Origin of the sequence: Streptomyces sp. NPDC051217 (assembly GCF_044455465.1) — a bacterium.
In the GTDB taxonomy this organism is placed as follows: domain Bacteria; phylum Actinomycetota; class Actinomycetes; order Streptomycetales; family Streptomycetaceae; genus Streptomyces.
This window is the reverse complement of record NZ_JBITEV010000001.1, coordinates 771894-828540: the sequence shown is the minus strand read 5'-3', so window position 1 is coordinate 828540 and position 56647 is coordinate 771894. Positions and strand designations below refer to the sequence as shown.

The 56647-nt window shown below is 70.2% G+C and carries 50 protein-coding genes (2 of these 50 only partly in view); 18 read left to right on the top strand and 32 right to left on the bottom strand.

Going from position 1 to position 56647, the window contains the following annotated elements; translation table 11 throughout:
• Both ACIBBB_RS03795 and ACIBBB_RS03790 read left to right on the top strand, forming a co-directional pair.
• Window positions 1–1042, top strand: partial view of a glycoside hydrolase family 3 C-terminal domain-containing protein gene (locus ACIBBB_RS03795; protein ID WP_398978324.1) — the 3' end only. Its footprint begins 1721 nt before the window's first position; 1042 of the gene's 2763 nt are visible here — the last part of the coding sequence; the start codon falls outside the window, past its left edge; its stop codon occupies window positions 1040–1042.
• A gap of 16 nt (window positions 1043–1058) precedes the next feature.
• The gene (locus tag ACIBBB_RS03790; protein WP_398978322.1) at window positions 1059–2204 is read left to right on the top strand and encodes a LacI family DNA-binding transcriptional regulator; all 1146 of its coding nucleotides are present in this window, start codon (window positions 1059–1061) and stop codon (window positions 2202–2204) included.
• A gap of 66 nt (window positions 2205–2270) precedes the next feature.
• Here the strand turns inward: ACIBBB_RS03790 and ACIBBB_RS03785 are convergent, their stop codons facing one another.
• A complete protein-coding gene (locus ACIBBB_RS03785; RefSeq protein ID WP_398978319.1) occupies window positions 2271–3626 on the bottom strand; it encodes an ROK family transcriptional regulator in 1356 nt (451 codons plus the stop codon).
• A gap of 138 nt (window positions 3627–3764) precedes the next feature.
• Here ACIBBB_RS03785 and ACIBBB_RS03780 point away from each other — a divergent pair, with 138 nt between their 5' ends.
• The 4 genes from ACIBBB_RS03780 to ACIBBB_RS03765 are packed head-to-tail and all read left to right on the top strand — an operon-like array spanning window position 3765 to window position 8385.
• On the top strand, window positions 3765–5081 hold the full coding sequence (locus ACIBBB_RS03780; RefSeq protein WP_398978317.1) for an extracellular solute-binding protein: 1317 nt from the start codon (window positions 3765–3767) through the stop codon (window positions 5079–5081).
• A gap of 10 nt (window positions 5082–5091) precedes the next feature.
• Window positions 5092–6102 (top strand): carbohydrate ABC transporter permease, encoded by a 1011-nt coding sequence (locus ACIBBB_RS03775; protein ID WP_398978315.1) that lies wholly within the window; start codon window positions 5092–5094, stop codon window positions 6100–6102.
• Window positions 6092–6970, top strand: a complete 879-nt coding sequence (locus ACIBBB_RS03770; RefSeq protein WP_398978313.1) for a carbohydrate ABC transporter permease — start codon at window positions 6092–6094, stop codon at window positions 6968–6970. The genes ACIBBB_RS03775 and ACIBBB_RS03770 overlap by 11 nt, the downstream gene beginning before the upstream one ends.
• A gap of 59 nt (window positions 6971–7029) precedes the next feature.
• Complete coding sequence (locus ACIBBB_RS03765) at window positions 7030–8385, top strand: GH1 family beta-glucosidase (protein WP_398978311.1); 1356 nt, start codon at window positions 7030–7032, stop codon at window positions 8383–8385.
• Between the two features lie 70 nt (window positions 8386–8455).
• Here ACIBBB_RS03765 and ACIBBB_RS03760 read toward each other — a convergent pair whose 3' ends face one another.
• The 8 genes from ACIBBB_RS03760 to ACIBBB_RS03725 form a co-directional block, all read right to left on the bottom strand.
• Window positions 8456–9409, bottom strand: a complete 954-nt coding sequence (locus ACIBBB_RS03760; RefSeq protein WP_398978310.1) for a PfkB family carbohydrate kinase — start codon at window positions 9407–9409, stop codon at window positions 8456–8458.
• Entirely contained in the window at window positions 9406–10395 is a 990-nt protein-coding gene (locus ACIBBB_RS03755) for a zinc-dependent alcohol dehydrogenase family protein (RefSeq protein ID WP_398978308.1), read from the bottom strand. Before ACIBBB_RS03755 ends, ACIBBB_RS03760 begins: the two co-directional genes overlap by 4 nt.
• Window positions 10392–11309 (bottom strand): carbohydrate ABC transporter permease, encoded by a 918-nt coding sequence (locus tag ACIBBB_RS03750; protein WP_398978306.1) that lies wholly within the window; start codon window positions 11307–11309, stop codon window positions 10392–10394. The genes ACIBBB_RS03755 and ACIBBB_RS03750 overlap by 4 nt, the downstream gene beginning before the upstream one ends.
• The gene (locus tag ACIBBB_RS03745; protein WP_398978304.1) at window positions 11306–12289 is read right to left on the bottom strand and encodes a carbohydrate ABC transporter permease; all 984 of its coding nucleotides are present in this window, start codon (window positions 12287–12289) and stop codon (window positions 11306–11308) included. The genes ACIBBB_RS03750 and ACIBBB_RS03745 overlap by 4 nt, the downstream gene beginning before the upstream one ends.
• Window positions 12286–13644, bottom strand: coding sequence for an ABC transporter substrate-binding protein (locus ACIBBB_RS03740; RefSeq protein ID WP_398978302.1), 1359 nt, complete (start codon window positions 13642–13644; stop codon window positions 12286–12288). Before ACIBBB_RS03740 ends, ACIBBB_RS03745 begins: the two co-directional genes overlap by 4 nt.
• Before the next feature lie 140 nt (window positions 13645–13784).
• Window positions 13785–14546, bottom strand: coding sequence for a DeoR/GlpR family DNA-binding transcription regulator (locus ACIBBB_RS03735; protein ID WP_189108449.1), 762 nt, complete (start codon window positions 14544–14546; stop codon window positions 13785–13787).
• Window positions 14547–15141: 595 nt separating this feature from the next.
• A complete protein-coding gene (locus ACIBBB_RS03730) occupies window positions 15142–16926 on the bottom strand; it encodes a discoidin domain-containing protein (RefSeq protein WP_398978300.1) in 1785 nt (594 codons plus the stop codon).
• A 120-nt stretch (window positions 16927–17046) separates the two neighbouring features.
• A complete protein-coding gene (locus tag ACIBBB_RS03725; RefSeq protein WP_398978298.1) occupies window positions 17047–18144 on the bottom strand; it encodes a DUF1996 domain-containing protein in 1098 nt (365 codons plus the stop codon).
• A 439-nt stretch (window positions 18145–18583) separates the two neighbouring features.
• On the opposite strand from ACIBBB_RS03725, the gene gndA reads away from it, so the two are divergent.
• Complete coding sequence (gene gndA / locus ACIBBB_RS03720; protein ID WP_398978296.1) at window positions 18584–20023, top strand: NADP-dependent phosphogluconate dehydrogenase; 1440 nt, start codon at window positions 18584–18586, stop codon at window positions 20021–20023.
• 210 nt (window positions 20024–20233) lie between these two features.
• On the opposite strand, the gene ACIBBB_RS03715 is transcribed toward gndA, so the two are convergent.
• Both ACIBBB_RS03715 and ACIBBB_RS03710 read right to left on the bottom strand, forming a co-directional pair.
• On the bottom strand, window positions 20234–21124 hold the full coding sequence (locus ACIBBB_RS03715; RefSeq protein ID WP_398978294.1) for a DUF4097 family beta strand repeat-containing protein: 891 nt from the start codon (window positions 21122–21124) through the stop codon (window positions 20234–20236).
• A 325-nt stretch (window positions 21125–21449) separates the two neighbouring features.
• Window positions 21450–21980 carry a toxin-antitoxin system HicB family antitoxin gene (locus ACIBBB_RS03710; RefSeq protein ID WP_398978292.1) on the bottom strand — a complete coding sequence of 177 codons (531 nt, stop codon included), beginning with the start codon at window positions 21978–21980 and terminating at the stop codon, window positions 21450–21452.
• 392 nt (window positions 21981–22372) lie between these two features.
• On the opposite strand from ACIBBB_RS03710, the gene ACIBBB_RS03705 reads away from it, so the two are divergent.
• Window positions 22373–24766 (top strand): GH92 family glycosyl hydrolase, encoded by a 2394-nt coding sequence (locus ACIBBB_RS03705; protein WP_398978290.1) that lies wholly within the window; start codon window positions 22373–22375, stop codon window positions 24764–24766.
• A 440-nt stretch (window positions 24767–25206) separates the two neighbouring features.
• Here the strand turns inward: ACIBBB_RS03705 and ACIBBB_RS03700 are convergent, their stop codons facing one another.
• Both ACIBBB_RS03700 and ACIBBB_RS03695 read right to left on the bottom strand, forming a co-directional pair.
• Window positions 25207–25560, bottom strand: coding sequence for a GNAT family N-acetyltransferase (locus ACIBBB_RS03700; RefSeq protein ID WP_398978288.1), 354 nt, complete (start codon window positions 25558–25560; stop codon window positions 25207–25209).
• A 116-nt stretch (window positions 25561–25676) separates the two neighbouring features.
• Complete coding sequence (locus ACIBBB_RS03695; protein ID WP_398978826.1) at window positions 25677–27803, bottom strand: glycoside hydrolase family 3 N-terminal domain-containing protein; 2127 nt, start codon at window positions 27801–27803, stop codon at window positions 25677–25679.
• A 453-nt stretch (window positions 27804–28256) separates the two neighbouring features.
• Here ACIBBB_RS03695 and ACIBBB_RS03690 point away from each other — a divergent pair, with 453 nt between their 5' ends.
• Window positions 28257–28679: a DUF350 domain-containing protein gene (locus ACIBBB_RS03690; RefSeq protein ID WP_398978286.1), complete on the top strand. Its 423-nt coding sequence runs from the start codon at window positions 28257–28259 to the stop codon at window positions 28677–28679.
• 79 nt (window positions 28680–28758) lie between these two features.
• Here the strand turns inward: ACIBBB_RS03690 and ACIBBB_RS03685 are convergent, their stop codons facing one another.
• The 3 genes from ACIBBB_RS03685 to ACIBBB_RS03675 form a co-directional block, all read right to left on the bottom strand.
• Window positions 28759–29415 carry a 4'-phosphopantetheinyl transferase gene (locus ACIBBB_RS03685; RefSeq protein ID WP_398978284.1) on the bottom strand — a complete coding sequence of 219 codons (657 nt, stop codon included), beginning with the start codon at window positions 29413–29415 and terminating at the stop codon, window positions 28759–28761.
• Window positions 29412–30386, bottom strand: a complete 975-nt coding sequence (locus tag ACIBBB_RS03680) for a metallophosphoesterase family protein (RefSeq protein WP_398978282.1) — start codon at window positions 30384–30386, stop codon at window positions 29412–29414. Before ACIBBB_RS03680 ends, ACIBBB_RS03685 begins: the two co-directional genes overlap by 4 nt.
• 71 nt (window positions 30387–30457) lie before the next feature.
• A complete protein-coding gene (locus ACIBBB_RS03675) occupies window positions 30458–31144 on the bottom strand; it encodes a TetR family transcriptional regulator (RefSeq protein ID WP_398978280.1) in 687 nt (228 codons plus the stop codon).
• A 126-nt stretch (window positions 31145–31270) separates the two neighbouring features.
• On the opposite strand from ACIBBB_RS03675, the gene ACIBBB_RS03670 reads away from it, so the two are divergent.
• Window positions 31271–32104, top strand: coding sequence for an SDR family NAD(P)-dependent oxidoreductase (locus tag ACIBBB_RS03670; protein ID WP_398978278.1), 834 nt, complete (start codon window positions 31271–31273; stop codon window positions 32102–32104).
• Window positions 32105–32576: 472 nt separating this feature from the next.
• On the opposite strand, the gene ACIBBB_RS03665 is transcribed toward ACIBBB_RS03670, so the two are convergent.
• Entirely contained in the window at window positions 32577–32963 is a 387-nt protein-coding gene (locus tag ACIBBB_RS03665; RefSeq protein ID WP_398978276.1) for a VOC family protein, read from the bottom strand.
• Window positions 32964–33118: 155 nt separating this feature from the next.
• On the opposite strand from ACIBBB_RS03665, the gene ACIBBB_RS03660 reads away from it, so the two are divergent.
• Window positions 33119–33556: a VOC family protein gene (locus tag ACIBBB_RS03660; protein WP_398978275.1), complete on the top strand. Its 438-nt coding sequence runs from the start codon at window positions 33119–33121 to the stop codon at window positions 33554–33556.
• Between the two features lie 96 nt (window positions 33557–33652).
• The gene (locus ACIBBB_RS03655) at window positions 33653–34117 is read left to right on the top strand and encodes a hypothetical protein (protein WP_398978273.1); all 465 of its coding nucleotides are present in this window, start codon (window positions 33653–33655) and stop codon (window positions 34115–34117) included.
• Here ACIBBB_RS03655 and ACIBBB_RS03650 read toward each other — a convergent pair.
• Complete coding sequence (locus ACIBBB_RS03650) at window positions 34101–34859, bottom strand: class I SAM-dependent methyltransferase (protein ID WP_398978271.1); 759 nt, start codon at window positions 34857–34859, stop codon at window positions 34101–34103. The two genes, ACIBBB_RS03655 and ACIBBB_RS03650, sit on opposite strands and share 17 nt — an antisense overlap.
• Window positions 34860–35153: 294 nt before the next feature.
• Between ACIBBB_RS03650 and ACIBBB_RS03645 the strand changes: the two genes are divergently transcribed.
• On the top strand, window positions 35154–35798 hold the full coding sequence (locus tag ACIBBB_RS03645) for an NADPH-dependent F420 reductase (protein ID WP_398978269.1): 645 nt from the start codon (window positions 35154–35156) through the stop codon (window positions 35796–35798).
• 51 nt (window positions 35799–35849) lie between these two features.
• Here the strand turns inward: ACIBBB_RS03645 and ACIBBB_RS03640 are convergent, their stop codons facing one another.
• Both ACIBBB_RS03640 and ACIBBB_RS03635 read right to left on the bottom strand, forming a co-directional pair.
• A complete protein-coding gene (locus ACIBBB_RS03640; protein WP_398978268.1) occupies window positions 35850–36590 on the bottom strand; it encodes a DUF1775 domain-containing protein in 741 nt (246 codons plus the stop codon).
• An 817-nt stretch (window positions 36591–37407) separates the two neighbouring features.
• Complete coding sequence (locus tag ACIBBB_RS03635) at window positions 37408–37890, bottom strand: MarR family transcriptional regulator (RefSeq protein WP_398978266.1); 483 nt, start codon at window positions 37888–37890, stop codon at window positions 37408–37410.
• A gap of 101 nt (window positions 37891–37991) precedes the next feature.
• Here ACIBBB_RS03635 and ACIBBB_RS03630 point away from each other — a divergent pair, with 101 nt between their 5' ends.
• A complete protein-coding gene (locus ACIBBB_RS03630) occupies window positions 37992–38399 on the top strand; it encodes an HGxxPAAW family protein (RefSeq protein WP_398978264.1) in 408 nt (135 codons plus the stop codon).
• 39 nt (window positions 38400–38438) lie between these two features.
• On the opposite strand, the gene ACIBBB_RS03625 is transcribed toward ACIBBB_RS03630, so the two are convergent.
• The 4 genes from ACIBBB_RS03625 to ACIBBB_RS03610 all read right to left on the bottom strand — a co-directional run bounded on the left by ACIBBB_RS03625 (window position 38439) and on the right by ACIBBB_RS03610 (window position 42891).
• Window positions 38439–39263, bottom strand: coding sequence for a RimK family alpha-L-glutamate ligase (locus ACIBBB_RS03625; RefSeq protein WP_398978262.1), 825 nt, complete (start codon window positions 39261–39263; stop codon window positions 38439–38441).
• Window positions 39260–40129: a RimK family alpha-L-glutamate ligase gene (locus tag ACIBBB_RS03620; RefSeq protein ID WP_398978824.1), complete on the bottom strand. Its 870-nt coding sequence runs from the start codon at window positions 40127–40129 to the stop codon at window positions 39260–39262. Before ACIBBB_RS03620 ends, ACIBBB_RS03625 begins: the two co-directional genes overlap by 4 nt.
• A 231-nt stretch (window positions 40130–40360) precedes the next feature.
• Window positions 40361–42109, bottom strand: coding sequence for a DUF4328 domain-containing protein (locus ACIBBB_RS03615; protein ID WP_398978260.1), 1749 nt, complete (start codon window positions 42107–42109; stop codon window positions 40361–40363).
• Between the two features lie 134 nt (window positions 42110–42243).
• Window positions 42244–42891 carry a TetR/AcrR family transcriptional regulator C-terminal domain-containing protein gene (locus ACIBBB_RS03610; RefSeq protein ID WP_398978258.1) on the bottom strand — a complete coding sequence of 216 codons (648 nt, stop codon included), beginning with the start codon at window positions 42889–42891 and terminating at the stop codon, window positions 42244–42246.
• 133 nt (window positions 42892–43024) lie between these two features.
• Between ACIBBB_RS03610 and ACIBBB_RS03605 the strand changes: the two genes are divergently transcribed.
• Together ACIBBB_RS03605 and ACIBBB_RS03600 are read left to right on the top strand one after the other, a co-directional pair.
• Window positions 43025–43393 (top strand): hypothetical protein, encoded by a 369-nt coding sequence (locus tag ACIBBB_RS03605; protein WP_398978256.1) that lies wholly within the window; start codon window positions 43025–43027, stop codon window positions 43391–43393.
• Between the two features lie 140 nt (window positions 43394–43533).
• Window positions 43534–43803, top strand: coding sequence for a hypothetical protein (locus ACIBBB_RS03600; protein ID WP_398978254.1), 270 nt, complete (start codon window positions 43534–43536; stop codon window positions 43801–43803).
• A gap of 102 nt (window positions 43804–43905) precedes the next feature.
• Here the strand turns inward: ACIBBB_RS03600 and ACIBBB_RS03595 are convergent, their stop codons facing one another.
• From ACIBBB_RS03595 to ACIBBB_RS03585, 3 genes are all read right to left on the bottom strand, one after another.
• Window positions 43906–44871, bottom strand: a complete 966-nt coding sequence (locus ACIBBB_RS03595) for an SRPBCC family protein (RefSeq protein WP_398978253.1) — start codon at window positions 44869–44871, stop codon at window positions 43906–43908.
• 6 nt (window positions 44872–44877) lie between these two features.
• The gene (locus ACIBBB_RS03590) at window positions 44878–45456 is read right to left on the bottom strand and encodes a hypothetical protein (RefSeq protein ID WP_398978251.1); all 579 of its coding nucleotides are present in this window, start codon (window positions 45454–45456) and stop codon (window positions 44878–44880) included.
• A 211-nt stretch (window positions 45457–45667) separates the two neighbouring features.
• Window positions 45668–46699, bottom strand: coding sequence for a hypothetical protein (locus ACIBBB_RS03585; protein WP_398978249.1), 1032 nt, complete (start codon window positions 46697–46699; stop codon window positions 45668–45670).
• A 117-nt stretch (window positions 46700–46816) separates the two neighbouring features.
• Between ACIBBB_RS03585 and ACIBBB_RS03580 the strand changes: the two genes are divergently transcribed.
• On the top strand, window positions 46817–47728 hold the full coding sequence (locus ACIBBB_RS03580; protein ID WP_398978247.1) for a DUF4157 domain-containing protein: 912 nt from the start codon (window positions 46817–46819) through the stop codon (window positions 47726–47728).
• Between the two features lies 1 nt (window position 47729).
• Here the strand turns inward: ACIBBB_RS03580 and ACIBBB_RS03575 are convergent, their stop codons facing one another.
• Window positions 47730–51005, bottom strand: a complete 3276-nt coding sequence (locus ACIBBB_RS03575; protein WP_398978245.1) for a tetratricopeptide repeat protein — start codon at window positions 51003–51005, stop codon at window positions 47730–47732.
• A gap of 180 nt (window positions 51006–51185) precedes the next feature.
• Here ACIBBB_RS03575 and ACIBBB_RS03570 point away from each other — a divergent pair, with 180 nt between their 5' ends.
• Window positions 51186–53303 (top strand): tetratricopeptide repeat protein, encoded by a 2118-nt coding sequence (locus ACIBBB_RS03570; protein WP_398978244.1) that lies wholly within the window; start codon window positions 51186–51188, stop codon window positions 53301–53303.
• 71 nt (window positions 53304–53374) lie between these two features.
• Here the strand turns inward: ACIBBB_RS03570 and ACIBBB_RS03565 are convergent, their stop codons facing one another.
• The 4 genes from ACIBBB_RS03565 to ACIBBB_RS03550 form a co-directional block, all read right to left on the bottom strand.
• On the bottom strand, window positions 53375–53860 hold the full coding sequence (locus ACIBBB_RS03565) for a hypothetical protein (protein ID WP_398978242.1): 486 nt from the start codon (window positions 53858–53860) through the stop codon (window positions 53375–53377).
• Window positions 53857–55020: a hypothetical protein gene (locus ACIBBB_RS03560; RefSeq protein ID WP_398978822.1), complete on the bottom strand. Its 1164-nt coding sequence runs from the start codon at window positions 55018–55020 to the stop codon at window positions 53857–53859. Before ACIBBB_RS03560 ends, ACIBBB_RS03565 begins: the two co-directional genes overlap by 4 nt.
• 275 nt (window positions 55021–55295) lie before the next feature.
• Window positions 55296–55871, bottom strand: a complete 576-nt coding sequence (locus ACIBBB_RS03555) for a GNAT family N-acetyltransferase (RefSeq protein WP_398978240.1) — start codon at window positions 55869–55871, stop codon at window positions 55296–55298.
• Between the two features lie 78 nt (window positions 55872–55949).
• Window positions 55950–56647, bottom strand: the 3' portion of a protein-coding gene (locus ACIBBB_RS03550; protein ID WP_398978238.1) for an SAM-dependent methyltransferase. The gene runs 103 nt beyond the window's last position; the window shows 698 of its 801 coding nt (coding positions 104–801); the start codon falls outside the window, past its right edge — the gene reads right to left on this strand; the stop codon is at window positions 55950–55952.

Genomic DNA, 56647 nt, shown 5'->3' with positions numbered 1-56647 from the left:
CGACGACCCGACCCGCGTGCATGTCTCCCCGCCCTACCGGTGTACGGAGGCCGAGTTGACCGAGGGCGTGGAGGCCGAGGTGGTAGCCCGGCGCCGGCTCGACCCCGGAACGGGTGTGGCGACGCTGCTGGCCGCCGCGCCTCCGCCGGGTGACGCGTCGGCGGCCCGCGCGGCCGCCGTGGCCGCCGCGCGGGCCGCCGATGTCGCGGTGGTCGTGGTGGGTACGACCGAGGAGAGCGAGTCCGAGGGCCGCGACCGCGAGTCCCTGGCACTGCCGGACGGGCAGGACGCGCTCGTACGGGCGGTGGCGCGCGCCAACCCGCGCACGGTGGTGCTGGTGAACTCGGGCGGCCCCGTCGCGCTGCCCTGGCACCGTGACGTACCCGCGCTGCTCCTCGCCTGGTTCCCCGGTCAGGAGGCCGGACACGGCCTGGCCGACGTGCTGTTCGGCGCCGCCGAACCCGGCGGCCGGCTGCCGACGACCTGGGCGCTGGCCCAGGAGGACGTCCCGGTGCTCGGCACCCGGCCGCGCGACGGACGTCTTCCTTATGAGGAGGGCATCCACATCGGCCACCGCGCGTGGCTCCGCGCCGGGGCGGAGCCCGCGTACTGGTTCGGGCACGGGCTCGGCTACACCTCGTGGGAGTACGAGGGGCTGGAGGCGCCGGACACCGTACGCGGGTCCGGGGAAGCCGTCGACGTACGCGTACGGCTGCGCAACACCGGCCCGCGCAAGGGCCGTGAGGTCGTCCAGGTCTATCTGGCCCGGCCGGACACGGCGGTCGACCGGCCGGTGCGCGCGCTGGCGGGTTACGCGGCGGTGGAGGCCGGTCCCGGTGAGGAGGCCGTGGCGACCGTACGGCTCGGGGCGCGCGCGCTGTCGCACTGGTCGACGGAGCGTGGACGCTGGGAGACGGAGGCCGGTGAATTCACGCTCCTGGCAGGGTCTTCGGCGCAAGAGCTGCCGCTGCGCACGACACTCACGGTGACGGCGACGGGGCCGCTCACGGCGGGTCCGTCGATGGAGAGCGCTCTCCGCTGATGCTATAAATGCGCTCATGACGGAGGATTCACGAGCGGCGGGCGCGCCCACGCTGGAGGATGTCGCCAAGGCGGCAGGGGTCTCGCGTGCCACCGTCTCCCGCGTCATCAACGGTGTGCGCAATGTCGACCCGGTGATCCAGGCGGCGGTGCGGGACGCGGTGGCGGTCACCGGATACACGCCGAACCGCGCCGCCCGCTCGCTGGTCACGCGCAAGGCGGACTCGATCGCCCTGGTGGTCTCGGGCGCCGGGGACGACCCGCCGCCGGTCGCCGCGACGGCGGGGCCCACGGCGTCCGCCGCGTCCGCCGCTTCAGGGAGCCGCGGGAGCGACGGGGAGAGCGCCGGATTCGACGGCGGTGTGGGCTCGTTCATGACCGAGGTCTTCGCCGACCCCTTCTTCGGCCGGGTGGTGACGGGCGTGGTCAACTTCCTGCGCCCACGCGGGATTCACCCGGTGCTGATGTTCGCCGAGACCTCGCGCGCGCGGGACGAGGTGGTGTCGTACCTCCGTCAGGGCAGCGCCGACGGCGCCCTGGTGGTCTCGACGCACGCGGAGGACCCGCTGCCCGCGCTCATCACGGACGCCGGTCTTCCCGCGGTGCTGTACGCGCGCCCCGCCCGTCCGGTCCGGATCAGCTACGTCGACCTCGCCCACCAGGACGGCGCCCGGCTGGCCGCCGAGCATCTGCTGGCCCGCGGCTGCCGGCGGATCGCCACGATCGCGGGGCCCTTCGACGTACCGGCGGGGCAGGACCGGCTGGCGGGCTTCCGGGACACGATGGCCCGGCACGGACATCCGTACATCCCCGTCGCCGAGGGCGAGTTCACCGAGGAGAGCGGCGCCTCGGCCATGGAGCGGCTGATCGCCGAACACCCGGACCTGGACGGGCTGTTCGCGGCGAACGACCTGATGGCCGTGGGCGCGTGCCGGGTGCTGCGCGAGCACGGGCTGCGGGTGCCGGACGATGTCGCGGTGATCGGCTTCGACGACAGCCGCGCGGCGGCGTCCTGCCGCCCGCCGCTGACGACGGTGCGGCAGCCGGTGGAGGACATGGCGGCGGAGATGGCGCGTCTCCTGCTGGACCGGCTGTCCCGCCCGGACCGCCCGGTGACCTCGGTGATCTTCGAACCCACCCTGATCGTCCGCGCCTCGGCCTGACCGCGGGGATTCTCCTCAAGCGCCGGACGGGCGGACGACAACCACCCACCGCCCCCGGACGGCCCGTCAGGGATTCGTCTCCAGCGCCGTCGTCGGGGTGTGGCTCCACCGGTCCCCCGGCACCGCCCTCCGTACGCTCCCCGCCCGGGGGGTCTCGTCGCCGCCGACCGGTGCCGGCCTCGTCCCTCCGCGGGCCAGGAAGTCCGACAGCGGCAGTGTCGCCGCGCCGACCGTGACCGCGTCGGGGCCCAGGCGGCCCAGCTCGACGCTCGCCCGCGCGCCCGTGTGCCGCAGCGCGTACTCGCGTGCGTAGCGGCGGATGTCCGGCAGCAGGTGCGGGCCGATCTGGAGGCCGGCCCAGCCGCCGAGCAGCACCCGTTCGGGCAGGAACAGGTTGATCAGGTCGGCGACGGCCGCGCCGAGGCATTCCGCCGTCTCGTCGAGCAGTGACACCGCGACCTGGTCGGGCGCGGGACCGCCGGGCGGCGGGAAGGCCGCGGCCAGCAGGGCCGCGAGGGCCGTCTCGTCGTCGGCGTCGGCGGGGAGCGGGCCGCCCGCCTCCTGCCAGCGTTCGCGCATCGCCTCCGCGCCCGCGTACGCCTCCAGGCAGCCGATGGAGCCGCAGCGGCAGCGGCGGCCGCGCATGTGCACGGTGGTGTGGCCCCATTCGAGGGCGTCGCTCCGGTGGGTCCCGTCGAGCGCACCGTCTTCGCCACCGTGAATCACGCTCGCGCCGACCCCGGAGCCGATGAGGGCGATCGCCGCCGTCCCCGCGCCCCGGCCGCCGCCGAACCACATCTCGGCCTGGCCGAGGGTCTTGGCGCCGTTGTCGATGAAGAGCGGGACCTCGTCCGGTACGTCGACGGCCGTGCGCAGCAGTTTCTCGAAGGGCACGGCGGCCCAGCCCATGGTCTGTCCGTGCACGACCGCGCCCTCGGGGCCGTCGCGCTCGATGATGCCGGGGACGCCGATGCCGATGCCGAGCAGTTCGCGCGGGTCGGCCCCGGCGTCCCGCAGGACGTGGGCGACGCCGGTGCGGACGTGCGCGACGATGCGTTCGACGTCGTGGCCGTGCTGGGCCAGCAGCCTTTCGGTGCGGGCGAGTTCGGTCAGGGACAGGTCGAAGAGTTCGACGCGGACGCGGGTCTCCCCGATGTCGATGCCGATGAGGAGCGCTCCGCCGGGCGCGACCCGCAGCAGCGTGCGCGGCCTGCCCCCGTCGGAGTCGACCACTCCGGCCTCCTCCAGGAGGCGTTCGGCGGCGAGTTCGGTGACGACGTTGCTGATGGATCCTGAACTCAGACCTGTCGCGGGACCGAGCTCCTGACGGCTCAGGGGACCGTCGAAATACAACCGTTGCAACACCCTCGCCCGGTTGCCCCGGCGCAGGTCACGCACTGTTCTTCTGTCCCGTTCGGCCATGGTGCTCCTTCCCAGCAGGCAACATACCCCGGCCCAGACCTTGACGCGACCTTCTCTCACCTCTTAAATCACGACATAAATTAAGCCGTGAGGCAGCGTTCGACTCTCGAACACAGCCACCCCGGAAAGGGGCCTCCCATGCGCGGAATCAGAGCCGCAGTAGTCGTCACCCTCGCCACCGCCCTCGCCGCCACCGTCACCGGATGCGGCGGCGGTACATCCACCGACGAGGGCGGCAGCAACGATTCACCGAAGACGCTCACCTACTGGGCGTCCAACCAGGGCCCGAACATCGAGGCCGACAAGAAGATCCTCACTCCCGAGCTGAAGAAGTTCGAGAAGGAGACGGGGATCAAGGTCAAGCTCGAAGTGGTGCCCTGGTCCGACCTGCTCACCCGGATCCTGGCCGCCACCACGTCCGGCCAGGGCCCCGACGTCCTGAACATCGGCAACACCTGGTCCGCCTCGCTCCAGGCGACCGGAGCACTGCTTCCCTGGGACGACAAGAACTTCGAGGCGATAGGCGGCCGGGACCGCTTCGTCGACTCGGCCGTCGCGTCCGCCGGTGCGGAAGGCCAGCCTCCGGCGGCCGTGCCGCTGTACTCGCTCGCGTACGCGCTCTACTACAACAAGCAGATGTTCGCGGACGCCGGCATCGACGGACCGCCGGCCACCTGGGACGAACTGGTCGCCGACGGCAAGAAGCTGTCCAAGGACGGCAAGTGGGCACTGGGCGCGGAGGGCGGCAATCTGTCGAACAACATCCACCAGGTGTTCGCGCTCGGCCAGCAGCACGGCGACAACTTCTTCGACGAGTCCGGCAAGCCGACGTTCACCACCGACGGCAACGTGGCAGCCGTGAAGCAGTACGTCGACTTCATGGCCAAGGACAAGATCATCGCCCCGGGGAACGCGGAGTACGCCCAGAACCAGTCGCTGACCGACTTCGCCAAGGGCAAGACGGCGATGGTGCTGTGGCAGGCCGCCGCCTCGACGTTCGCCTCCCAGGGCATGAAGCCCGAGGACTGGGGCGCCGCGCCCGTACCCGTACCGTCCGGCGCCCCCGGCACCGGCCCGCAGGTGAACTCGATGGTCGCCGGCATCAACATCGCCGTCTTCAAGAACACCAAGAACATCGAAGGCGCCAAGAAGTTCGTCAAGTTCATGACGAGCGACGCCGAGCAGAAGCTCCTCAACAAGACCTACGGCTCCATCCCGCCCGTCGCCGCGGCCCAGTCGGACCCGGCGTTCGCCGCGCCCGACCTGAAGGTCCTGCGCGACACCCTCGCGAACAGCGCGGCGCCGCTCCCCCAGGTGCCCGAGGAGTCGCAGTTCGAGACAGCCGTCGGCACCGCCGTCAAGGACCTGTGGGCGGACGCCGCCTCAGGGACCCCGGTGACCACCGAGTCCGTCAAGAAGCGGCTGGACAAGGCCCAGCAGCAGATGCAGCAGTGAGGCACCGCCCATGACGTCCACCGTGACTCCCCCCGTACGCAAGTCGGGCAGCGGTGCGGACCAGGGCGACGGGGGTGCGCGGCGAAGACGACTGCCCCGCATCCCCGACCGGATCCGCCAGGGCGGGCTGCCCTACCTTCTGCTGCTCCCGGCCGTCCTGCTCGAACTGCTCGTGCACATCGTCCCGATGGTCATCGGGATCGTGATGAGCTTCCGCGAACTGACCCAGCTCTACATCAACAACTGGGGCAACGCGCCGTGGCGGGCGTTCGACAACTACGAAATCGCCGTCGACTTCGACGCCCCGCTCGGCGAGGCGCTGCTCCACTCGTTCTACGTCACCTGTCTCTTCACGGTCATCACGGTCGGCCTGTCCTGGCTGTTCGGCATGGCCGCCGCGGTGATGCTCCAGGAGAACTTCCGCGGCCGGGGCCTGTTGCGGGCCGTCTTCCTCACCCCGTACGCCCTGCCGGTGTACGCCGCGGTCATCACCTGGGCGTTCATGTTCCAGCGCGACAACGGCATGATCAACCACGTCCTGCACGACCAGCTCGGCCTGACCGACGAGCCGTCCTTCTGGCTGATCGGTGACAACAGCTTCATCGCGCTCGTCGTCGTGGCGGTCTGGAAGTCCTGGCCGTTCGCCTTCCTCATGCTGATGGCGGGGCTCCAGAACATCCCGCGCGAGCTGTACGAGGCGGCGTCCATCGACGGCGCGGGCATCTGGCAGCAGATCCGCAAGATCACGCTGCCTTCGCTGCGCCCGGTCAACCAGGTGCTGGTGCTGGTGCTGTTCCTGTGGACGTTCAACGACTTCAACACGCCGTACGTCCTGTTCGGCGAGTCGGCGCCCGAGGCGGCCGACCTCATCTCGATCCATATCTACCAGTCGTCGTTCGTCACCTGGAACTTCGGCACGGGCTCCGCGATGTCCGTCCTGCTGCTGCTCTTCCTGCTGCTGGTCACGGCGGTCTACCTGGTGGCCACCTCGCGCGGAAGGAAGGGTTCCGGTGCCGAATAAGGCCCTGGCCGGCAAGGCCAGATCTCCCCTCGCTCCTCCGGCGTCCTTCCGCTGGACGCGCCGGATCATCCTGGCGTTCCTCACCACCTTCGCCCTGCTGCCCGTCTATGTGATGGTCAGCAGTTCGCTGAAGCCGCTGGAGGACGTGACCGACACGTTCCAGTGGATCCCCTCCGAGATCACGATCCGCCCGTACTTCGACATCTGGGACACCGTCCCGCTCGCGCACTACTTCATGAACTCGCTGCTGGTGGCGGGTGCGGCGACCGTGCTGTCGGTGACGATCGCGGTGTTCTCCGCGTACGCCGTGAGCCGCTACCGCTTCAGGGGTAAACGCGTCTTCACCGTCACGGTGCTCTCCACCCAGATGTTCCCGGGCATCCTCTTCCTGCTCCCGCTGTTCCTGATCTTCGTCAACATCGGCAACAGCACGGGCGTCGCCCTGTACGGGTCGCGCGGCGGGCTCATCCTCACCTATCTGACCTTCTCGCTGCCCTTCTCCATCTGGATGCTGATCGGATACTTCGACTCCATCCCGAGGGATCTGGACGAGGCGGCGAAGGTGGACGGCTGCGGCCCGTTGGGCGCGCTGTTCCGGGTGGTCGTGCCGGCCGCGATCCCGGGGATCGTCGCGGTGGCGGTCTACGCGTTCATGACGGCATGGGGAGAGGTTCTCTTCGCGTCCGTGATGACGAACGACGAGACCCGCACGCTCGCCGTCGGTCTCCAGGGCTACGCCACCCAGAACGACGTGTACTGGAACCAGATCATGGCCGCCTCGCTCGTCGTCAGCGTGCCGGTCGTCGCCGGATTCCTGCTCCTCCAGCGCTATCTCGTCGCGGGTCTGACGGCGGGAGCGGTGAAGTGACGGAGCGTCAGCTGATTTCTCGTCAGTCTCTCCAAGTGCCCTCTCCGGAAAGGCAGTCAGTGAACGAACTCAACGCCCTCCCCCACGATTTCGTCTGGGGCGTCGCCACCGCCGCCTACCAGATCGAGGGCGCCGTCACCGAGGACGGCCGCTCCCCCTCGATCTGGGACACCTTCTCCCACACCCCCGGCGCCGTCGACAACGGCGACACCGGGGATGTCGCCTGCGACCACTACCACCGGGTCCCCGAGGACATCGGGCTGATGAAGCGCCTCGGCGTCGGCTCGTACCGCTTCTCGCTGGCCTGGCCGCGCGTCGTGCCCGGCGGCGACGGGCCGGTGAACGAGGCCGGGATCGGCTTCTACGACCGGCTGGTGGACAGCCTGCTGGAGGCGGGCATCACCCCGTTCGCCACCCTCTACCACTGGGACCTCCCGCAGACGCTCCAGGACCGCGGCGGCTGGCCGGCCCGTGAGACCGCGGAGCACTTCGCCGCCTACGCCTCCGTCGTCGCCGAGCGCCTGGGCGACCGCGTGACGGACTGGGCGACCCTCAACGAGCCGCTCTGCTCCGCCTGGATCGGGCATCTGGAAGGCCGGATGGCGCCGGGGCTGACGGACCTCAAGGCCGCCGTGCACGCCTCGTACCATCTGCATCTCGGTCATGGACTCGCCGTCCAGGCGATCCGCGCGGCCTCGTCCGACGCCCGGATCGGCATCGTCAACAACCTCAGCCCGATCGAGCCTGCCACCGACCGCGAGGCGGACCGGGCGGCGGCCGTACGGGCCGACGGCCACATCAACCGCTGGTGGCTGGACCCCGTCCACGGGCGCGGCTACCCGCAGGACATGCTCGACCTGTACGGGGTGGCGCTGCCCGAGCGCCCCGGCGACCTGGAGACCATCGCCGCGCCGCTGGACTGGCTGGGGCTGAACTACTACTTCCGCCAGGTCGTCGCCGACGACCCGTCCGGGCCCGCGCCGTACGCCAAGCAGGTCTATCTGCCCGGCGTACGGCACACGGCCATGGACTGGGAGGTGCACGCGGACGGCCTGGAGGAGCTGCTGCTCCGGCTGACCAGGGAGTACGGCGCACAGCGTGTGTACGTCACCGAGAACGGCTCGGCCTATCCGGACGTCCTGCTGGACGACGGCACGGTCGACGACCCGGAGCGCACCCGGTACCTGGAGGAGCATCTGGAGGCGTGCGCGCGCGCCGTACGCAAGGGGGTGCCGCTCGCCGGGTACTTCGCCTGGTCGCTGCTGGACAACTTCGAGTGGGCCTACGGCTACGACAAGCGGTTCGGCCTCGTCCATGTCGACTACGCGTCGCAGCGACGGACGATCAAGTCGAGCGGGCACCGGTACGCCGAGATCATCCGGCAGTTGGCGGGCCGGAGCCACAAGGCGGCGTGAGCGGACCTGTCGCGGGCGGCGGTCGGGACCGCTGCCCACGACAGGTGTCGCTCATCGAACTGACGGTGCGTCAGACATGCGCCGGGAGCGACGGCTCGGTGCCTGCCTGGGCGACCACCGAGGCCGCCACCCGCGAGGCGAAGCCCAGCATCTCCTCGGCGAGCGCGGGGGCGAACTCCCTTGCCCCGCCCGGGTGGACACCCCGCGAGACCATCCAGGTGATCATGGCCGCCATGAAGGCGTCACCCGCGCCGATGGTGTTGACCACCTCGACCCGCACGGCGGGCACGGACACGGGTTCGGCCGAGCCGCTGTAGGCCGTACTCCCCCGCGACCCTCTGGTCAGGACCACCAGCCGGCCGCCGGCGGCGAGCTCCCGGCACGTCTCGTCGGGCGTCGAGTCCGGCCAGAGCCGCGCCAGATCCTCGTCGCTCGCCTTGACGACCTGGCCCAGTTCGCACAGTTCGCGCAGCAGCCGGGCACCGCTCTCCGCGTCGATGGTGCGGTCCTCGCGCACGTTCGGGTCCACCACCAGCAGCGGGCCGCCGGCCGCCGCCGCGCGCGCCGTCACCGCCACGGCCGAGGCCGCGGGCTCGACGACGGCGGCGAGGCCGCCCACGTACACGGCGGCGAAGCGCTCCACATCCGTGCGGCGCGGCAGCTGGAAGGTCGCCGTGTCCTGGAGGTGGAAGTGGTAGCCGGTGCCCTCGGGGCCGGGGTCCGCGACGGCCAGCGCCGTGGGGAGGTCCGGCCGGGCGCAGAGGCCGAGCTCGACTCCCGCCGAGACCAGCCGCCGCTCGATCGACCGGGCGAACCCGTCGCTCCCCAGGGCGCCGGCGAACCAGCTCGGCGTGGAGAGCCGGGCCAGTCCGGTGGCCACGTTCGCGGGGGCGCCGCCCGGCTGGGCCAGGTGCGCCTGCGCGTCGCCGGCCGTGGGCACCAGGTCGATCAGCGCCTCTCCCAGCACCAGGACGGCGCCGGGACCCGGGACGGGATCCGCCGCCGCGCCGGGAGCGTCGGTCACGGCTCCACCACGATCTTGCGTCCCTGGCCCGCCTGGAACCGCTCGATCGCCTGCGGGTACTGGTCCAGCGGCAGCCGGTCGCTGATGAACACCGCCGGGTCCAGGACCCCGGTGGCGAACAGCGCGGCGGCCCGCTCGAAGCTGTGCAGCACCGCCATCGAGCCGGTGATGGTGATCTCCTGGTTGTAGATCTTGTACGGCTCGATGACCGCCGTCGTCGCGTAGTCGGAGACCCCGAACTGAAGGAACGTTCCACCCTTGCCGACCCGGCCGAGGCCGTCCTGGATGGCGCCCGCGTTGCCCGTCGCGTCGATGACGACGTCCCAGCCGCCCGGCCGCTCGAACTCCTCGGCCGAGGCTCCCGACCGTGAACAGCCGAGCTTGGTCGCGGTGGCCAGCCGCTCGGGGTTGATGTCCAGGACGTCGACCGCGGCGGCGCCGGTGCGCTTGGCCAGCTCCAGCATCATCAGGCCCATGGTGCCGGTGCCGTAGATCAGCACCTCGGCGCCGAGCGTACTGCTCAGCACGTCGTAGCCGCGTACGGCGCAGGACAGCGGCTCGATGAGCGCCGCGTCCCGTACGTCCACATGGTCCGGGAGCTTGACGCAGTTGGCCACCGGCGCCACGGCGAACTCGGCGGCGCCGCCCGGGACGGTGACCCCGATCGCGTTCCACCGGTCGCAGAGGTTGCCGCGGCCCGAACGGCAGTAACGGCACTCGTGACAGTGCAGCGACGGGTCGACGGCGACCTTGTCGCCCACCGCCAGCTCCGTGACCTCGGAACCGATGCCCACGATCTCGCCGGCGAACTCGTGGCCGGGGAGGATCGGCAGGGTCGGCGCGAACTCGCCCTGGAGGATGTGGAGATCGGTGCCGCAGATGCCGCAGGAGGCGACGGACACGACGACGTCGCGCGGGCCCGGGGTCGGGTCGGGGACCGTGGTGACGGACACCTTGCCGGGGGCTTCGACGATCGCTGCCCTCATTTGACGGCTCCAAGAGAGAGGCCCTGGACGAGCTTGTCCTGGGCGGCGAAGCCGGCGGCGAGCACCGGCAGGGAAACGACAACGGAAGCGGCGCACAGCTGGGCGAGGAAGAGGCCCTGGCTGGTGACGAATCCGGTCAGGAAGACGGGCGCCGTCTGCGCTGTCACACCGGTGAGGACCCGGGCGAAGAGCAGTTCGTTCCAGCTGAAGATGAAACAGATCAGCGCCGTGGCCGCGATACCGGGGGCGGCGACCGGCGCCACCACCCGGATCAGGACGGTGTGCAGCCGGGCCCCGTCCACCTGTGCGGCCTCGATGATGGAGACCGGCACGTCCGCGAGGAAGGACTGCATCATCCAGACCGCGATCGGCAGATTCATCGAGGTGTAGAGGATGACGAGCAGCCAGATGTTGTCCAGCATCCCGATGTTCTTGGCGAAGAGATACACCGGCAGCAGTCCGGCGACGACCGGCAGCATCTTCGTGGAGAGGAAGAAGAACATCACGTCCGTCCATTTACGGACGGGCTTGATGGACAGCGCGTACGCCGCCGGCAGCGCCAGCACAAGGACGAACAGGGTCGAGAACAGGGACGCCGTCACCGAGTTGATGAGCGGCGGCCAGGGGCTCGCCCCGCCGTCGGCGCCGAAGAAGTTGCTGTAGTTGTCGAAGGTGAGGGGCGCGGTGAGGGACGGCGGGTTGGTCGCCGCGTCCGTCTCCGAGTGCAGGGAGGTGAGGAACATCCACAGCGCCGGGAAGCAGAAGACGACTCCGACCACCCAGGCCAGCAGGCCGAGTGCGGTGGAGCGCCGCTTGGCGCGCCGGGCCGCCGGGCCGTAGGTGTCATGGTCTTGCGGAGAGGTGGACGCCTTGCCGGGGGCGTCGGCGGTCTTCGGTGCGGAGAGTGTGCTCATGCGCGCCTCGCCTCCTCACTGAAGAGGGACGAGACGACGCGCAGGGCGAAGGTCGCGATCACGATGGTGCCGATCACGACGACCACGCCTGCCGCGGAGGCCAGTCCGTACTCGTGAGCCTGGTAGAAGGTCTGGTAGATGGTGTACGGGAGGTTGGCGGTGCCGAGCCCGCCCGCGGTGATCGTGAACACGGCGTCGAAGTTCTGCACGATGTAGATCGAGCCGAGCAGGACGCCGAGTTCGAGGTAGCGGCGCAGATGCGGCAGGGTCAGGAAGGCGAACATCTGCCAGGCGTTCGCGCCGTCCAGGCGCGCTGCCTCCATCATGTCGATGGGCCTGCTCTGGAGCCCGGCCAGCAGGATGAGCATCATGAACGGCGTCCACTGCCAGACGAGCGACGCCTCGACGGCGAGCAGCGGCATGTCCGAGATCCAGTCGGGCTGCGAGGCGTTCTCCACACCGAACAGCCCGGTGAACCAGGCCCAACCGCCGTTCAGCAGGCCGTACTCGGGGTTGTAGAGCACATGCTTCCACAGCAGCGCGGCCGAGACGGGCACCAGCAGGAACGGGGTGATCAGCAGCGTACGGACGAGGCCGCGGCCCATGAACTTGCGGTCGAGCAGCAGGGCGAGCAGCAGCCCGAGCACCACGCTGGCGATCACCACGGTGGCGGTGAGCAGCATCGTGGTGAAGACCGAGTCACGCAGGTCCGCGTCGGTGAAGACGGAGCCGTAGTTGTCGAGTCCGGAGAAGCTGCGGGCGTCCGGGTTGAGCGAGTTCCAGTCGAACAGTGAGATGAACAGCGTTGCCACGAAGGGCAGTTGGGTGACGGCTATCAGAAAGATGAGAGCCGGCAGGAGGGGGGCACGGGTGGCCCAGGCGCGCGCCTTGCCGGACCGGGGCCCCGCCGGGGGGCGGGACTTGGCCGGCGGGGACTGGTCCGGTGGGGCGGGGGGTGCGGCGCTGACAGAAGTGCTCACCGGTACTCCTCGGCAACCTTCTCGGCGAGCTTCTGGGAAGCTTCCAGGGCCTCGTCGACGGACTGGCGGCCGGCGATCGCCTCGCTGATCTCCTGCGAGACCTTCGTGCCGAGGTCGGTGAACTCGGGGATGCCGACGAACTGGATACCGACGGTCGGGCGGGGCTGGGTACCCGGGTCACGCGGGTTGGCGCTGGAGATGGCCTCCGAGGTGACATCGGCGAACGCGGCGGCTTCCTTGCGGTAGTCGGCGTTCATGTACGTCGAGGCGCGCTTGCCCGCGGGCACGTTGGCCCAGCCGATCTCCTTGCCGACGAGCTGCTCGTACTCCTTGCTGGACGCCCAGGAGATGAACTTCCAGGCGCTCTCGGTGTTCTTGGACGCCTTCTGCATGCCCCAGGCCCAGGTGTAGAGCCAGCCGGAGCTGTCCGTCTTGTCGACCGGCGCCGGCACATAGCCGATCTTGCCCTTGACCGGGGAGTCCTTGGCCTCCAGCGAGCCCGCGCCCGCCGTGGCGTCGTACCACATCGACGTCTTGCCCTGCGTCATGTTGTTGAGGCACTCGGCGTAACCGGCCTGCGGCGCGCCCGCCTCGCCGTGCTCACGCACGAGGTCGACGTAGAACTGGGTGGCCTTCTTGAACTCGGGCGAGGTCAGCTGCGCCTTCCAGTCCTGGGTGAACCAGGTGCCGCCCATGGTGTTGACGACGGTAGTGAGCGGGGCGATGACCTCGCCCCAGCCCGGCAGACCGCGCAGACAGATGCCCTTCATGCCCTTCTGGGCGCCGTCGGTCTTGGCGGCGAGGTCGGCGACCTCCTGCCAGGTGGGGTTGGCGGGCATCTTCAGCTTCTTCTCGGCGAAGACGTCCTTGCGGTACATGAGGAAGGAGGACTCGCCGTAGAACGGCTGGCCGTAGAGCTTGCCGTCCTCGGCCGTCAGCGACTCCTGGAGCGGCTTGAGGATGTCGTCCTGGTCGAACGCCTTGTCCTTGTCCACGTACTCGTCGAGCGTGTGCAGCCAGCCGTTCTTCGCGAAGAAGGGCACCTCGAAGTTGCTGATGGTGGCGACGTCGTACTGGCCGGCCTGGTTGGAGAAGTCCTGGCTGATCTTGTCGCGGACGTCGTTCTCCGGCAGGACGGTGAAGTTGACCTTGATGCCGGTGTCCTTGGTGAAGTTCGCGGCGGTCAGCTTCTGGAGTTCCACCATCTGCGGGTTGTTGACCATCAGCACATTGACCGTCTCACCGCCGTCGGAGGTGGTGCCGCCCGCGCCGCTGCATCCGGCGAGGAGTGCCGTCAAGGCCGCTCCCACGCCCACACGTACGCCTATGCCACGTCGTCGCTGCTGGAGGGGCATGAGTTTCTCCTGATCATTCGGTTGCGGTTGTCGCTGATGGGTGGGGGGTGGGGAAGTTCTGGGGTCTCGGGGGGGCGTGAGGCCGTACGGGTCCGGCCCCCTGGCCGCCTCGGCGGGGGTTCCGGAAGGGGTGGGGCGCGTCAGACGCGGATGACCTGGGGGCCGAGCAGCGAATAGCGCTGCGCCTCCGCCGACGGGAGTCCGACGTCGGTGACGATCGTCTCGAAGTCACCGACATCGGCGAACCGGCAGAAACTCACGGCGCCGAACTTGGTGTGGATTCCGGCGAACACCTTCCGGCGGGCGCTGCGCATGGCCTGGGCCTTCACCTCACTGACGGCCGGGTCGGGAGTGGTCAGCCCGTACTCGCGCGAGATGCCGTTCGCGCCGACGAACGCCAGGTCGATGACGAAATCGGAGAGCATCCGGATCGCCCAGTGGTCGACGGTGGCGAGGGTGCCGCCGCGCACCCGGCCGCCGAGCAGCAGGACCGCGATCTTCTCGGCGTCGGCGAGTCCGTTGGCGACCGCCAGTGAGGCGGTGACGACGGTCAGCGGCCGGTCCCTGGGCAGGGCCTCGGCGACGAGCTGGGGGGTGAAGCCCTCGTCGATGAAGACCGTTTCGGCGTCGCCGATGAGGTCGGCGGCGGCGACGGCGATGCGTGACTTCTGCGGTACGAGCCGGGTGGTCCGGACGGCGAGGGTCGTCTCGTAGCCGGCACTCTCGACGGGATAGGCGCCGCCGTGGGTGCGCCGCAGGAGACCGTGCTCCTCCAGGGCGTGCAGGTCGCGCCGGACGGTCTCCTTGGCCACGCTCAACTTGGCGGCCAAGGCGGTGACCTCCACCGACCCGTCCCGTCGGGCGATCTCAAGAATCTCTCGTCGGCGTTCGTCCGTGTCCACGACACACACTTCCCTGCTCTGCTGCGGCTCAGCACCCGTTCGGGCTCATGGGTCGTTTCTACAAGCAAGAGGCCCGGCTCGACCAGGCTCTTCGCAGCTTTGAGTGTGACCGTTCATGCCCGTTTGCTCATCGACGTCTGCGCTGGTCGTGCCAGGAATGCCATACTCCGGCGCCCGCTTCGGTGCCCGTTTGGCGCTGATCCATGCCCGAACGGCGCCCGAAGCGGTGGGCGGGCTTCCGGGAATCAGCCGTCTAAACGTGAGCTGCGTCCCGTCCGGCGCCCCAAAACGGGCAGGGAAACGGGCAGGGAAACATGTACGGACCACGCACGGATCGCCTGCGGATCACTGACGCTCCCGCCTGAGATACGGGCGCGGCGGGGGCCCGACGGCCCTCCCGGCCAGGGGCGAGAACCGGCCATGGGCGGAACGGGTACGGCCGGGCGCCGGGACGCGGGCACGAAAAAGAATCCGCGGCGGGTCACGGAGTCTCCGTGACCCGCCGCGGGACCACCGCGCCGCCGGCGGGGAGAGCACGGTCGCGGCAGGAATGATCAGCCGACGGGGGCGGCCGGCCGGGACCGGCCGGTCCCGGTCAGCGGTAGACCCCGAACTCGTAGAGCGAGTAGCCCCACGGGGTGCCACGTTCGGTCGCGTTCACCCGTACGTACCGGGCGGCGCCGGTGACCGCGATGTCGTCCACGCCTCCGTTGGCCCCGGTGACGGTCCGCAGGGTGCTCCAGTCCTGCCCGTTGTCGGACGTCTGGACGGTGTAGCTCTTGGCGTACGCGGCCTCCCAGGTGAGCTGCACGTGCTTGAAGTCGGTCCGCGCGCCCAGGTCCACCTGGATCCACTGAGGGTCGGACCAGTCACTGGCCCACCGGCTGCCGAAGTCGCCGTCGACGGCGCTCGCCGCCGGGCAGGGGCAGCCGACGCTGTCGGGCTGGAAGGACGACGCCGTGGCCGGCTTCCCCCTTGCCACGTTGGTGCCGTCGACGGGCGGCGGCACGACCTTGAAGGACTTGGTCTCGATCCCGACGTTGCCCTTGCCGTCGGACGCCTTGATGTACACCTTCCACACCCCGAGCCGGTCCGGCGCGGTCACGGTGAAGTCCCCGTTGCCCTCGGCGGTGAACTGCGCCGGGGTCAGCTGCCCGCCGTTGTCGATGTACTTGCTGTTGACCAGCACCTCGTAGCTCAGCGCGTCACCGTTCGGGTCCGTCACGTCCGAGGTGACCTTGAACGGACGTCCGGCCGGTACGGAGGTGGCGCCGTCGACGGCCATGTTGGAGATCACCGGTGGCTTGTTGTCGCCGGCGGTGCTCCTGCCGTACGCCTCCTTCACCGCGTAGTAGGAGAGCCGCTTCTGGCCCGCGGGCAGCAGATTGAACCAGACACCGCCGAAGTCGTACTCGGTGCCGTAGTGGAAGAGCGTGGCTCCGAGCGCGACACCCCGGTGGCCGGTGACGCAGTTCCACGCGTCCTTGTAGCCCTGGGCCTTCGCCGTGTCGGCGGGCTCCGACGCCACACCGTTCACGTCGTCGTCCACCTCCCACTCACCGGCGGGACCGCCCTCGGTGACGATGTAGGGCTTGGTGTAGCCGCCGGCGTTCCAGGTCTCCTCGATGTTGCACACATCGGCGTAGGAGTTGACCGCGTACAGATCGAGGTCGGGCGAGTTGCGCTGGTAGTAGGGCCAGGCTCCGGTCCACGCGTCGGTCGAGGTCACGGGGTGATTCGGGTCGACCGCGTGGATCTTCTTGGCGATGTCGTTGACGAACGTCGTGTACGCGTTGCGCTGCTGCTCCAGCGCGTCGCCGCTGTAGCAGTTCTGGAGGCCGAGTACGGATTCGTTGCCGACGTTCCACATCAGCACACCCGCGTGGTCCTTGTAGGTCTCCACCCACCTCGGGAACTCGGCGAGCATGTCGTTCTTGTACTGCGTGTCGGTCAGGTAGTTGACGCAGCCCCCGCTTCCGGGGCCGCCGCCGGGCTGGAGCCAGAAGCCGGCGATGACCTTGATGCCGTTGGCGGCAGCCGAGTCGAGGAGGGGCTTGGTGGTGCCGTCGGTGCCCCAGGTCCGGATGGTGTTGACGCCCATGGAGGCCACATCGGGCATGTACTTGCCGGCGTCCGCGACGGACGGTCCCCAGGTCAGGCCCTTGACCTGGTACGGCGCTCCGTCGACGGTCAGCTGCCAGGCGCCCTGGGATCCGGTCACCTTGACGACACTGCCCGCCGCCTGCGCGGGGCCGGCGGCCGGGACGGTCACGGCGAAGGCCGCGAGGAGGGTGGTGGCGGCGACCGACGCCATCGTGCGCAGGCTGCCGGGCGCGGTTCTCGGGAGGAGTCGTGAGGGAAAGAGTCGTGAATCGCTCATGAGTCACCTGTGGGGAGAGTGCGGGCGGAGGGATATGGGAAGCGGGAAGTTGGCCCGAGGGACCCGGGAGAGCGCTCTCCCGCCGGAGCGTGTTCCGTCCCGGCGGAAGAGCGCGCCCGGTCACGGCAGTTCGTAGTCCTCGTTCAGGGCCGCACCGGCCCCGGGATTGTTCTGGTCGTAGCCGCGCGCGTCGCACTGGAGGCCGCCGACGACACAGTGGTTGACCATGGCGCCGAGCGTGGCGTTGTCCCACGCGTTGAAGAAGTCGTAGTGGAAGGAGTGCCCCGTCCCACTGGCGAGTCTCACCCTGGACATGTCCCCGTTCACCGGCCAGGCCATCTTGAACTCGACCATCGGCAGCGCCACCGGGTGCGACGTCGGGCAGACGTCCTGGTTGGCGCCCTGGACCAGCGGATAGGCCATGTGGCTCTTGTGGTCCGGGGTGTCCAGATACCTTCCGTCCCAGCAACTGGGCGCCTGGAAGCGGAGGTTGAGCTGGACATCAGGGGTGGCCGGGCAACTGAGCGGGATCTCGGTGTTGTTGAACGAGTTGCCGCACTCCCAGCCCTCCACCCAGCCCGGGTGGTCGCGGAACTCGTCGGCCGTCTGCGTCGGGCTGCCGACCACGAAGCGCAGGCCCTTCGGGAACGGCCGGACGGTGCGGTAGTCGGTGACTCCCGCCTTGTAGTAGATGACCTGCGGGCCGATGGGCCGTACCGGCTGGTCCCCGTTGAGCAGGGTCGGCATCCAGTACGCGGACCGGTCCCCCGGCGCCTTGCACGCGGTGGAACCGGCGTCCAGCGAGGCCGTGGTGCTGTTGGCGTCGGTGGTCCTGTTGCCCATGAAGGTGTGGTCGTGCGAGGCGCCCGGCTGCCCCGGGTAGACGATCGGGTCGTCCGGCCTGGTGTGGGTGACCTCGCAGTTGGCCTGGAATTCGTGGAAGTAGCGGTGCGGCGGCAGTTCGTCCGACGGTACGACGCCGGTGACCGGCGGGTTCGCCGGTATGTAGCCGTCGCCGTCGGGATCGTCGCCCGAGGGGACGGGGACGGCCGGCGGCATCTTGTGTCCCGCGTGGGACGCGGCCGTGGTGCCGCGGTCGTTCTTCGGGTCGGCGGTAGCGGTGTCCGTGATCGCGGTCAGACCCATGGCCACCAGGGCCAGGGCGGTGAATACGAGCAACGCGGACACCAGGGTGGTTCTGCGGAGTCTTTCGGCCATGCGGACCTCCATGCCGCTCTTCGTCCGCATACGCGCCGTATGCGGTGGGGGGAGAGAGTGGTACTGGACGGTGCACCGCGGGGAGCGGCTCCCGGATCCGGGGAGGACCCGAAGGAAACCCGGCCGGAACGCCGGGTCCGCCGAGTACGCCGGGTACGGCAGGAACGGCGGGCACCGGGATCGCCGGGATCACTGCGGGAGAGCGCTCTCCAAAGCCAGGCCAGTGTTACGCCGCCGCTGAGAGAGTGTCAAGAGTTGGTGAACGATGACCCGTACGGACCCCACTTCCGCCCAAGAGATGAACGGAAACGACGCGGCCGACCCGGAATGCGGAAGAATGCGGGGCGGCTTGAAGATCGATGAACAGCCCCGTCCGCCGGTACGTACACCTCCACCGCCGGACGAGGTACATCCGACGGAGACCCAGGAGCACACACGCATGAGTGGTACTGCCCAGATCGGCGTCACCGGGCTCGCGGTGATGGGCCGCAACCTCGCCCGGAACTTCGCCCGCAACGGCTTCACCGTCGCCCTGCACAACCGCACAGCGTCGAAGACCCACGCCCTGGTCGACGAGTTCGGCGACGAGGGCGTCTTCGTACCGGCGGACTCGGCGGAGGAGTTCGTCGCGGCGCTGGAGCGCCCGCGGCGTCTCGTCATCATGGTCAAGGCCGGCGACCCGACCGACGCCGTGATCCAGGAGTTCGCCCCGCTGCTCGAAGAGGGCGACGTCATCATCGACGGCGGCAACGCGCACTTCGCGGACACCCGGCGCCGGGAGAAGGAGCTGCGCGAGCGCGGCATCCACTTCGTCGGCGTGGGCATCTCCGGCGGCGAGGAGGGCGCGCTGCACGGACCGAGCATCATGCCGGGCGGATCCACGGAGAGTTACGCCTCGCTCGGCCCGCTGCTGGAGCGCGTCGCCGCGAAGGCGCCGGACGGCGCCCCGACGGTGGCGCACATCGGCCCCGACGGCGCCGGGCACTTCGTGAAGATGGTGCACAACGGCATCGAGTACGCCGACATGCAGCTGATCGCCGAGGCGTACCACCTGCTGCGCGCGGTGGCCGGCTACTCCCCCGAGAAGATCGCCGAGACGTTCCGGACCTGGAACACCGGGCGGCTCGACTCGTATCTGATCGAGATCACGGCCGAGGTGCTGGCCCATCAGGACGCCGCGACCGGGAAGCCCTTCGTCGACGTCGTGGTCGACCAGGCCGAGCAGAAGGGCACCGGGCGGTGGACGGTGCAGATCGCCCTCGACCTCGGTGTGCCGGTCTCCGGCATCGCCGAAGCGGTCTTCGCACGCTCGCTGTCGGGGCACGCCGCGCTGCGGGACGTCTCGCAGACGCTGCCGGGTCCGAAGGCGACCGCGCTCAGCGAGGCCGAGGCGGCGCGCTTCGCGGACCAGGTGGAGCAGGCGCTGTACGCGTCGAAGATCGTGTCGTACACGCAGGGCTTCCACCAGATCCAGGCGGGCAGCGAGGAGTACGGCTGGAACATCGACCTCGGCTCGGTCGCCGCGATCTGGCGTGCGGGCTGCATCATCCGGGCGGCGTTCCTGGACCGGATCCGGGGCGCGTACGACGCGCAGCGCGATCTGCCGAGCCTGCTGGCGGACAAGCAGTTCGCCGAGGAGATCGGCGCGGCGCAGGACGACTGGCGCGAGGTGCTCGCGACAGCGGTACGGCAGGGTGTGCCGACCCCGGGTTTCGCGGCGGCGCTCTCGTACTACGACGCGCTGCGCGCGCAGCGGCTGCCGGCCGCGCTCACGCAGGGGCAGCGGGACTTCTTCGGTGCGCACACGTACCGGCGTACGGACCGCGAGGGGTCGTTCCACACCCTGTGGGGCGGCGACCGCTCCGAGGTTTCCGGCTGATCGGGCGGGCCTGTCGGTCAGGTCCCGCCTGAGCGGGGCCTGACGAAGGACCTCACGAACAAGACGAACCACCGGACGCCGGCGGGCGGTTGCCCCGTCGGCGCCCGGTCGTCGGTGCTTCCGTACTGAGGTACGGGTCGATGTCCGGGGCGGGTGCGGGAGCACCGGCGGCCTTCCTTCCGGGGTGGGGGTACGCAGGTCGAACGCGGCTCAGGCGCGGCGGATCGTGATGTCACCGACCCCCGTCCGGGCGTGCACCTCGACGGTCTCGTCGGAGTCGGCGGGGCCGGTGGAGGAGCCGAGCGAGTTGCGTACCGTGCCGTACTTGGTGTTCACGTCGAGCCAGGCGGCGGTGCCCTCGTGGACGCCCACCTCAAGGTCGCCGACGGAGGTCCGCAGGTCGAACCGGCCGCGGCGGGCCTCGGCGACGCGGATACGGCCGTTGGAGGACATCGCCTCGGCCCCCGCGTGCGCGACGCCGATCTCGATCCGGCCGTTGGCGGACTTGGCGCCGACGCTGCCGTGCGCGATGCCGACGGAGATGTCGCCGTTGGCCGCGTTGGTCTTCAGACCGCCGGTGACCTCGCCGATCTCGGTCGCGCCGTTGCCGTTCTTGACGGTCGCGGCGCCGGCGACCGTGCCGACCTCGACCCGGCCCGCGCCGATGACTTCGACGTCCCCGGTCGAGCGGGCCAGACGGATGTCACCGTGGTCGGTCTTGAAGTTGCCCCCAGCGACCTCGTCGAGCTGGAGGTCACCGAGCGAGGTCTTGAGCGTGACTTCCCCGAGGCGGCCCTCGCAGAAGAACCCGCCCAGGGACGTGGTGCCCCGGACATCCGATCCCGCGGGTAGTTCGATGCTCACCTCGATGGTGCCCGGCTTGCCGAACAGGGAGCGCTTCTTGGGTGTCCTGACGGTGAGACGGCCGCCGGAGCAGGTGACCTGGGTCTGCTGCACCGCGCGTACGTCGCTGTCGACGGACCCGTTGCCCGGCAGCACCTCGACGACCGTGTCGGTGCGCTTGCCCGCGGTGATGCGGGCCGTGCCGGAGTCCAGCTCAAGGGTGACGGAGATCGGTTCGGGGGTCTCGAAAGTAGGCATGGCTGTACCGTCCTCATGGCTTGGTGGTTGATCCCGCCGGTGAGGCGGGTGATGAGTACGTCGGCGGGATCGGCGATCCGCCCGCGAAGGCGGGGTGGGTGGGCCCGCCGGGCGCCGGCTCGGGGCGCCACGGCTTGCGGCGCCAGGGCCTGGGGCGTGTGGTGAAAGTCCCGTCCGGCTCACGACGCCTGGCACGCACGCTCGCGGCGTACTCGGGTCACCCGAGTACGCCCGGTACGAGGGCGATCCTCCGCCTCGCGATCGCACGCACCAGCCGCCGTGAACCCCGCCCTGCGGGCGGACGACGCTACTTCCACCACACGCCCTAGCGGACCCAGCCGGTGAAGCCCCGGCCGCCCGAGTCCTTGCCGCGGCCCGCCGGGCTGGCACGCTCACCGCCGTCGAGGGCGGTCGATACGGCCCGCACCAGCCAGGCGTTGACCGACAGGCCCTCGGCGGCCGCCGCGGCCTCGGCACGGGCCTTGAGGTGCGCGGGGAGACGGAAGTTGATCCGCGCCACCGCGCCGTCGTCGGCGTCCCCGGGCGGCGGTGGCGCAGGGAGTGCGGCGGGGGCCGCGACCGGCCCCCGCTCCTCCCGGAACGGCTCGGGGGCGGGCGGCGCCGTCACCACGAACTCCGGGTCGAGTCCCCGCAGTCGTACGTCGACCGAGCCCGGCGCGAGCTCCCGCGTGACCTCACCCATGGCGGCGGACAGTGCGTTGAGGAGAGTCAGGCGGGCGGCGGATTCCAGGGGAGCGGTGAGCCGTTCGGCGAGGGCACGGGCGTCGTCGCCGCCGGCGTCCGCGGCGACGGACAGCTCTTGCCGGAGGTTGTCGACGTAGGGCGTGAGGTCCATGACGCCATCATGGCACATCGATGGCGCTATTGCGAGCCAGATTGGCCGCGTCCGACGACAGGCGGTCCTGACCTGCTACTTCTCCATGGAATTGATGCACCATGGTGCCGCGCCGACAGCGACGCGGCTTGCGATAGATCCACAATGACGCCACGATGGCGCCACACGAGCCCCTTGGTCGACGCCACGGCAACAGCGGTCAACTGCCCGCGGCCGTTTCACGCAACGTTCACCGGCTGTGCTTCCCGCCGGATGAAGCCGGACCCCCGGACTCTCCTAGGGTCGCAGCGGTTTCGAGCAATGTGGCTGCACAGGAAAGGGCGTGGTTCGCGATGGAAGCGTTCCGGGAGAAGCAAAGAAGAAGGAGCCGATCGGCGCTGTTCGGCGGCGGGATGGCCGCGGCTCTGGCCGGGCTGGTGGCTTCACTCGCCGCCGGTACCACCGCGGTCGCCGAACCCTCGGCCGCCCAGGTGCGGCATCCCGTGGAGTACGTGGATCCGCTCATCGGGTCCGCGAACGGCGGCAACACCTACCCGGGCGCGAATCTGCCGTTCGGCATGATCGCCTGGTCCCCGACCAGCACCAGGGGCGACCAGACGGACACCGGCGCGGCCAATGGCTACTCGTACAACACCACCCGCATGCGCGGCCTCAGCGTCACCCACGTCAATGGCGCCGGGTGCCACCCCGGGGCCGCGGGTGACGTACCGATCATGCCGTTCGTGGGCGACGTCGACAGTTCGCCCTCCGCCGACACCAAGGACGCGAAGTACGCCGCGGACTTCTCGCACGACAACGAGAAGGCCGAGCCCGGCCGTTACCGGGTGGGGCTCGACTCGGGCGCGGCGGCCGATCTCGCGGTCAGCGAACGGGCCGGTGTCGCGGACTTCAGCTTCCCGGCCGACAAGCCCGCCAATCTGCTCTTCCGGGTCTCCAACTCCCTGAACGGCAGCGAGGACGCGCACGTCGACATCGACGAGAAGGCGCGCAAGGTCACCGGCTGGGTGGAGACCGGGGCGTTCTGCGGGCGGCGTGCCAACGGCGGCGAGAACAACCGCAACAGTTACTACCGTCTCTACTTCACCGCCTCCTTCGACCGCGCGTTCTCCGGCGTCGGCACCTGGCGGAACGACCAGTTGTCCGCCGGCTCCACCAAGGCCGACGGCGGCGAGGGCTACAAGACCGGGGCGGACCGGGCCGGCCAGGGATCCGGGGGTTACGTCAGCTTCGACACCGCACGCGACAACGATGTCAGGATGCGGCTCGGCATCTCGTACGTCTCCCTCGCCGGCGCCGAGGCGAACCTCCGCGGGGAGATACCGTCCCGCGCGAGCGTGGCCGACGTGGCGGCGGCGGGCCGGACGGCCTGGGACCGGCAGCTGCGTGACGTCGCGATCAGCGGAGGCAGCGAGGCGCAGCGCACCGCGTTCTACACCGCGCTGTATCACTCGCTCCAGCAGCCCAATCTGATCAGCGACAGGGACGGCCGCTATCCCGGGATGGACCGCAGGACACAGCGCGTGGCGCACGGTCAGGGCGCGCAGTACAGCAACTTCTCGGGCTGGGACCAGTACCGCGCGCAGGTGCAGTTGCTCGCCCTGCTGGAGCCGCGCGTCGCCGGTGACTTCGCCCAGTCGCTGTTCAACTTCTCGAAGCAGAACGGCGGGGTGTGGGACCGCTGGGTGCACATCAGCGGTGCGACGCATGTGATGACGGGCGACCCGACGGCCGCGACGCTGGCGACGTTCTATGCCATGGGCGTACGGAACTTCGACGCCAAGGGCGCCTTCGACTCCCTCTACCGCCAGGCCACCGTCCCGCACCCGGACGGGCTCTCCGACGCGGGCTGCCCCGGCCAGTGCGAGGGCCAGCGGCCCAATCTGGCCCAGTACCTCGATTCGCACTACGCGGCCCAGGACGCCTGTCACTGCTGGGGCGGCGCCGCCGAAACCCTGGAGGACTCCGTCGCGGACGCCGCGCTCGCCCAGTGGGCGCGGGAGCTGGGCCGCGAGCGGGAGTACCGGGAGCTGAGCGAGCGAGGAGGCTACTGGAAGAACGTGTTCAACCCGCAGGCCACGCCGGGGGCGGGCTACATCCAGGCAAGGAACCTGGACGGTAGCTGGGTGACCCCCTTCGACCCGGCGTCCGACCGCGGCTTCGCCCAGGGCAGCGCGGCCACGTACACGTGGATGGTCCCGCAGGACGTACAGGGCCTGGCCGAAGCCATGGGCGGCCGCGACGCGGCGGCGGCGAGACTGGACCTCTTCTTCCACAAGCCGGACGGTTCCTGGTCGCTCCGCGGCGGCGACGCGCTGCGCTACGACCCCACGAATGAGCCGGGCATCCACGCGCCCTGGCTGTACAACGCGCTCGGGCAGCCCTGGAAGACCCAGGAGACCGTCCGCGAGATCGTCGACACGGTGTACGGGACCGGCCCTTCGGGGCTCCCGGGCAACGACGACCTCGGCACGATGTCGGCCTGGTACGTCTTCGCCGCGCTCGGCATCTACCCGCAGGCCCCGGGCCGCGCGGACCTGCTGCTGACGGCTCCGCTGTTCCCGCGCGCGGTGATCGCGGCGTCGGGCGGCCGGCACGCGGTCACCATCACGGCTCCGGCGGCGTCGGACACGAACCAGTACGTGGACGGGGTCCGGCTGGGCGGCCGGGTCCGTGACGCGGCCTGGGTCGACTCCTCGCTGGTACGCCACGGCGGCTCACTCACCTTCACCCTCGCGCCGCACCCGAACACGGCATGGGCGACGAACCCCGGGAGCCTGCCCCACTGATCGCACCCCGCGAGACACCCGCCCCTGCCGAGCGTGTCCGGAGCCCTCGACCGTCACGGTCGAGGGCTCCGTCAGGCGATTCCCGGTGCTCGAACAGCCGGCCTGATCGAGAAGACACCCTCTACCCCACTGGGCCCGGCTGAGGCTCCGGGTCCGGGACCGGGTCGGGGCCCGGGGGGCTGGGGATCGGGTCCGGGGCCGGGCCCGGCGGCGGCGCGGGGACCGGCGAGGGGCCCGGCACGGGGCCGGGGGCGGGGCCCGGTTCGGGGCCGGGCGGGCCCGGGGGCGGGTTGGGCGAGGGCGGTACGGGGTCGGGATACGGATGGGTCATGCCAGTCCTCCAAAAGTACGGACTCGTGCGTTCCCAATGTCTCGCGATGCGCGTGCCCACGCGCGCCGGGTCCACTCATGATCGGCCCGGCGCATCGCCCCCGCCGAGCTCACCAGCGCCTGGAGTCCGCCTTCAGCTGGGCCTCGGCGGCGCGTACCGTCTCCTCGTCGGCCGCGGGCGCCACCGCCACCTCGTCCGGGTGCCGCTGCGCCCACCTGGCGGCGTACGGGCACAGGGGTACGACGGGTACGCCCTCGCGGCCACCCATCTCGTAGAACGCCTTCACCAGCGCGCCCGCGATGCCCTTGCCCTCGTGGCCCTGCTCCACCACCGTGTGGACGGCCACGAGCGCGGCGGGGGCGCCGGCCATCACGAAATAGCCGACGACGCCGACGAGCTCGTCGCCCTCGTACGCCTCCAGCCGGCCCTGCGCCCGGTTGTCGCGGATGTCGGTCTCTGCCATGGCTGGTTCGTCTCCCTGGTCGTCGGAGAAAACGTTCCGGGTGCTCTCCGTACGAGGCGGAGGCCCGCCGGAATCATCCGGCGGGCCTCCATCGGAAGCAAGTGGGCCCCCGCGCCTCAGGTGATCGTCAGGGTGTCCTGGGCGGTGGCCGTCGAGCTGGTGCCGACGACGATGTCGACCGTGCCCTCCTCGACCACGAAGCGTCCGGCCGGATCGTTGGTCCAGAAGCCGACATCGTCCGCGCCGAGGCTGAAGCGCACGGTGGTGGACTTCCCGGCCGCCAGGGTCACCCGGCGGAATCCGCGCAGTCGCCGTACCGGCTGGACGATGCCGGCGACCGGGTCGTGGAGATACAGCTGGACGACTTCGTCCCCCTCGCGCTCGCCCGTGTTGCGTACGGTGACGGCGACCTCGACCGTGTCCCCCTTCCGCAGGGCCCCGGCGGCGATCGAGTTCCGGCTCAGCGACGGCTCGGTGAGCGTGAAGGTGGTGTAGCTCAGGCCGTGGCCGAACGGGTAGCGCGGGCCGTCGGCCACGTCCAGGTAGCGGGAGACGTAGCGCTGGTCCGGGTCGGCGGGGTTGTAGGGGCGGCCGGTCCGCTCGTGGTTGTAGTTGACCGGGATCTGGCCGACCGTACGGGGGAAGGACGCCGGGAGCCGGCCGCCGGGGTCGACGTCGCCGAACAGCACGTCGGCGACCGCGTTCCCGGCCTCCATGCCGGGGTGCCACGCCTCCAGGACTGCCGGGGCGTCGTCGGCCCAGTCGCCGAGGGTGAGCGGGCGGCCGTTGACGAGGACGACGACGTACGGCTTGCCCGTCGCAGCGACCGCGGCGATCAACTCCTCCTGCCGGCCCGGCAGTCCGATGTCGCTGCGCGAGTTCCCCTCGCCACTGATGGCGGGGCTCTCCCCCACGACCAGGACGGTGACGTCGGCGGCCCGCGCCGCCGCGACGGCGGCCGGGAGCGTGCCGGTGTCCTTCCCCGCGGCGTCGACGCCCAGGGCGTGGGTCACCTCGGTGTCCGGTACGGCGGCGCGTACGCCGTCCAGCACCGTGACGGACCGGAACTTCTCCGCGCCGGGGCCCGCCCAGGTGCCCTGGAGATCGTCGGAGTCGGCGAACGGCCCGACGACGGCGACGGAGCGGACGGTCTTGGCGAGCGGCAGCGCTCCCGCCTCGTTCCTCAGCAGCACCATGGAGCGCGCGGCGGCCGTGCGGGCGGCCGACCGGGCCCGCACCGTCGGGCCGGGGATCTCGGCCGCCTCCGGTACGTACGGGTCGTCGAAGAGCCCGAGGCGGAACTTGACGCGCAGGACACGGGTCACCGCGTCGTCCAGCCGCGCCGCGTCGATCCGCCCCTCGCTCAGCAACTTCCTTCCGTGGTCGGCGACATGGGTGCTGACCATCTCCATGTCGACACCAGCGTTGACCGCCAGCCGGGCCGCGTCCGCGCCGTCGGCGGCGAAGCCGTGCGGGACGAGTTCCTGCACACCGGACCAGTCGCTGACGACGAAGCCGTCAAACCCCCAGTCCTGCTTGAGGATTCGGGTGAGGGTGTGCTCGTTGCCGTGCGCGGGGACACCGCTGATGGTGTTGAACGCGGCCATGACCGTGGCCACTTGGGCGTCCACGGCCACCTTGAACGGCGGCAGGTAGTGATTGCGCAGCCGCGCCTCGGACACGTCGACGGTGTTGTAGTCCCGGCCGCCCTCGGCCCCGCCGTAGGCGACGTAGTGCTTGGCGCAGGCGGCGATCCGGTCCTTCGCCTTCAGGTCGCCGCCCTGGTAGCCGCGTACCTTGGCCGCCGCCAACACGGCGTTCAGATAGGGGTCTTCGCCGCCCGACTCGGCGATCCGGCCCCAGCGCGGCTCGCTGGTGACGTCCATCATCGGCGCGAACGTCCAGTGCACACCGTTGGACCGCGCCTCGGCCGCCGAGACCGACGCGTCCAGCTCGGACACCGCGGGGTCGAAGCTCGCGGCCTGCGCGAGGGGAATCGGGAAGGTGGTCCAGAAGCCGTGGATGATGTCGAGGCCGAAGATCAGCGGGATACCGAGCCGGGACTCCTCGACCGCGATCCGCTGGAGGGCGTTGCTCTCCTTGGCTCCGTGGATGTTCAGTACGGAGCCCAACAGGCCCGCGCGGGCCGCCTCCTCGGCCTGCCGGGTCTGGGTGCCGCCGGGGCCGGTGGCTCCCGCCCAGGCGAGCTGCTGGAGCTGGCCGAGCTTCTCGTCGTCGGTCATCCGGGCGAGGAGTTCGGCGACGGGACGGTCGTACGGATCGTTCCGGGCCGAGGGGTCGGCCGGTGAGCCGTCCGACGGGGTGTCCGGGTAACTGGCCGGGGTGGCGGCTTGCACGACTGGTGTCCTCTCGGTGGCGGGCGCGGGGCCGCCGGTGGCGACGGACGCGCGTGCCGGCGCGCCTGCCGCGACGGCGGTCGCACCGATCGTAGTGAGCAGGGCTCGCTGCCCCACCCGGTGCATGTCTGTGCCTGTTCTGTTCGCTCCGTACAGCTGGACAAATCAGGAGTTCAGGCATGTTGATCGATAATTCGGGCGGGGAACACGAGCTTCCGGCCACGGGCGGGACGCGGTTCGGCTGCGGTTTCCCGCTCCCGCTCGCACCTCAGGCACCGTGCGATACATTTTGCGACGCCTTTGCCACGATCATCTTCAGCAGCGGAGACGAGCTTCCCAATGAACGACATAGTCAACGGACTTGGCCGGGCCGGCGCCTACGGCGCGCTCGGTGTGGTCCTTCTGATCCTCGGTATCGTCCTCGTCGATCTGCTGACGCCGGGGAAGCTCGGCAAGCAGATCTGGGAGGACCGCAACCGCAACGCCGCGCTCCTGCTCAGCTCGGCGCTCCTGGGGATCGGCGGCATCGTCTTCACGTCCATCTGGACGACGTACGACGACTTCGGCAAGGGCCTCGCGTCGACGGCCGCGTTCGGGGTGCTCGGCCTGGTGATGATGGCGGTGGCGTTCCTCGTGGTGGATCTCGTGACGCCGGGCAAGCTGGGCGCGACGCTGGTCGAGGCGGAGCCGCACCCCGCGGTGTGGGTCACGGCGTCCTGCAACATCGCGGTGTCGGCGATCGTGTCGGCGTCGATCGCCTGAACGGCGCCGTATACGCGTACGACGGGGCTACTACGCGTACGACCGGGCTGCCCGTCCTCGGACAGCCCGGTCACTTCGTCTACGCGGGGATCGTGACCGAGGTCAGCACGATGCCCTTCTCCGACAGCCAGCGTCCGTCGAACGTGTGGAGGGTCCGGCTTCCTGCCCGCGCCGGACCGGCGAGCAGATGGGCCGTGAACGTCCCGCCCACCGGGTCGAAGACGAGCCGGGCCTCCTCGAACTCCAGGAAGCGCCTCGTCAGCGGGAACCACGCCTTGTAGACCGACTCCTTGGCGCTGAACAGCAGCCGGTCCCACCGGATCCCAGGCACCGACTCCAGCAGTTCCTTGACCGCGATCTGCTCGTCGGGCAGGGCCACCGCCTCCAGGACCCCGGAGGGCAACGGCAGCGCGGGCTCCGCGTCGACACCGATCGAGGTGACATGCGCGGGGCGGGCGACCACGGCCGCGCGGTAACCCAGGCAGTGGGTGATGCTGCCGACCACTCCCTGCGGCCACACCGGCGAGCCACGCTCGCCGGTGAGGATCGCCCCCGCCGGCGCCCCGAGCCGCGTGAGCGCCTGGCGCGCGCAGTGCCGGGCGGTGGCGAACTCGCCGCGGCGCTGCTCCACCGCGGACTTCACCAACAGGGCCTCCTCGGGGAAGAGTTTGGCCTCGGCGAGGTCTCCGTACGCCTCGGCGGTCTCCACCTCGGCGGGCACGATGCGCTCGATCACCGCGGCTGCCCCGCTTCCTCACGGATCGGCAGCGGAAGTATCTGTACGGGGCGGCCCGGCTGCTGCGCGCGCCGTCCCCACTCCCTCGGATAGCCGAGCGAGACCTCCTGGTGAGGCACCCCGTCGCACCACATCAGCCGGGGGATGTGCAGATGTCCGTACACGACCGAGGCCGCCCGGAACCTGCGCGGCCAGTCCGCCGACGCCTCCGTGCCGCACCACAGCGCGAACTCCGGGCGCCACAGCACGTTCGTCGGTTCACGCACGATCGGCCAGTGGTTGATCAGGACGGTGGGCAACTCGGCCGGGATCTCGGCCAGTCGGCGCTCCGTGGCCGCGATCCGGGCGCGGCACCACGCCTCCCTGCTGGGATACGGGTCGGGGTGGAGCAGGAACTCGTCGGTGCAGACAACACCCGCGGCCTCGGCGACCACGAGGGCGGATGCCTTGGAGTCGGTGCCGGCGGGCCGGAAGGAGTAGTCGTAGAGGAGGAACAGCGGCGCGATCACGGCAGGGCCGCCCTCGCCCTCCCAGATGGGGTAGGGGTCCTCCGGCGTGACGACGCCGATCCGGCGGCAGAGCTCGACGAGATGGCGGTACTTCGCGTCGCCCCTGAGCTGGATGGGGTCGTCGGGCGCGGTCCACAGTTCGTGGTTGCCGGGCACCCAGATGACCTTCGCGAACCGCTCGCTCAGCGTGCGAAGGGTCCATTCGATGTCGGACACCAACTCGCCGATGTCACCGGCGACCAGGAGCCAGTCGTGCTCCGACTCGGGCCACAGGGAGTCGGCGATCTTCCTGTTCTCCGGGTGCCTGATGTGCAGGTCGCTCGTCGCCACGAGGCGTCCGGGCTTCTTCGGGGACGAGGCGCGTCCCGCCGGGGACGGTACGGCGTTCGGCGTGGAGGAAGTGCCGTTCGGGGTGGGCGTGACAGCGGAGGGCGCCGCGCCACGTATCTCATAGGTCGTCACCGGCAATCGCTCCGAACTCGGCGGGCCCGCAAGTAGCGCATTCGCCAATGATATGCGGGTGCCCCCGACGATCAACCCCTACTCTCCCCTGCCCCACCGTCCGCGAGCAGCCCGAGGACGAGCGGCTCCAGCAGCCGCGCGAGCCGCGGCAGGAACTCGCCGGCGGTGTGGGCGAGCCGGGGTTCCCGCTCGTACACGCGCGCCATGGTCTCCGACGGGTGGGCGATCTGCCAGAGCGAGCCGACCATGGCGGTGAGAGCGGTGACCACGTCGGCCGCGTCGCGTGCGCTCAGATCGGGGACGGCACGCCGGATCGCGGCGACGGCGGAGTCGAAGGCGTCGAGCGCACGGATTTTGAAGGCCCGGACGGATTCCTCGGACACGGAGCGTTCGAGACTGAGCGGAACGTGGGCGAGGAGGTCGCAGAACAGCGGTCGGCCGGCGGCTGTCCGTGCCAGTACGGCGGCGAGGTCGCGTGCCGCGAGGGTCCCCGCCCCGTCCAGTTCGCTCTCCAGCGTCGCGGCCCAGCCCTCCCATTCGGTGGCGGCGAGCCGCAGATAGATCTCTTCCCGTGACTCGAAGTAGCGGCGCACCGCCGAGGCGTGCACGCCCGCGGTCGCCGCTATCTCGTTGAGCGTGACGCTCCGTACCCCTTCGCGCAGAGCGAGCGTCCGGGCGGCGTCGATGAGCGCGAGCGCCCGTACCTGCTTGTTCTCCGGCGTGCGCGCGCGGCGGAATCCGGCGGGTGGCTTACTCATACCTCGAATGGTAAAGCAATCATCTTGCGTTAGGTAACGCAATGCATCTGCGTTATGTTGGAGTGAGTGGCCGGAAGAACGACCGGGACCACCGGCATCAGCGATTTACGGAGAGAAGGAACAGCCATGACTGACCAGGTCTGGTTCATCACCGGAGCCTCGCGGGGACTGGGGCGCGCCATCGTCGAGGAGGCCCTGGCGGCGGGCAACCGAGTCGTCGCGACCGCCCGTCGCCCCGAGTCGTTCGCCGATCTCGCCGAGAAGTACGGCGACCGGGTGCTGCCACTGCGGCTCGATGTCACGGACCCGGCGCAGGCGCGGGCGTCGGTCGCGGCGGCCACAGAGAAGTTCGGCCGTATCGATGTCGTCGTGAACAACGCCGGCTACGCCAACCTCGTACCGATCGCCCAGCTCGGCCTCGACGAGTTCCGCGCCCAGGTCGACGCCGTCTTCTTCGGCACGGTGTATGTGACGAAGGCTGTGCTGCCCCACTTCGTGGAGCGGCGGGCCGGGCACTTCATCCAGGTGACCTCGATCGGCGGGCGCAGCAACGCGCCGGGGGTCGGCGCCTACCAGGCGGCCAAGTTCGCCGTCGAGGGGTTCTCCGGGGTGCTCAACGAAGAGGTGGGATCCCTCGGGATCAAGATGACGCTCGCCGAGCCGGGCTCGATGCGCACGGACTGGGCGGGGGCGTCGATGGACATCCCCGAGGTCGAGCCCGAGTACGAGGCGACGGTCGGCGCGATGGGCAGGCGCCTGCGGTCCACGCTCGGCAAGGAGCCCATCGACCCGGCGAAGGTGGCGCGCGTACTGCTCGACGTCGCGCGTATGGACGAGCCGCCGCTCCACCTCGTGCTGGGCCGGAGCGCCGTGGACTATGTCGCGGAGAAGATGAGGACGCTGACGGACAGCGACGCGCGCTGGGCGGAGCTGGGGCGGTCGGTGGACTTCGACGACTGACGACTGACGACTCACGGCGCCGGTCACCCGGTCGCGGGCCGGGGGCGGCGAGGCAGCCGTCGGGGCGCAGCAGGTCGATGTCCGTGGCCCAGGAGTCGAGGACCGTCGCGTGCCCGGCCTGCCGGGCGGCGCGTTCGACGGTCGCGAAGAGGGCGCGCTGCGAGGCGAGGTCGCCGTCGTCGGCGACGCGCCGGATCCGCGGAAGCGCGCGTCGGCGGCCCACTCCGGCGCGCCCGGCGGAGACGGCGGGCGGAACAGCCGCGCTGTCGTCGGCGGTGATCACGTAGACGTCGTGGTCGGAGCGGGTGTCGCCATACCGTCCCGGGCCTGCGATCCGCTCAGGACCAGGCCGACCCGGTCCGGGGACGCGGAAGCCCGGGTGATGAAGTGGGTGAACTCGGCTGATCCGCTGGGGCGCTGCGGCATGGTCATCAACGCATTTCCGGGCGGCGCCGGGCGGCGCGTCCTCCGGTCAGGGGTGGCGGCTCGCGAGGACGCAGAACTCGTTGTCCTCCGGGTCGGCGAGGACGACCCAGCTCACATCGCCCTGGCCGACGTCGGCGTGTCGAGCGCCCAGGCCGAGGAGGCGGCTGACCTCTTCGTCCTGCTCCCTGTCGGTCGGATTGACATCGAGGTGGAGCCTGTTCTTGATGGTCTTGGTGTCGGGCACCTTCGCGAACGTCAACGTCGGTGGCACCGGTCCGGGGCGGTCCTTGCCTTCAGGTACCGCGGGGGAACCGATGATGACGATTCCGTCGTCCTGGTCCTTTACCTCGTAGTCGAGGACGGCGCACCAGAACCGGGCGAGACCTTCGGGATCGGCACAGTCGATCGCAAGCTCGGTGAACTTACTGGCCATGTCAGGGCCCTCCAGTCACATAGCGGCTCCACTTCACCGGGCGGAGGCTATCGGTCGGGGTGGGCCGGCGGTATTGCTTTTCCTGGTGGGGCTCCGGGCTCCGGGCGTTGTCAGTGGTGGCCGATACGGTTCGTGAATACGAACTGGGAGGCACCATGTCCACCAAGTGGAGTCTGACGATCGACTGCGCGCGCCCCGCGAAACTGGCGGAGTTCTGGGCGCTCGCGCTGGGGTATGCCGAGCCGCCCCCGCCGGCCGGTTTCTCCTCCTGGGAGGCGTGGTTCATCGACTACGGGGTTCCGGAGGAGGAGTGGGACGACGGGGCGTATCTCGCGGATCCGGACGGGGTCGGGCCCACCCTGTCCTTCCTCAAGGTCCCGGAGCCGAAGGTGGTGAAGAACCGGCTGCATCTGGATCTCCGGGTCGGCGGCGGCCGGGAGGTTCCCTGGGAGACACGGTGGCCGCGGGTTCTCGCCGAGGTCGAGCGGCTGACCGCCGCGGGGGCGACGGTGATAGGTGAACACGAGTTGCGGGGGAAGCCGGACCATGTGGTCATGGCCGACCCGGAGGGTCACGAGTTCTGCGTCGTCTGATTCCGCGTCGCCTGATTCCGCGTCGTCCGATTCCGCCCGGCCGTCGCGCCCCGCCCCCGCTCTCCAGTGCCTCCCAACGACGAATCGAGTCCGTAGGTGAGCGACAACATCCTGTCGGTCATACCGGCCGACCCGCACTGGCAGCCCGGCCCCGAGGCCGCCGACCGGGCGGTCGCGATCGTGGCCGAGCTGATCCCGGAGCTGTCCGACGGCTTCGCCGAGGTCGAGATCAGCTGGCACGACGCGGTCACGATCGTCGACTGCGGAGCCAACCTGGAGAGGATCGGGTGCCCGCGGTGCGCCGGATCCGTCGGCCTCGACTGGTGGAACGAGCTCCTGGAGACCCAGGAGGACGACGGCCTGGCCACGCTGCTGGCCCACGTCCCCTGCTGCGGCGCCGAGTTGTCCATCGACACGCTGGATTACGACTGGCCGTGCGGCTTCGCCCGGTTCGAGATCGCGGTCTGGAACCCAGGGCGTGACTGGTTCACCGGCGAGGAACTGACCGCGCTGGCCGACGCGCTCGGGGGACCGATACGTCAGGTCATGGCCCACATCTGACGCCCGGACGAGCGTTCTGGAAGAGCGCCGTCCAGAGGAAAGGCTCGCCGAAGTGGGGTGACTCGGCCGGTTCGTCGCGCATGCGGCGCAGTTCGATCTCCGTCAGGCCGGAGAAGATCCAGCGCAGGGACTCCGGTGTGTACGCGAGACCGCCGTGCAGGCCGGACCGGCGGTAGAAGTCGGCGTCGGGGAGTTCGGAGCCCATCTCTCCGGACGCGAAGCAGGTGAGGGCGAGGTGCCCGCCGGGGGCGAGGGCTCGTTCGACCAGGGCGAGGTAGCTGATACGGCGGTGGGGCGGCAGATGGTGGAAGCAGCCGGAGTCGTGGATCAGGTCGTACGGTCCCGCCAACTCCGCACCGCCCACGAGGTCGAAGGCGTCCCCGCGGTGGAACCGGACGTCGACGCCGGCCTCGCGAGCCCGCTCCTCGGCCCATTCGACGGCCGTCGGGGAGAGGTCTACGGCGTCCACCTCGAAGCCCGCGACGGCCAGTTGGACGGCGTTGCGCCCCGGCCCGCAGCCCAAATCGAGCGCCCGGCCCGCCGGTTCGACCAGCCCCCGGTCGAGATACGAGACCAGGTTCTCGTCGGGCTTCGCGACGAAGAACGGCACGGTTTTGGAGCGGTCCTGGTAGAAGCCGTCCCACCAGTCGGCGGCTCCGGCCGACCACCGGTCGGCCTCCGGTGCGAACAGGCCGTCCAGGAGCCTCAGCACGTCCTCGACGCTTCGTATGTTCCGGTCCATCACATCCCCTTCCCGATCCGGCGACGCTACGGCGTATCGAGATAAAAGGCCAGGTCAGATGGGGTGAGCGAAGGGCCTGGAAGGGCCGTCTACGGGCCGGCCGTCCCCGATCCGGGCCTGCCCCCGGGCGGCGCCCACCCGCCCGCCGAAGCCCCCGCCGATCCCCGCCACGACGGCATTCCACCGACACCCGGCGCGTCTTTCGCCCGCGACCGCGGGACTACGTCTTTGGTGCCGGTCCACCCGGGCCCTCGGTCCGATCCGCTGAGTACCGACAGCGGCTAGCGTCACACCATGCGTATAGGACTACTTGGCACCGGCAACGTCGCCCGCGCACTGGCCCACGGCTGGAGCGCCGCAGGACACGACGTACTTCTCGGTTCACGTCAGCCTGCTGAACGGACGGACATCGGTCTCCCTGTGGCGGGCCTGAGCGCGACAGCGGCCCACGCAGAGGTACTGGTCAACGCCACCCCGGGAACCGTCTCCGTGGAACTGCTGCACTCCATCGGGGCGCCGGCACTGGCCGGCACCCCGCTGATCGACGTCGGCGTCGGCCTCTCCGACGACTTCGCCGAGCTCTCGCACCCCAACAGCAGTCTGGCTGAAGAGATCCAGAAGGCCTTCCCCCTGACCCCCGTCGTCAAGACGCTGTGCACCATGGATTCCACCGTGATGACCGCCCCGGACGGTCTCGACGGCCCGAGCACCGTCTTCCTCTCCGGCGACGACGCCGACGCCAAAGCCACCACCGGCCGGCTGCTCACCGACCTCGGCTGGCCCCCTTCGTCCCAGCTGGACATGGGCGGCATCACGACCTCACGCGGCCAGGAGCACTTCGCCCTGCTCTTCATGGGCATCGCGGGCGGTCTGGGTGCCCACACGTTCAACATCAATGTGGTCACCCGACCCCCTGCCCAGGTTCTGCCGTCCACGTGATCCTCTTGGCCAACGAACCGCCGGAAAGGGTGAGTTGACCGTACGTTCCCCTCAGCTCGTGCCGGTGCCGCTGCGGCGCCGGAACCACCAGGCACCGCCGCCCACGCACGCGAGGACGATCACGACGACCGCCACGATCGCGACGGTGTTGGTGCCTGCGTCCTCCGTGTCGGCCCCACCGGCCTCGGTGGTGGCAGGAGCCGTCTCCGTCGCCTCGGCCGGGCTGGACGGCGTCCGCGTGGCCGGCTCGGGGGACGGGGTGGGGCTGAGCGGCTTCGCGCCCGGCTCGGCGGGTGCGAGTTCGAGGATGGGCGCGAGGCTGCCGTGCCCGCCCCCGGCGGGCTCTTCGAGTTCGATCCATCGGTCGACGCGGCCGTCGCTGTAGGTCTGGAGCGTCTTGAACGCCACCGACTCGGCATCCGGGAGCTGGCGTACGGTCACCGCGTACGCGACGTCCTCACCTGCGCCGACCGCCGGGCCGCCCACGCTGTAACCCCGGTTGGTGGCGGTGATCTTCCAGCCCGCGGGGCCGTCCTTGTACGTGATGTCGGCCGGCTCGATGCCCTCCGGCAGCACGACCTCCAGCTTGGCGATTCCGGCCTTGTCCGACTCCGTCTCGGCGTTGAACTCCAGGGTGACGTTCTCGGCGAGTGCGCTGGCCCCCTTGGACTCGACTTCGACGTGCGCCGACGCCGGTACGGCGAGGGAGAACGAGACCGCCAGGGCCACGCCGGTGACGGCGGTGACGGCGGACAGACGGCGCGCGAAGGGCCGCCCGGCAATACGGGTCACGGGTAACTCCCATGGTGGTAAGGGGTTTTGCGGCACGGCGGAGCAGGCCGCGAGGTCGGATGACGACAGCCGGCATCGTCGGAGGACCTCGGCGCACCACCACGTACGCGAGCATCAGGAAGTCGTACGGAGGGGACTTGGCCCGCGCTACCAGAGGCCGCAGCGGGCGCGGCGCCGGCAGGACCGGTCCCACCGGGGAGAGCCGTACGACGAACGCGACGATGACCTCACCCAGGCGCTCCCCGACGAACGAGCAAGCGGAGTCCGCGCGTTGGAGACACCAGGCGACAAGGAGGGCGGCGGCGATGTGCGCCACGGCCATCGCCGCGGCCATCGTCCCGTCGTGCCCGCCGGAGTGCCATGCGTCATGGACGTCGTGCGTACCGCCGTGCCCCGCCATCGTGTGCCTGCTTCCGGCCGGCCCACCCGGGGCACGTGAGAGCCAGAAGTGCAGGGCGAGTTGCGCCGTGCAGGTGGCCGCCATCACCGTGGGAAGCGCCCTCGGCCGACGGGAGAAAGGGAGCGTCACCAGGAGCAGCAGCCCGAAGGCGACCCACGGGGTGCGACCGGGTACGGGCTGTCCGGAGACGAGATGGTGCCCGGTGACAGCGAGCGCCGTACTCGCCGCGCTGAACACCGTGCCGCGCGCAGCGGCCACCGGCACGCCGCTCAGTTGACCTGACCTGAATCGTCGCGCGGCACGGGAACCTGTTGTCCGGAGCATGGCGGCCACCAGCATGACCTATCGGCGCCGCCCGTCCGGGAGAGATCCGGAATCTTCCTTCCAGCAGGACCCCGCGTGCCCCCTGCCCGGCTGTCACGCGTCGCCCCGCTCCCGCAACTCCGCGAGATACGTGCTCATCAGACCTCCGGTGCGGGTCAGCCAGTCGCCCAGTACAGCGATCTCGTCGGGCGAGTAGTCGGCGAAGACCTCGGCGAGGCGGTCGTAGAACGGTTCGTACACCTCGTAGATCCGGCGTGACGCACTGTCCCGGGCGACGATGCGCACCCGCCGCCGGTCGGCGGGGTCGGCCCGGCGCTCGACGAACCCGGCGCTCTCCAGCCGGTTGACGACCCCGGTGATCGCTCCGGTGGTGACATCGGCGCGTACCGCCAGTTCGCCCGCCGTCAGCGGGGCATCCGCCGCGCCGAGGATGTGGCCCACGCAGGTGAGGTCGGTGACGTTCAGACCTAGTCGCTGCGCGATGGCGTGCTGCGCCACCAGGCTCGTGGCGATCAGCCGGTCCATGGCGGCCAGCGCCTCGGCGGGGGTCGCCGGAGGGCGCGCCTTGCCGTTCACTGAAAATCCCCTTAGCATCTAAGAGATCTACTTGATGAAAGATCCGCTGGACTCGACCCTATCCGTCGACGTGTGTCGCGCGGCACGTGCGAGGAGTAACCATGAGCCAACTCCACGAGGACGTCGACCTCGGACACACCGTCGCCGGGTGGACCGGCTGGGCCGTCGCGGTCGTGGGTACGACCGTCGCCGGGGTGGGGATGTGCGTATGGCACCCCGGCATCTGGCTCGGGCTCGCGATCTGCGCGCTGGCGGCGGTGGTCACCTTGGTGCTGCATCTGGCGGGCTGGGGCAAGCCGGCCGGACCCCGCCCGTCCGGCCAGTGGCACTGGCGGGTCAGGGACCTCACGGCGCGGGCCGGTCACCCGGAGTGCGTCGGCTGCCGCCTGGCCGGCCGTCAGGTACGCGCCGGGACTCCGGCGCCGAGCGCCGCCTTCGAGGGGGGCGTCGAAGTCGGGAGCGTCCCACCCGTCGCGGCCGGTGGGCACGCGGGCATCGCCGGGCTCTGAGCCCACGGGGCCCACACGCGGGGGCCAACCGACCGGGTCCTAAGCGCCGTTGGCGGTCCGGGCCTTGCGCAGGGCCAGTGCCGCGAGCGCCGAAGGGGCGCCCGACTGGCCGCGGATTCCCGGGAAAGCGTTGATGTCCACGATCAACGGCGCGCCACCGGCATCGATGATGTCGACGCCGTACACGTCCAGCGCGAAGACGGACCCGACCGCACGGGCCAGTTCGATCCAGCCGTCCGGCAGATCGCCGAGCGCGAGCGGCAGGGTCGGCCCCCGGCCGCCCGAGTCCGCCAGCTCCGAGCGGCGGAGCGCGGCGAAGACACGGTCGGCGATCACCCAGAGCTTCCGGTCCCAGCCGCTGTTCTCGGTGAAGGGCTGCACCACGACCGGTTCATCACCCCAGGTGGCACGGAGGGTACGCAGCTGGGCGGGGGTGTCGACGCGGGCGACGAGATCGCTCCGCCGACTGTGCCGGCTCTTCACGACCAGAGGGTGGGTGAGGTCGGCCCGCGCGGCGAGTTGGCGCAGCGTCGCCATGGTCGTGGTCCTCGCGAACGGCAGGCCGGCGCCGTGGGCCAGCGCGGCCATCGCCGTACGGTCCTGGCACAGCTCGGTCGCGGCAGCCGAGTTCACCACGGTGGCACCCCGCTCCTCCAAGGACCGGGCCAGGGCCAACGCCTGCCGGGTTCTGGCCTTGAGCAGGTAGACGTCCGCAAGTGGGTCGGCCAACTCGCCCCCATAGGGGGAGAGTTGATCGTCCGCCGTCGGATCGACCGTCTCGACTCGGTGGTGGGAGGCCAGAAGCGCCGCCATGCCGGCCAGGAGGGGATGGCCGGGGCGGGGAGTAATCAGGCAGATCCTCATCCGGCCTCACCGGCCGTGGCCGGAACCCGCGCCGCCGGCGACCCCGTGACGGTGCCTCCCTTGCGGGCCAGGTCCAGGATCGCCCGTGCCACTCGTGCCCTCGCGTCCGGTACCTGACGGAAGCTCGGAAAGTCGTTCACGTCGACGATCACCGGCCCGTCCGGCCCCAGCAGTACATCCACACCGTAGAGATCGAGCCCGTGGACGGCCCCGGCATGGGCCACGACGGCGGCCACTTCCGCGCTCAGCGGCACCCGCCGCTCGAAAGCGGTCTGTCCGGGATGCAGGGGTGAGGACCGCTGCGCCGCGTACAGCTCGCCGGCGACGCTGTAGACCTTGAGATCCACCCCGGAGTTGGGCACATACGGCTGGGCGATCAGCATCCCCTCGGCCGCCAACTCCTCCTTCATCCCGGCCAGCAGGCCCGGCGACGCGACCAGCCGCACCCCTCTGCCGGAGCTCCCGTCGGCGGGTTTCACGACGAGAGGGAAGTCGGCGTCCGGTATCTCCGCCAGGAACTCCGGGCGAGCCACCGCGTACGTCATCGGCACCGGCAGACCCCCGCTCCGCCCGATCGCCGCCGCCAGCGCCTTGTCCCGTACGCCCCGGACCGACCGCGCGTCGTTGACCGTCGTCAGGCCGACAGCCGCCGCGGCCTCCAGCAGCGTCAGCCCGGGGCCGCCGGACACCGTCTTGAGCACCCAGGCGTCGTGACTGCCCGCCCGCACGGCGTCCGACACCCGTATCAGTGAACTGCCGGGCCGCAGCACGTCCACGTGGTGCCCCCACTCCCTGAGCTGGGCGATCACCTCTACCGGCATACCGTCGTAGCGGTACTGCTCCTCCACCAAAAAGCAGAGCTTCATCGACCTTCCCCGCCCGGTGATCACCGGATAGCCGCGAGCGCCGCTGCGCACGCTCCCACAGCGAAGATCGCATAGAGGCCGACGGCAACCGCCGGGCGGGGGGCCGGGGGTTGGGGGCGGGGCCCGGGAGTTGGGGCGCGAGGCCAGGGGTGGGGGGCGGGGCCGGGCATCCGGGCGGTGCTCAACCCCGACAGACTCCAGCTGTGGACGACGGCTCCCGCCGGCCGCGCTTCAGGTGCCTCCGCCGGCCCTGGCCTTCTGAAGGGAGGTGAGCCGGGTGACGAACGCCAGGGCCAGCACCGCCGACAGGACGCCGACGACATGGGTGACCTGCGACATGGCAATGGTGTCCAGGGCGCCCTCGGGGAAGTCGCTCTCGTACCAGTCGCTGAGCGAGTCGTTCAGATACGCGGCCATGTAGGCCACCCAGAACCACCACCACGTGTGCAGCAGCCACCGCTGCGCGCCCGTCGGCCGGCCGGTCGTCGCCGTCCAGATGTCGTTGCCGATCTGCTTGGGCATGTAGAGGTTGACGACCGGAAGGAACCAGGAGCCGACCGCCATCCCAGGCGGGTGGCGGACGCGTCCCGGCGCGAAGGCCTCGGCGTTGATCCGCGTACGCCGGAACCAGAACGACCACACCACCGCCACCGCCACGCCCACCAGGACGATGGCGGCGTCAGCTGCCATCGTCGCGGACCTCAGGTCCTCGAAGTCCCTGATCCAGGAAGTGGAGTAGTTGCTGGGCACGTCACCGAGGTGGGATTGGGTCTTGCCGAAGACGATGGCCCGATACAGCAGTGGCAGGACGGAGAGACCCAGCAGGATGCTCAGGGCCCTCGCCAGGCCGCCGGCCGGGCGAGCCCGGAGCGGGACGGCGGGCATGGCGGGTGTGGGAGAAGGGGGACCCGACGCGAAGGGCGGCGAGGCGCCCGGACCGCCCGGCTGGACACCGACGGGCGGGGGGCTCTGCCACGGGGACGCGGACGGGGTGTACGGGACCGGCGGGCCGAAGCCCGGTCCGGCTGCCGGTCCGGGGCCTGTCGGGCCACCGGCGAAGGCGAGGCGATCCGGGTCCTCGATGTCCAGGAGTTTCGCGGCGCGCCTCCCCAGGTCCGCCAGAACCTCGCCCGGCAACCACGCGCCGCCCGCGTCCCGCGTCTCCTCGATCCGCGCCAACAGGTCTTCCAGCGAGGGACGTTGGGAAGGGGCCTTGGCGAGACAGGCCGCGATCAGCGCCTCCCACGGCTCGGGGATCCCCGCGAGGTCGGCTTCCGCGTCCGCTATGCGGAAGAGCAGCGCGTGGAGCCCGCCCTCGGCGGAGCCGAAGGGCTGCCGCCCCGTGGCCGTGTAAGCCAGCACGGCACCGAGGCAGAAGACGTCACTCGCGAACGTCACCCGCTCCCCGCGCACTTGCTCGGGCGACATGAAGCCCGGTGTCCCCACGATGACGCCCGTCCTGGTGAGCCCGTCGGCGGACTGCATCGCCGCGTCGAGGGCGCGCGCGATGCCGAAGTCGATGACGCGGGGTCCGTCGACGGTCAGCAGGACGTTGGAGGGCTTGAGGTCCCGGTGTACGAGCCCGGCGCCGTGGATGGCCCGGAGTGCGTGGATGAGCCCGATCGCGAGCGCTCGCAGGGAGTTCAGGGGCAGCGGTCCGTACTGCTCGTCGACCACCTCGTTGAGCGAGGGCCCGGCGACGTAGCCCGTGGCGACCCACGGTGTCGGCGCGTCCGTGTCGGCGTCCAGCACCTGCGCGGTCCACTCGGGGCCGACCCGTCGCGCCGCCTTCACCTCCTGGGCGAAGCGCCGCCTGAAGTCGGGCTTGCGGGCCAGCTCCTCCTGGACGACCTTGAGGGCGACCACACGGCTACGGCCCGAACGGGCCAGATACACCCGCCCCATGCCGCCCGCACCGAGCCTCGCGAGCAGCCGATAGCCGCCGATCCACTCCGGATCGCTCTTCTCCAGCTCGTCCATGCGCCCTCCCTCTCCCGGATGCCGCGTCCGCATGAGGATAGGAGACGGAAACGACCTGCGTTAACCGGGCGCATGGAGCCTATTACCCTGTGTGTAAAGGGAGTTGGGCACGCGCACGGGGGCTTCACATCCGCCTACCGCGAACCGGTCCCCTCCGCCTCGGACTCGGCGACCGCTTCTGCCTTGATGCCGGCCATCAACAGCCTTAGCCCGAAACGGAATTGCTCGGCGGACCCGACGACGAACAGCTCCTCGCCCGGCGCCTCGGCCTCGGGCAACTCGGAGATGACGTCGCGCACTTCCTCCCAGCGCTGGTCCCGCACCCCCGCTCGTACGGCCATGGCCAAGGAGGAGGCCAGGTAGGCCACGAGCGTCTGCACACTCCGTACGGCCGTGACGGGCGACAGCCCGGCCTCGTCCAGCGCCGTGAGCATGGCCGCTCCGAGCCGCTGGCCGTTCTCCCCCATGGGCGGGCGTGAGGCGATGTGGGCCGAGATCCCGGGATGCCTCAGCGCGGCGCCACGGATGGCGTGCGCCGTCGCCGTGATCCGCTCGTCCCAGGCGAGATCCGGGTCGGGATCGGCCGCGTCGGCGACGGCGAGATCGGCGACGGCGTCGAGCAGCAACTCGCGGCTGCGAAAGTGCCGGTAGAGCGCCATGGGGTCGCAGCCCAGCTCCGAGGCGATCCGGCGCATGGTCATCGCCTTCTCGCCAGTGTGGTCGCCCAGCTCCAGGGCTGTACGGGCGATCAGGTCGGGGGTGAGGAAGCGCGGCTTGGACATGCTCCCATTGTCGCACCTTGTCTACGGCGTAGACAAAGACCCCGGACGCGTCTACGGTGTAGACAAATGAAATCGACCACCGCGGTCGGCGGAGTTCCGTCGCGTCCGCGGTGCCGCGCCCAAGGAGGCGGCAGTGCCGAACACCCTCACCACCGGCAGATACGCGGCTGTCTTCATCAGCCTCGGAACGCTCGTCAATCTCCTGCTGAGCGACGTGGACAGCGCGTTCGTCGTCCCCGACGCGGTGATCGTCGCCGCGCTGGCCATCGGCGCTGTACTGCCGGGAGAGCGGGCTGTGCCCGTGCTCACGTCCTCGTTCGGGCTGGCGTCCGGCGTGTTCACGGTCGCCTCTTTCTCGTACTTCGTCAGGGGCGAGATAGGCGGGGTCGTCTTCTTCGCGCTGGTCTGCATGGTGATGACCGTGCTCTTCGCCTGGCGCGGGAATCTGCCGACCCGGTCCGAGCCCCACGTCGGACAGCCCACGACCCCGGCACACCACTGACGAATGTTCGGCTGGACATCACCCTCCGGTCATATCCAGGACCGCCGTCTTCTGGGCACGATAACCGGGCCGTCGTCGCCGCTCACGGTGCGGCGCGGCAGCCGAGTCGGTCGGTGAAAGCGGACGTGGAGGGGTAACAGATGAAGCGGGTACGGGGGTTCGGCGTGGCGGCGGCCGCGGGGGCGACGCTGCTGCTCGTGGGGTGCAGCACCGCCCCGACGGATTACAGCGAGATAGTCACGTTCACCGACGAGCACGGCCGCGCGTGCACCGCGGCGGTGGTCGTCGACCAGGAACAGAACGAGGGCAACGACTACGAGACGTCCACTCTCGACTGCGACTACCCCCCGGAGGGCAAGACTCCGGGGCCGACCACCTACTCCCCCATGCCGGAACGGGACGCGAAGTGACCTCGTGACTCCGCATCGGCGAGGGGCCTGATCCACAGGACAGGCCGTGGGGGCCCACATCCCGTTGGGATGTGGGCCTCTCGCGTCGAGACAACGACAGGGCTAGCCCTTCCGTTCCTCGTCGTCGTCTTCCTTGTCCCCCTCCTCTTCCTCCTCTTCCTCATCCCCCTCGGTCTCGTCTTCCTCGGTCTGGTCGTCGTCCTCCTGGTCCTCGGGCGCCTCCTCGTCTCCCTCGTTCTCCTCCTCCATGGCCTCTTCGTGTGTCCGGACGACTTCGCCGTCCCGGATCTCCCCGCGCCAGGCCTGAGGCTCGGTGTCGGTGAGAGTCACGTACCGCTGGAAGTTCTTGAAGTCGAGCCGCAGGCGGCGGCCTTGGGCGCGCCAGAGGTTGCCGGTCTTCTCGAAGAAGCCGGACGGGTAGTACTCGACCACCAGGACGATCCTGGTCAGGTTTGGCGCCATCTCATGGAAGCTGACGGCCCCATGAGTCGTGCCCCTTGAGCCCTCGGACGTCCATACGATGCGGTCGTCCGGGATCTGCTCCAGGGTGGTGGCCTCGAAGTTGCGGGTGGAAGGACCCACCTTCGTCGTCCACTTGCTGGTCGTGGCGTCGTCCTCGTCCTTCGAGACGTTGCCCACTCCCTTGGCGAAATCGGCGAACTTCTCGTACTCGGTCCAGTAGTCGTACGCGGTCCTCAGCGGCACACCCACGTCCTGGACTTCGACGATGTTCGTCACCTTCAGGTCCCCGGAGCCCGGCTTGCCCCCGCCGATGCCCGTCACGTCCTTGGCCTTGTCCACCACGGAGTCCTTGACGGATTTCGCCTTCTCGGAGACCAGGGAGCGCATCGGCGACTCGCCGTGCAGGATGCGGGAGCCGATCGCGGGCAGCTGCCCACCGTTGTCCGCGACGTCCGTCAACTGGCCCGTGAGGTCGGTCAGTTTGCCACCCACCTTGTCAACGGCACGGTCCAGCCTCAATGAGACGTAGTGGGAGAGTTCCCCACGCAGCCTCTGGGCGTTCGAGGGTGCGGTATCGGCGGCGGTGTCCTCCTTGGTGCTGGTCATACGGAATCACCTCCGACGGCTGGAGCGGGACGATGCGGTCTTCTTCGCCGCCCTCTTCTCGGGCGCGGCCTTCTTCGCGGGCGCCTTCTTGGCGGCGGCCTTCTTCTTCGGCCCCGGGCGCGCACCGGAGGCGCGGCTGGGGCGCCGGCGCTTCGCGGACGGCGGTTCCTCTTCCTCTTCCTCCTCGTCCCCCTCCTCGTCCTCTTCCTCTTCCTCCTCGTTCTCGTACTCCGTGTCCTCCTCCGTGTCCTCCTCCTCTTCCTGCTCGTCGTCCTTCGCACTGAGCGCCGTGGCGCGGCCGCTGATCGCGTCGGCCAGCGAACCCATGCCCCGGTCGGTGACGGCCGACAGCGCGTTGCGCGCGGCTTCCACACCCTGACCCCGGAACTGGTCCCCCAACTCCGCGACCTTTGGCACGTCCCCAAGCCGACGGGCGCCCTTCGCTGCCAGTTCCCGGGGGCCTCCGAGCCCCCTCCCGGCCACGATCGTGGCGGCCATCAGCGCGAGACGGCCTTTCTTGGTCCTGCCCAGTACGTAGCCGCCCATGATGGCCGTGGCCACGGCGACTTTCGTCTGTTCCTGCATGAGTCAACCTCCTTCGCGAGGTTCTCGTCTCGGCCGAAGCAGCCCGCGCACTCAAGGTTTCTTACGCTCTGTCGTAGCCACGAAGCCGACGGTTATCGCGCGTGGGACGGTTTTCCACCCACCTGTTCAACTCTGCTCCGCGCATCACCGGAACGCCATTTGGGTGAACCCTCCCTGGAAATACATCTGCGACAGAGCACATTCGCGAAATTCAGCGCTTGTACGCGTCACGACGCCGGGCTGTCCGGTCGCTCCGCCGCTTATGGTGCGCGTCGCCACCGCGCCCATCGGGAGCCCTGACCGGTTTCCGCGCGTTCTTGGCGGCCGGAGTCCTCCGTCGCGCCGCATCACCGTCCTCGGACTTTCCAGTCTGTTTCTTTGCCGTGTCGGCGGTCTCGGCCGTCTCGTCGGCGGCTTCTCGCCCAACGTCACCGGCGACGTTCTTCGCCGTTCCGGTGATGTCCTTCCCGGCGTCCTCGACGGCTTCGCCGGCGCTCTCCCCCAGATTCTCCGCCGCGCCCTTGGCCCCCTTCCCGACGTCTTCCACGGTCTCACCAGCGCCCTCGCCGACGTCCTCGACGGCCTCACCAGCGCCCTCGCCGACGTCCTCGACGGCCTCACCGGCACCCTCGCCGACGTCCTCGACGGCCTCACCGGCACCCTCGCCGACGTCCTCGACGGCCTCACCGGCACCCTCGCCGACGTCTTCCACTGCCTCACCGGCCCCATGTCCGACATCCCGCACGGCTTCCCCGGCCCCCTGGCCCACGCTCTCCGCGGCACCCCCCGCGCCTTTGCCGATCTCGCCGGCCGCCTTCCCCGCCCCCGTACCGACGTCCTCGACCGCCTTTCCCAAGCCTTTGCCGAGCTGGTCCAGGATCTCGGGGTTCCGATCGATCGTCGTCAGTACGCGGTTGACTATGGTCGCGACATTGTGCAGGCGGACTTTCAACTGTGCTTGCGCCTCAACGCCCTTGATATCGAGCTCGACCGAACCGAGCGCGACATCGGCCCCGACGTTCAGCTTGAGCAGATCAAGGACTTCGGCCTGGAGCGACACATGTGCACGTAGGTCATGCACACCCAGTTGAATCTCGTCGATTTTGAGCACCGGAACATCGAGATAGACGTCGGGCTCTTTTTCGCCGACCTCGTCATCATCCGCATAGCCGGCAGGCTCCGCGTCGACGACCTCCGTCTCCTCCTCGTCGTACTCGTTCCTGTTGTCATCGCTCTGGCTCATACGGCACATCCTCATTGGAAGCGCCCCCGCATTCCCAGTGTCATGCGCCTCCTCGGACGACGCAATTGCCCCTGCGGGCTCCCCGAAGCAGCACCGGCGGGTGCCCCGGTCGGGCCGGTGCGCGGCCTGGACGGGCGGGCCCACCACCTCTACCGCGCGGCGGCCACCGGGCGTACCGATGTGATCGGCACCGCCGGGATGGGTCTCCTCCAACGGACCGTCGGCAACGGCGCGCTCGGCCCGGTGATCCAGCGTGCCCGGAACTGCTCGACGGAGCAGGCCGAGGAGGAGCGGCGTCCGCCGGTGCACGAGGTCGTGTCGTCCGGCGGTTCGCCCCTCGACACCGAGACCCGTACGGATCTGGGGAGCCGGATGGGCGCGCACGCGTACACCGTGGGCAATAACGTGGTCTTCCAGCGCGACGCGTACGACCCGTCGTCGCCGCAGGGCCGTACCGCCCTCACCCATGAGCTGACCCATGTGATCCAGCAGCGCCAAGGACCGGTGCTGGTGTTCTCGGGTACGTCGGCCCGCAAGGACGGATTCCTCACCCAGGCCCGCCCCGCGCGGGGCGCCGTCCAACTGACCTTGCACGAGGGCGAGTTGACGACTCGTTCCATCCGGCTGCGGGGCCGGGCGGGTGAGCAGACCTTCGACCTGCGCGGCTCCGACACCGTACGGGCCGGACTCGCGGTCGACTCGGCGTACGGCACCGGGAGGGACCGCCGGATCGCCCTGGCGGAGGTCGAGTTCTTCGGCCACCGCCCTGCCGGGCCACACAAGAACGCGGGCCCGCCGGGGTGGCGTTTGCGACCACCTCGGCGGGCCCCGGTCTCAACCGGCGTGCCGCTTCAGATCATGATGCAGCCGTTCTGTACCAAGACGGTCAAAAAATCGAGGGTGTTGACCGCCAGGATGTTGTACACGTTCGAGGTTTCCTTCCCAAGACTGTCGATCTTCAACAGGTGGGAGGCTACATCATATCGAAAAGATTACCGAATTTGCATGAGCGAACGTACTACCGTGTGAACTATTCGTCGCGCAGCGTAGAACGTACATCCGATTCACCATCAACCATGCGTTCGACATCGCTCAGACGGCGACCAATTCTACGCGCATCAACAGTGTCCCGATGTCGCACTAATTCGAATGCTTGACGTAATGTCATGAGCGCTTCATCAATATCCCCCGCCGCGAGTCGCACCTCGGCCAGCAGCATCCGCGCGGCAGTTTCCTCGTCGACGTCATGGGTGCGGGTGGCGACAGCCACCGCGGCCCGGAGGCGACCCGTCGCGGCGGCCAATCGGCCGTCGGCGAAGTCGGCGCGCCCGAGCCGCCGCAGAGCCTGGACCTCGTGTCGGGCCGCTCCTATCTCCTGCGCGATCATCAGTCCTTCGAGGCAGTGCCGGACGGATTCCCGCACGTCTCCCAGTCGCCAGTGGGCCTCGCCGATCCCGACCAGAGCCTCGGCCTGACTCTTCCTGTCGCCGAGGGACCGAAACTCCGAGAGGGTCTCCCCGAACAGAATGAGAGCCGCAGGGGATTCTCCGGACTCCGTGAGGACTCCGGCCAAATTCCTTCGTACCGTCGCGCGGTCGTACCGACTTCCGGCAGCCTCCAGAAAAGACAGGGATTCCTCGAACGAACGACGGGCCGATACCAATTCACCGGCCTGCATCTGCAATTCCCCGATATTGTTGAGCGTCTTGGCGGAGGAGGTCTCGTCTTCCGCTTCCCTGAACCCTTCGAGGGCATTTCGAAAATGCTGTAACGCCCGATCGTGTTCTCCAAGGAGCAGGAGAGTGACCGCGACATTGTTTCGGCTGCGGGCCTTGTCCCACACGTCACCCGAGAGCGACTTGATGGCGAGGGATTTCTGGAGCAGGACGAGAGCCTTGCGATTCTCGCCGAGATGCCAGTTCAGCGTGCCGAGTACGCGCAGCGCCTCGGCCTCGGCCGGACCGTCGCCCAGCGCACGCGCGAGCTCCAACGCCCGCTCTCCCGCCTCGGCGGCCTCCGCGTAACTCCCGACGCTCGCCTCCGCCGCACACAGGTCGATCAGGGCGTGGCAGAGCGCCGGCTCGTCCGCCGTTCGCTCCCAGTGGGCGACGGCGTATCGCAGGAGTTTCTTCGCGTCCTGCCAGTAACACTCCGCCTGCAAGAACCCCGCCAGGGCACAGGCCAGTAGGGCCGCGCGCTCGGGGGCGCCGCCGCGACGGGCGTGGTCTTCTACGGCCAGGAGGTTTCCGCGCTCGGCGGCCAGCCAGGCCCGTGCGGCGGCGGTGTCCGGAAAAGAGGGAGCCGGAGACAGGGACGGGGGTGCTGGGGCCGTCCGTATGCGGCGGGGATGGGCGACGCGATCCGCGAGGTCGGCCGTCGTGACATAGAAATCCGTCAGGCGGGCGACGGCCTGGTCGCGTTCGTGCTCACCGTCCTCCGAATTGCATAATCCGCAGGCATATTCACGCAATAGGTCGTGGTAGCGATAGCGGTCCGGTACGGGCTCTCTGAGCAGGTGACATGCCAGCAGGCCCTCAAGTAATCGCTCCGTCGTATCCGCCGGCAGGCCCAGCAGGGCGGCCGCCGCGTCGGCCGTGAAATCCGGTCCGGGATGCAGTCCGAGGCGGCGGAACGCGGTGCGTTGCTGCGCGGTGAGAGTCCGGTAGGACAGTGCGAAAGCCCGGGTCATTTCCTGCTCTTGATCCGCGGTGCGAATTTCCGCCAGCCGCCCCGGACTTCGAGCCAGACGCGCGGCCAGGACCCCCAGCGTCCAGGACGTACGGGCTCGAAATCGGTGCGCCACCAGCTCGATCGCGAGCGGCAGATACCCGCACAGGCGGACAACTCGCTCGGTCTCCGCGATGTCCCTGGTGCGCTCCTCGCCCGCGAAGCCGCGGAAGAGCGTGATCGCGTCCTCCCTCGACAGGACGTCGAGCGGGACCGACAACGCCTGCGGGATACCGGTCAGATGGCGGCGACTGGCGATGATCGTCAGGGACGGTGACCCGCTCGGCAGCAGTGGCCCGACCTGTTCCGGTCCGGTCGCGTCGTCCAGGACGATGACCACTCTGCGCTCGGCCAGCATGGTCCGCCACAGGGCCGTCCGTCCCTCCAGCTCCGCCGGAATGGAGAAAGCGGGCGCGCCGAGCAACCTCAGCGCAGTCGCCAGCGCCGCCCTGGCCGTGACCGGTTCCTGGGCGGGTGAGTGCCCGCGCAAGTTGATGTAGAGCTGGCCGTCTGGGTACCTCTCGGCCAGCAGCCGGGCGGTGGCGACGACCAGGGCGGTCTTGCCCACGCCGGCCATGCCGCTGACCGCCTCCACCAAGACGACCGATCCGTCGTGCGCCCCCTTGTCGGCGATCATCGAGGTCAGCGCCTGTAACTCCGACCGGCGGCCCACGAGCGCCGGTTGCTGGGGGAGATTCCGGGGTGGCGGCACGTCGGGCGGGGGCATCTCGGGCGCGGCCTCGTCACGCACAGGCGCCGCAGGAGCGCCCGCGACGGCCTTGAGCGGACCGGCCGTTCGCTCCGCGGTACCTCCTCCCTGCGCCAGCTCACGTGCCGGTACACGGGCCAGCACCCCCTGGTGAATGGCGTTCAACTCGGCGCCCGGGAGCGCCCCGTAATCGGCCATGAGCGACTGCCGGGCCCTCTGGTGGACCCGGAGCGCGTCCGCGTACCGTCCGCTGCCGTAGTACGCGAGCATCAGCTGACCGAGCAGCGTCTCGTCTCCTGGGTGCCGGTCGACCAGCGCGGACAACTCACCGACGTGTTCGGCGAATCGACCAAGCCGCAGCCCGGCGGCGATACGCGAAGCGCTCGCGCTGAGACGCGTCTCGGCCAGCGCCTTTCGTACGGTCGACGCCCAGAAGCCGGGCAGGCCCGCCAGAGCTTCGCCCTGCCACAACTCCTCGGCACGGGCGAGCAGTTCGACAACTCGCTCGTCGCGGTCACCGTCACCGCTGAACGCGGCGTCGACGAAGTGCTGGAATCGCTGCCGGTCCACGGTGTCACGCGCGGTGAGCAGGGTGTACGTGTGCGCCCGGCCGATGATGGTGGGCGCGCCCGGCCCCGTACCGGCGTCCCGCAGTCGGCGGCGGAGGCGTGAGACGTAGGTGTGCGCGTTCTCGCGGGCGCGCTCCGGTGGGTCGCCGTCCCAGAGCCGTTCCATGAGCGCGCTGATCGCGACGGGACGGCCCACGTCGAGTGCGAGCGAGGCGAGCAACACCCGCTCTTTGTCCGATCCGAGCGTCAGCCAGCGCCCGTTCAGCCGAAGCCCCACCGGTCCGAGAATCTGGAATTCCACCAGCGCCCCCGCTGGTTCGTCGGATGGCCCACGAGCATGACATCACGCGGCGAATGCCGCCATAGACCGTTGCCATACTTGGCGCGATCCGTTCTTATTCCGGATGGTCATTCCACGTCGCGCCGGGGTAGGACCGAAATGGTCCGTGTAAACGGCAATCGATCTGCGGGGGGCGGATGGATGAGTGAGCAGAATACGGCCGCGCAAGGGCCTCACGGGAATGAGATCAGTGGCGACGCGCGACTGTACGGTCCCACTGTCCAGGCCCGTGAGGTGCACGGCGGCATTCACCTCCATCCCGCGCCCGCCGCACCCGAGCGGCCCGCGCCGCCACGGCAACTGCTGCCCGTGCCCGCCCACTTCACCAACCGGGAGGGAGATGTCGCGTCGCTGAACGGTCTTCGCGACTCGGGACTGCCGCTGATCGTCGTCAGCGGTCCGGCCGGAATCGGCAAGACGACGCTGGTGTCCAAATGGCTGCGTTCGCTGCGTACCGAGTTCCCCGACGGACAGCTGTACGCGGACCTGCGCGGGCACTCGGCGGGCGGGCCGCTGGGACCGGCGGAGGTCCTCGGCCAGTTCCTGCGGGCCCTGGGCGCCGGGCCACCGTCCACGGACACGGTCGAACTGGCGTCGCTGTGGCGGTCCTTCACCGCCGAGCTGCGGATCGTGGTCATGTTGGACAACTCCTTCACCGCCGCCCAGATCCGGCCGTTGCTGCTCGGCGGGCCCGGCGGCCTCGTGGTCGTCACCAGTCGCCGCAGGCTGACCGGTCTGCGTATGGAGGGAGCCGGGTTCCATCAGCTCGACGCGCTCGGTCCGGCCGCAGGGGTCGAACTGCTCACCCGTGGGATCGGCGCGGACCGCGTCGCGGGCGAACTCCCCGCGGTCCGCCGCGTGGTGGCCCTCTGCGCGGGCCTTCCGCTGGCGGTCTGCCTGGCCTCCGCCCGGCTCGCGAGCCGGCCCAGACAGTCGGTGGGGGCGCTCGCGGACGCTCTCGACCGGAAGGCGGGCGGGGTTCGGCTGGCCGCGCTCGAAGTCGAAGGGGAGACCTCGGTGCACAAGGCTCTGGACGCGTCGTACGCCGTACTGAGCGAGGAGACCGCCCGCCTGTACAGGACACTCGGTCTGCTCCCGGTGCGGACCTTCGACGCGGGGATCGCCGCGGCGTCCTGCGGTGAGTCGGTGGAGTGGGCGGAGCGCAGGCTGGACGAGCTGGTCGAGGCGAACCTTGTGGAGGACTTCGGCCCGGAGGCCTGCCGCTTCCATGATCTCGTACGGATCCACGCGCACGACCGCTCTCGTGAGGACGACACGGACGCCGCCCGCGAGGAGGCGCTGCGGCGCTTCTGCGACTGGTGCCTGTACACGGCGACTGCGGCTCAGGAGCGGCTGACCCCGGTGCAGTTCACCCTCCCCCGGGCCTACGTCCACCGGCCGGACCTTCCGCTGCCGTTCGCCGACGACGTCGCGGCGCTCGGCTGGCTCGACGCTCACCGGACGCATCTGATGGGTGCCGTACGGGCTGCCGCCAACAGCGGCTGGCACGATACAAGTTGGATGCTCGTGGACGCCATGTGGCCGCTTTTCCTGCGCTTACGCCACTACTCCGACTGGATCGAGGCCCACGAGATCGGCCTGGCGGCCGCTCGGCGGGCCGGGAACAGGGCGGCCGAGCGCCAGATGCTCAACTCCGGGGCCATCGGCCTCGGCGCCGCCCGCCGCACCGAGGAGGCCGCGGCCTGGTATCGGGACTCCCTCCAGGCCGCGCGCGACGCCGGCGACGTACGAGATGAGGGCCAGGCGCTGCTGGGCCTCGGCGCGTGCCATCGCGAGGCGGGGCGACCGGCTGAGGCCGTCAGGTATCTGAACCGGGCGATCACGGTGTGGGAGGGCTGCGGATACCCGCGGGGCGCGGCTCTCGCCCGCACCGCTCTCGGCGAGATCGCGCTCGCGGCGGGCGCGCCGGACGAGGCCGTCGCCTGCTTCAGCCAGGCCCACGCCGCGATGGTGGCGGTGAACGACCCCCACGACGCGGCGCGCGCCCTCGCCTTCCTGGGGCGCGCCGGTGTCCGGGCGGGTTCGTACGCGGAGGGCGTGGCGAGGATGAACGAGGCGCTGCTGGTCTTCACCGGGTCCGGAGCGGCGTTCTGGCAGGCGCGCACCCTGGAGATGCTCGGCGAGAGTGCTGCGGAGCACGGTGACGGGCCGGCGGCGGAGGATTTCCGCGCGCGGGCGCTCGCTCTGTTCGAGGCCACGAGCCCCGCCGACGCGCGGCGGCTCGCGGAAGGCGGGTGAACGGGCGGGTGGGGCCGGGCCGTTGGTGACGGCCCGGCCCCGGTGGGTCGGCGTTCAATGTGTGACGGCGCTCAGCCGAGCGGTGCGACGCGGGCCTGCGGCCACTCCCGCAGCGAGCGCCCCGCGACCAGCCAGGTGTGCAGGCATGACGGCAACAACGACCGCTCGCCGGACACCGCGTACGCCTGGTGCGTCTCGTACGGTACGAGAATCACGGCCCGGTCGGTGCCGCCGGCCACGGCCCAGCCGCCCGCGCCCGCGACACCGGTCAGGGGTACGGCGGCGATGCCGCGGGCCGGGTGGGCCGACGTGAGGTCCGTCAACCGTCGCAACGCGTCGGCCACGGTGTGCGCCCGGCTTCCCTGGAGTACGTCGGCGCAGTCCAGCAGGCTGCCGTCCCGGCAGGTGTCGGCGTCCACGACGAGGTGTTCGTCGATGACCGGTTCGCAGCGAAGATCCGCCGCACCGCCGAGGCGCACGCTGAACGACGCATCGGCGCAACGCGCGTGCAGGACAGCCGGGACCGCGCTCGCCTCGACCACGACGAAGCGCCTCACGCCGACACCTCCCCGCGCCCCGGTACCCACGCGGGCAGCGGCGGCGGCTCCGGCAGCGGGACGGTCACCGGCTCGTGCGCGGGCTGGCCCATTCCCAGCAGCCTGTACATCAGCCTGCGCATGTTCCGGTTGAACCGGCCGGGCTCCGAGGTGATGCGCGCCGCGATCGCGGCGTACTCGTCGGGCCGGTACTCCCTTGCCGCGTAGTCGAGTTGGTCCACCAGCGGGTGGGTGGGGGACAGCGCCGGCGCGTGGGCCGCGAGGGCCGCGGCGGGCGACGACGGATTGATCTCCCGCTCCGGCGACGTGGCCAGCAGCATCGGCGCACCGGTGAGCGTCCCGTACAGAGTCACCGACCCGTGATCACCGATGATCCAGTCCGCCGCGATGAGGACACTGCGCCAGTCCGCCTCCGGCGGCACGAGCGCCATACCGAGTTCGCCGCACCGTGCCAGCCACGAGCGGATCTGATAGGCGCCGTGCCCCGACCATACATTGGGGTGGACGAGCAGGGCCGTGCGGTAGCGCGTCGCCGGCAACTCGCCGATCAGCCGCGGCAGCAGCGCGTCGAACCGGCCGAAGGACGACTGCGCTCCCCACGTCGAGACCGCGACCACCAGCTTCTGCTCGTCGGCGAGCCCGAGCGCCCTGCGGTACGCGGCGCGCAGCGGCAGGCTGGCGGTGATCCTGTCGTGTGCGGGATCACCGGTCACGTGCGCCAGCGGAAGCACCTCCGGGCAATCACGCGCCAGCTCCCGCAACTCGGCGAGGTGCGGCACGACCACGGCGGCGGGCGGCCTCCCGCCGGGCAGCAGATCCCGCCTGCGCAACCCCGCCACACCGGCGTTCGCTCCTCCGACCACCCGCTTCAGGTAGTTGGCCCCGTGCGGCAGGGTGATCAGCGGCGCGTCTATGTACTGCACACCGCGCGGCCCCGCGGCCAGGGCGAGATCAAAGGTCATGCGCGTCGCCTGCTCCCACGGCAGCACCACGCTCCCCAGCCGCGTGAGGAAGGCGGGCACGTCGTCGCCGAAGGCGTGCGGCGGTGCGGTGAAGACCACTTGCAGCCGGAAGTCGCCTTCCAGCAGCGCGAGGACGTCGAGCAGCCGCTTCCCGTACGTCACGGTGTGAACCACGGCGAGCACCTTCTTGCGCCCCACCAAGGTCAGCCACTGCCGCGACTCACCCGCGCTCGCTTCGTTGATGCCCGTTTCGTTGATGCCCGTTTCCGTCGTTCCCGTTTGGAACCTGCTCGCTTCGCTCGTACTCGATCCGGTCGTGCTCAACGCCGGCATGGCGTCCCCCTGTTGACTTCTCTTCCGAGTGCCACGAACTTCATCTGCCGACGGGATGCCCGGCAGTGGGGACGGAAGGCTCGACGGACCCTTGCGAGAACCTTGCGGCGGACTGCTGGGAAGCCGCCGGCGCTGTGGCACTACTCGCCCGGCATCCGGCGCCCCGGGCCGCGATCGAGTTCGTGGCGCGCCGGCCCGCCGGCCCGGCTGGGCGGGCGCGCCATGAAGACATCGATCGGGTCCTGGGCCTCCACGACGAATCCGTGGCGCTCATAGAGTCGACGGGCGCCACTGCCTCGCAGAACGTTCAGAGCCACGGTCGTGCCTTGCGCGTCCGTCCGCTCCAGAACCGTGCGCAGTACGGCGGATCCGAGCCCTCGGCCCTGACAGTGCGGAGCAAGGTAGAAGTGCTCCAGCCACTGCCTGCCTTCGGAGGGCCGGACCGTGACGCAGCCGACGAGTTCGTGGTCGATCATGACGATCGACGTGTGCCGCGTGGAGAAGGAATCCCGCAGTCGTTGCCGCACCCGGTGCTCGTCGTAGCGGCCCAGACGTTCCAGGTCCGCGCGCATGACAGTGGCCCGCAGCTCCGCGACGGCCTCGATGTCCGCTGCCGCCGCGGAACGCAGATTCCAGCCCGTGCCGTGCGCCGACCCGGTCCGTGCGGGCACGGCCACGTCCGGTCTCGCCCTGTTGCCCGTCAGCCCGGCGTCCATGACCGGAGTATCCCAGTCCGCCCGCTCGGGCCGGGCCGAGGGGTCGCCCCGCTTCCGGCGACGGGATCCGCCCATCGGTCAACGCTTGCGTGCCACCGCGCCGTACATCGCGATGTCGGGGTCGTGGACGCGCTGTTGTTCGGCCTCCGGCCGCCACTTGTGGACCTGGGTGACGCCGGGTTCGACCAGTTCCATGCCGTCGAAGAAGGCGAGAGAGGCGGAGTGGTCGCGCAGCACCATCGGCATGTTCTGCCGCTTGTACTCCTCCGCCACCCGGCCGACTTCCTCCGGCGCGAAGTCGGCGGTGCCGATCGTCATCGCCAGATGGCTGCCCGGCGGGAGAGGTTCCAGCAGGCGCCCTACGAGCTCCCGGTCGTCCGGCGGCGGCATGAAGTGCATGATGCCGATGACCATCAGACCGACCGGCTCGTCCAGATCCAGCAGCGCCCGGAACTCCGGGCTTCGCGTGATGGAGTCCGGGTCCCGCATATCGGCGTCGATGTAGGCCGTCGCACCTTCTGAACCGCTGTTCAGCAGGGCGCGGGCGTGGGCGAGGACGATCGGGTCGTTGTCGACGTAGACCACATGGGACTCGGGCGCGACCTCCTGGACGACCTCGTGCAGGTTGGGTGAAGTGGGCAGCCCGGTGCCGATGTCGAGGAACTGCCGGATGCCCTTCTCACCCGCGAGAAACCGGCCCGCACGGTGCATGAAGCGGCGGTTCTCCCGCATGTGCACGGGCAGCGCGGGCCAGTGACGGCACATCGCGTCACCCG

What these genes read in the sequence shown, in the direction of transcription:
- ACIBBB_RS03790 (WP_398978322.1), top strand. Translation starts at nt 1,059, where the DNA reads ATGACGGAGGATTCACGAGCGGCGGGCGCGCCCACGCTGGAGGATGTC.
- ACIBBB_RS03785 (WP_398978319.1), bottom strand. Translation starts at nt 3,626, where the DNA reads ATGGCCGAACGGGACAGAAGAACAGTGCGTGACCTGCGCCGGGGCAAC.
- ACIBBB_RS03780 (WP_398978317.1), top strand. Translation starts at nt 3,765, where the DNA reads ATGCGCGGAATCAGAGCCGCAGTAGTCGTCACCCTCGCCACCGCCCTC.
- ACIBBB_RS03775 (WP_398978315.1), top strand. Translation starts at nt 5,092, where the DNA reads ATGACGTCCACCGTGACTCCCCCCGTACGCAAGTCGGGCAGCGGTGCG.
- ACIBBB_RS03755 (WP_398978308.1), bottom strand. Translation starts at nt 10,395, where the DNA reads ATGAGGGCAGCGATCGTCGAAGCCCCCGGCAAGGTGTCCGTCACCACG.
- ACIBBB_RS03750 (WP_398978306.1), bottom strand. Translation starts at nt 11,309, where the DNA reads ATGAGCACACTCTCCGCACCGAAGACCGCCGACGCCCCCGGCAAGGCG.
- ACIBBB_RS03740 (WP_398978302.1), bottom strand. Translation starts at nt 13,644, where the DNA reads ATGCCCCTCCAGCAGCGACGACGTGGCATAGGCGTACGTGTGGGCGTG.
- ACIBBB_RS03730 (WP_398978300.1), bottom strand. Translation starts at nt 16,926, where the DNA reads ATGAGCGATTCACGACTCTTTCCCTCACGACTCCTCCCGAGAACCGCG.
- ACIBBB_RS03725 (WP_398978298.1), bottom strand. Translation starts at nt 18,144, where the DNA reads ATGGCCGAAAGACTCCGCAGAACCACCCTGGTGTCCGCGTTGCTCGTA.
- gndA (WP_398978296.1), top strand. Translation starts at nt 18,584, where the DNA reads ATGAGTGGTACTGCCCAGATCGGCGTCACCGGGCTCGCGGTGATGGGC.
- ACIBBB_RS03715 (WP_398978294.1), bottom strand. Translation starts at nt 21,124, where the DNA reads ATGCCTACTTTCGAGACCCCCGAACCGATCTCCGTCACCCTTGAGCTG.
- ACIBBB_RS03710 (WP_398978292.1), bottom strand. Translation starts at nt 21,980, where the DNA reads ATGGACCTCACGCCCTACGTCGACAACCTCCGGCAAGAGCTGTCCGTC.
- ACIBBB_RS03705 (WP_398978290.1), top strand. Translation starts at nt 22,373, where the DNA reads ATGGCCGCGGCTCTGGCCGGGCTGGTGGCTTCACTCGCCGCCGGTACC.
- ACIBBB_RS03700 (WP_398978288.1), bottom strand. Translation starts at nt 25,560, where the DNA reads ATGGCAGAGACCGACATCCGCGACAACCGGGCGCAGGGCCGGCTGGAG.
- ACIBBB_RS03695 (WP_398978826.1), bottom strand. Translation starts at nt 27,803, where the DNA reads ATGACCGACGACGAGAAGCTCGGCCAGCTCCAGCAGCTCGCCTGGGCG.
- ACIBBB_RS03690 (WP_398978286.1), top strand. Translation starts at nt 28,257, where the DNA reads ATGAACGACATAGTCAACGGACTTGGCCGGGCCGGCGCCTACGGCGCG.
- ACIBBB_RS03675 (WP_398978280.1), bottom strand. Translation starts at nt 31,144, where the DNA reads ATGAGTAAGCCACCCGCCGGATTCCGCCGCGCGCGCACGCCGGAGAAC.
- ACIBBB_RS03670 (WP_398978278.1), top strand. Translation starts at nt 31,271, where the DNA reads ATGACTGACCAGGTCTGGTTCATCACCGGAGCCTCGCGGGGACTGGGG.
- ACIBBB_RS03665 (WP_398978276.1), bottom strand. Translation starts at nt 32,963, where the DNA reads ATGGCCAGTAAGTTCACCGAGCTTGCGATCGACTGTGCCGATCCCGAA.
- ACIBBB_RS03660 (WP_398978275.1), top strand. Translation starts at nt 33,119, where the DNA reads ATGTCCACCAAGTGGAGTCTGACGATCGACTGCGCGCGCCCCGCGAAA.
- ACIBBB_RS03650 (WP_398978271.1), bottom strand. Translation starts at nt 34,859, where the DNA reads ATGGACCGGAACATACGAAGCGTCGAGGACGTGCTGAGGCTCCTGGAC.
- ACIBBB_RS03645 (WP_398978269.1), top strand. Translation starts at nt 35,154, where the DNA reads ATGCGTATAGGACTACTTGGCACCGGCAACGTCGCCCGCGCACTGGCC.
- ACIBBB_RS03630 (WP_398978264.1), top strand. Translation starts at nt 37,992, where the DNA reads ATGAGCCAACTCCACGAGGACGTCGACCTCGGACACACCGTCGCCGGG.
- ACIBBB_RS03625 (WP_398978262.1), bottom strand. Translation starts at nt 39,263, where the DNA reads ATGAGGATCTGCCTGATTACTCCCCGCCCCGGCCATCCCCTCCTGGCC.
- ACIBBB_RS03620 (WP_398978824.1), bottom strand. Translation starts at nt 40,129, where the DNA reads ATGAAGCTCTGCTTTTTGGTGGAGGAGCAGTACCGCTACGACGGTATG.
- ACIBBB_RS03615 (WP_398978260.1), bottom strand. Translation starts at nt 42,109, where the DNA reads ATGGACGAGCTGGAGAAGAGCGATCCGGAGTGGATCGGCGGCTATCGG.
- ACIBBB_RS03610 (WP_398978258.1), bottom strand. Translation starts at nt 42,891, where the DNA reads ATGTCCAAGCCGCGCTTCCTCACCCCCGACCTGATCGCCCGTACAGCC.
- ACIBBB_RS03600 (WP_398978254.1), top strand. Translation starts at nt 43,534, where the DNA reads ATGAAGCGGGTACGGGGGTTCGGCGTGGCGGCGGCCGCGGGGGCGACG.
- ACIBBB_RS03595 (WP_398978253.1), bottom strand. Translation starts at nt 44,871, where the DNA reads ATGACCAGCACCAAGGAGGACACCGCCGCCGATACCGCACCCTCGAAC.
- ACIBBB_RS03590 (WP_398978251.1), bottom strand. Translation starts at nt 45,456, where the DNA reads ATGCAGGAACAGACGAAAGTCGCCGTGGCCACGGCCATCATGGGCGGC.
- ACIBBB_RS03585 (WP_398978249.1), bottom strand. Translation starts at nt 46,699, where the DNA reads ATGAGCCAGAGCGATGACAACAGGAACGAGTACGACGAGGAGGAGACG.
- ACIBBB_RS03570 (WP_398978244.1), top strand. Translation starts at nt 51,186, where the DNA reads ATGAGTGAGCAGAATACGGCCGCGCAAGGGCCTCACGGGAATGAGATC.
- ACIBBB_RS03555 (WP_398978240.1), bottom strand. Translation starts at nt 55,871, where the DNA reads ATGGACGCCGGGCTGACGGGCAACAGGGCGAGACCGGACGTGGCCGTG.